Genomic DNA, 55477 nt, shown 5'->3' with positions numbered 1-55477 from the left:
TCATGACGACGCCGGCGAAGATGGCGAGCGCGACCGCCCAGGTTCGCACCGGCGAGAGCGAGTCGATGTCGATCTCGAAGGACATGTACATCACGGCGAGGTACATGAGCCCGATGACCGGCGCGAAGAGGGCACCGGAGAGGGCAAAGAGGATCAGCGGCGCCTCGATGAAGAGGTTGAGCGCGAGCGGGATCGCCGAGAAGAGGACGATCGTCAGCCGGAAGGTGGTGTCACGGGTGATGTTGTAGTTGTCGAACACGCCGTGGAGCGCGAAGGCGTCCTCCCAGAGCCGCGACATGCCGTAGAGCGGGCCGATGAGCGTCGAGAACAGCGCGGCAACGGTGGTCAGCAGGAACAGCGTGGCGGACCACTCGCCGAACTGGGTCGTGAAGATGTTGGCCATCTCCGGGATGACGGTGAAGCCGCTGGGCTGGATGCCTTCGACGTGGAGCGTCGCGGCCGCGGCCGTCCACATGAAGAAGGAGAAGGTCGCCAGGATGGCCGACGAGAGCAGGTTTTGCCAGAGGACGATGTCGCCCCAGCCCTTGAGGCGGTGAATCTCCTCGTCGGAGAGGTCGTACTTGTCGATGTCGTAGCCCTTATCGAGGGGTTCGAACATCCCCATCACCTTGTCCTTGGCGAACCAGACGTAGGAGACGGTCGGACCGAAGCCCGCGCCGATCCAGCCGAACATCGTGAGGATGAACGCCATGCCCCCGACGCCGAGACCTTCGACGCGGCCGGGTATCGAAGGGACGAGGCCACTCGCGAGGTTGGGACCCCAGACATCGACCGTGCTGAGCGAGACGAAGGCGATGAGCACCAAGAAGATCCACAGCAGCGACGTGGCGATCTTCTCGATGAGGCCGTACGAGCGCAGGCCGACGATACCCAGGCCGGCGAGCACCGTTCCGATCATCCAGACGTTCGTCGGGATGGCCGGGACCAGGTGATTGAACGCGCCCGCGGTCTCACCGAGATGGCCGGAGAGACCGATGGCGTAGATGATTCCGCCCAGGAACACGTAGTAGAAGATCCACTTCAGCCACCAGCCCTTCTCGTAGAGGGCGTCGAGGAACGTGTCGCCGGTCATGACGCCGTACCGAACGAGGTAGTACTGGCCGAAGATCTTCGTGAACGTGATGAGTGGGATGAGCCAGATACCCTCCATACCGAGGTACGCACCACCGAGCGGGACGCTCAGGACTTCACCGCCGCCGATCTGCGAGGCGGTGAAGACCCAGGCGGGTCCCATGTAGCTGAGGAACTCCTTCAGCGTCGACGGCGGCTCCGAGATACGGGCCTCGCCGGCCTCGATTTCGCCGGTGCTCACGACGACACACCTCCGGAGCGCGCCCCGCTACCGGGGAAGCCGGAACGGCGTGTTCCGGAGTGCCGATGATCGATACGTGCGGTCCCGTCGAGATGAGTCGACGCGGTAATGAGTCGTGCTGGTCTCTGCCGCATGTTCAACCAGGTGAAAGATAGTGACGGTGGTATAAACGCCGAAAGGTGCACTTTTTGCATTATTTATCATGAAGACCATATTCCTTAAGGACATATAACACGTAACGCGACCGACAGCGAGCCGCAAAAACCGGGGGACTGCAGTCCGATCCGATCCGGAACACCGGCACAGCGGCGGCAATGCGGCGAGATGACGGTAGTAATGAATGACGCGGTCGAAAGCGCTTTAATTATTGTGAGGAATTAATGATAGCATGGTGATACTGACCGCCATCGACAGAGACCCCGGTTGTAAAGGGGTCGTCGAAACCGCATACGACCTTTCGACCAGCATGGACATGCAGCTCGTCATACTCCACGTCGTGCCCGAAGACGGCGACGAGGAGGCTGCCCGCGAGGAGATCGAGGAGATCGTCACGTCGGTCATCGGCGACCTGGAGGGCGTGGACCTGCGGATCATGCCCGAGCAGTCGCGGCGCGACCTGCCCACGGGACGGACCGCGAACCACATCCTGCAAGTGGCCGAAGAGATCGAACCGGACTACATCGTCATCGGCTCGCGCAAGCGGACGGGCCTGGGGAAGATCCTGCTCGGCAGCGTCTCGAAGCTCATCTTGGCCAACGCGGACGTGCCCGTGGTGACGGTCGAACAGACGCGGGAAAACGAGGACTAGCGCCGCAGCCACAGGTAGCTCCCGACGCCGGCGACGACGGCGACAGCTCCGGAGACGACGAGCAGACTCCGGTAGCCGACGACAGTCGACGCGAAGGCGGCGTCGGCGGTGACGGTGAAGCCCACGGGACCGAGCGTCTGTCCGAGGCGGAGCATACTCGTTCGCATCCCCATCGCGCCGGCGCGCAGGTCGTCGGCGACGAGCGTCACGACGGCGGAGTCGATAGAGGGCATCACGACGCCGAAGCCGACGCCGAACACGAGCAACGCGACGGCCACCGTCGCCGGCGACGGCGCGAGGCGCACCGCCAACAGTCCCACGCCGTAGGCGACGAAGCCGAGCGCGACGAGTTCCGCCGCCGACCGGAGCGACGAGAGGCGGCCGTACTGCGAGGAGACGGCGGCGCTCGCGACGGCGACCATCGACAGCGTGGCGCCGATGCGGCCGGCGCCGAGACCGAACACGTCGCTCAGGAGCAGTGGGAGCGCCGTGAGGATGGCGCCGTAGAAGAGAAAGAAAGCCACGAACAGCGCCAGAAAGATGGCCAGCGCCTCGGGGAGCAGGGCGACTTTCCAGAGACGGGAGAGGTACGCGCGCACGTCGGTCGAGCGCTCGGCTTCGGGTTCGGCCAGCGCGAGCAGGGCAAACAGGCCGACCAGCGCACCGACGCCGAAAAAGAGGAAGGGCGCGTTCCAGCGGATCCCGGCGAGCGCTCCGCCGAGCAGGGGGTAGAACGCCGCGCCGGTGCCGACAGTGCTCCCGTTGACCCCCATCACCGCGTCACGGCGCCGGCCCTCGTAGACATCGCCGATGAGCGTCACCGCGAGCGTGATGAGCGCGCTCGCGCCCACGCCCTGCAGGAAGCGAAGCGCCAGCACCTCGGAGAAGGTGCGGGCGAAGGCGACACCCGCACCGGCGGCGGCGAACACGAAGAGCAGCGGAACGATCACCCGTCGGCGCCCGATCCGATCGGCGACCAGACCCACGAACGGGGTGACGAAGACGCCGGGGAGCGTGTAGGCGGTGATGACGAGGCCGACCTGCGCGTCGCTGATGCCGAACACGGGGCGGAGGTCGGGGAGGACGGGACTGACGAGCGAGACGCCCATGACCCCCATCAGCGAGCACGCGAGCACGACATAGAGCGTGCTCGACCGCCAGGGGACGAGGCCCAGCCCGCGGTCGGCGTCGATTCCGAGCACGGAGGCACCTCGCGCGTCGGGGTTGTTATCGTTTGGTTCTCGGAAAAGCGCGATCAGAACTGCTCGGCGGTGTCGATCCCGACGACGGCGCCCGCTTCGTCGGCACCGAACTGATCGTCGACGCCGACCGCGGTGGCAAAGAGCAGGCGGGCCTGTTCGGTGTGGGCGGTCCGGACTGCTGTCCCCGTCTCGCTGTCGAACTCGAACGCTGCGAGGACATCGTCCCACCGGTCGTACGAGATCCGGTAGGCGCGCGTGTTGTCGACGGTGACGTAGTCGGCCGACCGCTCGAACTCGGCGTGGCGCCCCAGTAACTCCGCGTTGACCGTGACGAGAGCCGTCGCGATGGTCGCCGGATCCATCTCGGCCCGTTCGGCCACCCGCACGACGACCGCGTCGTCGATCGGCGCGTCCTCCGTATCGACATCGCTGTCGAGTGACATGTGGCAACTGTTCACAGTGTCGGGCCTTCGGTCTTTCGGTGACGACGGCCGAACGTTCATGACCGGAGGGGGCGAACGGCCGGACGAGCGGTCGATGCCCCTATGACGACGTTACGCGCCGAAGAACTGTGTTACGCGATCGATGGGGAACGGATCGTCGACGGCGTCTCGCTCGCCGTCGGAAGCGGCGAGACGGTGGCCATCGTCGGTCCATCGGGCGCCGGGAAGTCGTCGTTCCTGCGCTTGCTCAACCGACTCGACGAACCGACCGGCGGCACCGTCTACCTCGACGGCACGGACTATCGGACGATTCCGCCGGAGACGCTCCGCAAACGCGTGGGACTGGTGCCACAGGACCCGTCACTCCGCGATGGGACCGTCCGGGAGAACGTCACTATCGGTCCGCGCCTCCGCGGGGAGTCCGTCGCCGAACCGCGCCTGCGAGCGGTGCTCGACGACGTGGCCCTCAAGGGGTACGCCGACCGGGAGGCGAGCGACCTGTCGGGCGGCGAGGCCCAGCGCGTCGCCATCGCGCGCACCGTCGTCAACGATCCGGACGTGCTCTTGCTCGACGAGCCGACGGCGAGCCTCGACAGCGAGGCGGAGGCGACGATCGAAACCCTGCTGACCGACCTCCTCGCCACGGGCGAGCGGACGGCCATCCTGGTGACACACGACGAGCGACAGGCCACGCGCCTGGCCGACCGGGTGGGTCGCTTTCACGACGGTCGGCTCGTCGAAGTGGGGCCACCGCAGGAGGTGATTCGGTGACGGTCGTTCCCGACCGCCTCGTCGACCCCGTCGTGATCGAGGGGCTGTTTCAGGTCGCCGCCGCGACGGCGCTCGCGGCCGTCGTCATCGGTCTCTCGTCGCTCCGGAACCTGGATCTGGAGCGGGACCTCGGCGGCTCGTTCGCCCGCGGGTTCGTGCAGGTGCTCGCGATGGGAGCGCTCATCGGCACGCTCTTTGCCATCCCGCTGGCGTACTCGGGACTCCTGCTCGCGGCGATGGTGGGCTACGCGGCGTGGGAGTCGCGGAAACGCGGGGCGGGCGTCCCCCACGCCTTCCGTATCTCGCTCGTCTCGCTGGGGGTCGGCGCCACCGTCGTCATCGTGACGATGGTCGCCGCCGGTGCCATCGAGCGGACGGTGCGGAACCTCGTCCCCGTCGGCGGCATGATCATCGCGAACGCGATGAAGACGAACTCGCTGACGCTGGATCGGTTCCAAGGGGAAGTCGAGTCGAACCGGGACGAGATCGAAGCGGTTCTGGCTCTCGGCGTCCCGCCCGAACGCGCCATCTCGGCGTACGTCTCCGAGTCGGTCCGGGCGTCGCTCATCCCCGTCGTCGACGCGATGCGGACGCTGGGACTGGTGTACATTCCGGGGATGATGTCGGGGATGATCCTCGGCGGCGCGAATCCCATCTACGCCGCCGAATACCAGTTCGTCATCATGGGCATGATCTTCGCGGCCGGCGGCCTCACGAGCATGACGGCCAGTCTGTTGCTGGCGCGGGCGGCGTTCACGGACGCCGACCAGCTCCGCCGGTTCGAGCCGACCGAGCAGACGCTGCGCGGGGCGCTCCGGGCAGCCCTGCGGTGAACCCGCCGGTACAACACGTGACAACCTAATCTCGAGGGGATAGTCGAGACCCACCACCGGACCGCGCTCGACGGCGAGAAGCGCACCGGCGAGTTCGCATGCAACGGTCGGCGGTTCGAAGCCACCGTCGCGCCAGCGCGTGAGGAGGAGGTCGGCAGCGGTATCGCCGTGGTCCAACAGTGGCCGTTCGGACGTGAGTGGCCGTTCGGACGTGAGCGACCGGTCAGGCCGCCGCGACGGCGTCGAGGATCGCGTCGTAGTCGGGTTCGTTGGTCGGGTCGTCGGCCACCCAACTGTAGGTGACGACGCCCGCGTCGTCGACGACGAACACGGCGCGGTTCGCGATACCGTAGAGCCCGAGGTCCGGAATGTCCATCTCCAGGTCGTACGCCCGGATGACCTCGCCGGCCATGTCGCTCACGAGGTCGAACTCCAGGCCGTGTTCGTCGCTGAACGCGCCCTGGGCGAACGGCGAGTCGGCGCTCAGGCCGAACACCGTCGCACCGGCGTCGTGGAAGTCGTCGAGGCGGTCCTGCAGGGCGAGCATCTCGTTCCGGCAGGGGGGCGTGAAGGCGCCGGGGAAGAAGGCGAGGACGACCGGGCCGCCCCCGAGGTGGTCATCGAAGTCGAACGATTCGTGCTCCGCGGTCCCGAGTGTCGCGGTGAACGTCGGGGCGGTGTCGCCGTCGGATACCATACCTGACGAAAGGCACCACGGCGGCATAAAACCAGCCACGAACGTCCGGAAACGCCTAACTGTCGGGGCGCGGTACCACGCCCATGGCAGAGTTCGGCGCGCTGTCGCTCGTCCCGCCGCTGCTCGCAATCGGGCTGGCTATCGTGACCCGGAAGGCCGTGCTGTCGCTCTTTCTCGGCGTGTGGGCCGGCGGCGTGGTGTACACGGGGAGTCTGGGCTTGCGCCAGACCTTCGACTGGATCGCCGCCGCCATCGGCGAGAGCACGTTCCACGCCCAGATCCTCATCTTCACGCTCCTGCTCGGCTCCGCCGTCGCGATGATCTGGCGGCTTGGCGGATCACACGCGGTGCGCGACTGGGCCATTGCCCGTCTCGATACGCGGCGCAAGGTGGCGGCCGTGACGTGGCTGCTCGGCCTCCTCCTGTTTTTCGACGACTACGCCAACACCGCCGTCGTGGGGAGCACGATGCGTGACGTTTCGGATCATCTGGGCATCTCGCGGGAGAAACTCTCCTATCTCGTCGACTCGACGGCGGCGCCCGTCTCCACGCTCGCCATCTCGTCGTGGGTCGCGTTCCAGTTGTCCATGATCGAGTCGGGCTACGAAGCGACGGATCTGGCCGCGAGCGAGGTGCCGAACGCCTTCGGCGTGTTCCTGCAGTCCATCCCGTACAACGTCTACGCCATCCTCGCCATCGCGATGGTCGGCATCGTCGTGGTGAGCGAGCGCGACTACGGCGAGATGCTGACTGCCGAACGCCGCGCCGCCGAGACGGGCGAGGTGACGCGTCCCGGCGGCCGGCCGATGCAGAACGTCGCGGCCGAACTCGGCGAACCCAACGTCGAACGCCCGCGCCTGTTCTCCTTTTTCCTCCCCATCGGCGTCCTCATCGCCGTCACGGTCGGCACGGCGCTCTGGACGGGCTACACCCCGGGCGCGTCGCTGTACGACACCATCACGGGCGCCGACTACGCGGTGGCGCTCATCTTCGGATCGTTCGCGATGGTCGTCTCGACGTACATCATCGGCGCCGCCACCGGTGTCATGGGCCTCGGCGAGAGCGTCGATACGACCATCGACGGGTTCGGGGTCATGCTGATCGCGGTGACGATTCTCGTCCTCGCGTGGGCCATCGGCAACGTCGTCGAGGCGCTCGGAACGGGCGAGTACGTCGGCGGCGTCGCCCAGCAGGTGCTCTCGCCCGCACTGTTGCCCGTCGTGGTGCTCTTTACCGCCGCCTTCATCGCCTTCTCGACCGGGAGTTCGTGGGGCACGATGGCCATCGTGACGCCCATCGCCGTCCCCGTGGCGTGGGATCTGACCGGGACGCATACGATGGTCGCCGCCCTGGTCGGGGCCGTCTTCTCCGGCGCCATCTTCGGCGACCACGCCTCCCCCATCTCCGATACGACCGTCCTCTCGGCGACGTTCACCGGCGCGGACCTCGTCGACCACGTCCGTACCCAACTCTACTACGCCGTCACCGTCGTCCTCGTCGCCGCGACGCTGTTGGTCGCGTGGGGCTACACCCGCGTCAGTCCGTGGCTCCTGCTCCCGATCGGCGTCCTCATGCTCGTCGGCCTGGTGTACGGGCTGTCGACGCTCGACGCCAGACGGCGAGGCATCGACCCGACGTTGCCGGACGAACCCCCCGAGAGGGACGACTGATCATGTCCAAGCACACCGATGACGACCCGACCGCCGACGACGTCTACGAGCGGATGGAGCCGCTGGAACCGTACACGGCGGGCGAACTCGCGTCGGCGCTCGACGCGCCGAAGCAGGTGATCCGAACCCTCTTGAATCGCCTCGCTGGGGCGGATCGCATCCGAAAGAAAGCGCCCGAACCCGAGCGCACCATCTGGGTTCGAGAGCCACCGACACACCGCTGTCCCGACTGCGGCGAGGCGTTCGAGATCAGATACTTCCATCCCGTCTTGCAGGCCGCGCAGTTCTGCCCGAACTGCGGGACGCAACTGGAGTGATCGAGGTTCGGACGATGGTTTAAGGCCGTCGCCGCCGGACGACCGCTGTGCGAAGTTACGACATCACCCGCGTATGGGGCATCCCCATCCGCGTCAACACGTCGCTGCTGATCTTTCTCCCCATCCTGGCCTGGCTCATCGGGAGCGGCCAGCAGATCGAACTGTACGCCGGGTTCATCGAGGGGCTGACGGGCGTCGGATTCGACCTGGCTCGCCTCCGGGCCGGGTCGACGCCGTGGCTCATCGGCATCGCGGCGGCGGTCGGCCTGTTTGGCAGCGTGACGCTCCACGAACTCGGGCACTCGTGGGTCGCGCTCCGCTACGGCATCGAGATCGAATCGATCACGCTGTGGATTCTCGGCGGCATCGCGTCGCTGAAGACGCTCCCCAAGGAGTGGAACCGGGAGTTCTGGATCGCCATCGCCGGACCGGTCACGAGCGTCCTCGTCGCCGCCGTCTGTTACGCGGGGGTGCTCGTCGCCCCGCCCTCGCTGCAGGTGTCGCGGTTCGTCGTCGGCTGGCTCGCGGTGACGAACGTGACCCTCGCCGCCTTCAACCTCCTGCCCGCGTTTCCGATGGATGGCGGCCGCATCCTGCGGGCACTGCTCGCTCGCTCTCGCCCCTATGGGACCGCGACGCGGACCGCGGCCCGCGTGGGCGTCGGGTTCGCCTTCCTCTTTGCCATCGTCGGCGTCCTCCAGTTTCAGTTGATGCTGCTCCTGCTCGCGCTCTTCATCTACGCCGCGGCGACGACCGAATCCCGGAGCGTGCTCCTCGACGAACTCCTCGACGGCATCACCGTCGCGGACATCATGACGCGCGATCCGGCGACGATCAGCGCCGACGCGACGGTCGACGCGTTCGGTGCGCAACTACTCCGTGACCGCCAGCCGGTGCATCTCGTCACCGATAGCGAGGGATCACCACTCGGCGTCGGCACCCTCGACGACATCCGCACGGTCCGCGAGTCGGAACGCGACACGACCGCGATTTCGGCCATCATGCGCGACGTTCCGACCGTCGAGGCGAGCGCGGACGCCTTCGATACGCTGGCCACGCTGAACCAGTCGGGCGCCTCGAGCGCCCTCGTCTACGAGGACGGCGTCTTCGCCGGCATCCTCACGGAGTCGGACTACGCCCACGCCATGACCGTCCGGCGTGGCTTCCAGAGCGGTATCAGCGGATAGGACCGCTACGGTCGACCGTCTCCAGCAGGCGGTCGATGCGCTCGATAGCCGTTTCGATGGCGGCGGCGTCGGTGGCGTAGGAGAGCCGGAGATAGTCGGCCGCCTCGTCACCGAAGTCGATGCCCGGCGTGACCGCGACGCCTGCCTCCTCCAAGAACAGGTCGGCGATCTCCATCGCGTCGCCGGGCAGGTCGCTCACGTCCGCGAGGAGGTAGTACGCGCCCTGAGGCGTATATCCAAGGTCCAGCCCCCAGTCGGAAACGGCGTCGACGAGCAGGTCGCGGCGCTCGCGATACGTGTCGCGGATGGCGTCGAGTCGCGCAGGCGGCGTCTCTAGGGCGGCGACGCCCGCGTCCTGGACGAAATTGGGAGCGCAGATGAGGAGGTTCTGGGCGAGGCGGTTGATCACGTCCACGTAGTCGGGCGGGGCGACGAGCCATCCGAGCCGCCACCCCGTCATCGCGTAGCGCTTCGAGAAGCCGTCCAGCACGAACGCGTCGTCCGTGTATTCGAGGACGGTGTGTTCTTCGGCGTCGTACGAGAGGCCGTGGTAGATTTCGTCGACGATGGGGACGGCGTCGGCGTCGCTGGCGACACCAACCAGGGAGTCGAGCGTGTCGCCGTCGAGCACCGCGCCCGTCGGGTTCGCGGGCGAGTTGAGCAGGAGCGCCCGGGTCGAGGCGTCGACGGCCGCCGCGAAGGCGTCGACGCGGGGTTGGTAGCCGTCGGCGGCGCGCAACGGCACCGTCTCGATGCGCCCGCTGACCGTCCGCACGAAGTTCGGGTAGCAGGCGTAATGCGGGTCGGTGAGCACCACCCCGTCGCCGGGATCGACGACGGCCGCCAGCGCGAGCAACAGGCCGGGCGAGGACCCGGGCGTGACGACGATTCGGTCGGGGTCGACTGTGACGCCGTACTCGCGGTCGTAGCGCGCGGCGATGGCGCGCCGGAGCGCCGGTTTCCCGCGCGCCGCGGTGTAGTTCGTGTTGCCCGCCCGTAACGACTCGACGGCGGTGTCGACGACTCGGTCGGGCGGCGCAAAATCCGGTTCGCCAACCTCCAGGTGGATCACGTCCGACCGCTCGCTCGCGCGTTCGAGGACGTCCATCGCGAGGAAGGGCGACACCTCGGTGCCACGTCGAGAGACCATCTGTCGGGTCGGCGTACGGGCGGGGGCCACGAATACGCTCCGGTCGACGGACGCCGGCGGGGTCCGTGGGGCGCTCGTGACCCGGACGAGATCCGGCGTCAGTACGCTTTTCCCCCCGCTCGCTGTATCTCGGTCGATGACTGTCCGCGAGACGGATATCCCCGGCGTCGGCCGGAAGTTCGAACTCGATCTGTCCGGCGACACCACCGTGACGGCCGTCGTCCACCACGACGGGCGCTGTGAACTGTACCGTCGCGACAGCGCCGACGCCGACGGCGAGAAGATCCTCGACCTGTCCAGCGATCAGGCGAACAAGCTCGGGTCCATCCTCGAAGGCGCGTATTTCGAGTCCGTCAGCACCGCGGAACTCACCGTCCCCCTCGGCGACGCGATCATCGAGTGGGTGGAAGTCGGGCGCGACGCCACCCAGGCCGGCAAGACGCTCGGTGAAACGGATCTCCGGCAGGCGACGGGCGCGACGGTGATCGCCATTCAGCGCGGCGAGGAGACGGTACCGAACCCCGCCGCGGAGTTCGAACTGGCGGCTGGAGACCTGCTCGTCGCCGTCGGCACCCGCGAGGAACAGCAGGCGCTGCGGGAGCTGCTCTCACCCACGGCGTAGTCGGGCGGGCGTGGGTCGCGTGAAGCTGAAACGACTCGACAGCGCCGTTGCCGTCGCGTGGCCCACGGTTACACCTAGTTGTCCGCGTTCTCGGCGCTGTACCGGCCGGACTCGCGGTCGTATTTCGAGAAGAGGTAGGCGGCGACGAGACCGAACACGCCGGTTCCGGCCCAGAACTGCCAGGGGAGCGGCTCCAGCCCGCCGGGGATGTACGGGTAGGCGATGCGTCCCTCCTCGACGATGGTCTGACTCGACGGCATCACGCCGCTGCCCGGCGGGTTGGGGATCGATCCCTCGGTCGCCGGACCGCCCGGTTCGCCACAGACGATGCGGCCGACCATCCCGAGGGTCTTGTGGGGCGCACAGTAGTAGTCGTAGGTTCCCTCGACGGTGAAGGTGTGGCTGTAGGTCGCGCCCGCTTCGTCGAAGACGCCGCTGTCGAAGCCCGACGCGCCTTCGGGGATGCGCCGGGTCTCGGCCCGGTCGTTGTCCGTCGAGTAACTGGTCGCGCTGTGAGAACCGCTCGCGTTGACGAACGTGACGGTGTCGCCGGGCTGGATATGCAGGCCGACGGGGTCGAAGTAGAAGCTCCCGCCCTCGGTGATCATCTCGACCTCGTGGGTCTCGCCATCGGTGGAGGTCGCCGGCTGTCCGCCGGAGTCGGTCCCGTTACCGGCGCTGGATTCGTTCTCGTGTGACGTGGCGGCCGCCGGAGCCGCGATGGCAGTCGTCGCGAGGCCACTGGCCCCGAGTCGTCGGAGGTAGGTGCGTCGATTCATGATGCGGGCCGAACCGTTCGGCCGAACGTTTCGGTGTCGCAGTAGTATGTCTGTCGGAATCGGTCGGTGGGCGAGCACGTGCCCGGACGCGAACGGAAGAGGCATAAACCAGGCACGGGTGTTTTCGAACTGATAATGGTCTGGCCCACACCGAGGGCGGCGACGACTCCGTCCGGGCCCTCGTCGCCGCGCTGTGTTGGTCGATGGCACGGTAGTCCCTCTCTCCCCATGAGTCACACAGAACACACTGACACGTTCCAGACGGTCCGTCGGCGCGTCGCCGGTGAGTGCGAATGAGACGCGAGACGGTGATCATCGTCCTGCTGATCGCCTCGGTACTCCTCCCGATGTGGTACGTCGCGCTCACGAGCGGCACTCCGGGCAGCAGCGTCGGCCTCGGCGTCGGCGAGGATCCCGTCGCCGTCAACCCCGACGCCGACATCGACCCGACCGGGAAGTTCCTGCCGACGCCCGTCGAAGTCGGCCCGAACCAGTCCGGGGTGATCACCTGGGTCGCGCTGCTCGGCGCCGTCGCCGGCATCGTCAGCGTGACGCGGTTCGTCGACCGGATCGGCCACGCCCGCCAGTCGGTCGTGGAGTCCGAGACGGAGACGGACGGCGGCAAGCCCGTCGTGAAGGTGCCACCGTACCTCCAGACGGACACGCGCTGGATCGTCGACTACTGGCCGGCCCCCGCGGACCGGACGGGGCTGCTCGCGCTCGCCGGCCTCTCCTGGTGCACCGTCGTCTTCGCCGGACTCCTGGCGTCCGAGGGGCTGGGCGAGGCACGCAACCAGTTCATCGGCACCTACGCCGGCATGCTGTTCCTCTCGCTGGCCGCCACGGTGCTGGTGTACGCCGTCTTCTTCGTCCCCTCGATCACCGTCGCCGAACGGAGGGATCACCAATGACGACAGATACGCCACCCGACGAACCACACGAAGAGATCGAGATCAAGCGCCGCCAAGTCGCGAAAATACTCGCCGCGATCAGCGGCGCCGGCGCCGTCAGCGCCTTCAGCGTCTCCGCGATCGCCGGGCTCAGCGAGTCGGGCAAGATCGAAGAGCCCGAACCGCTGTTCGTCGAGGGCGTCCGCCTGGTCGACGCCGAGGGCACCCCCCTCAGGGCTGCCGACGCCATCCCGCCGAACGAGAATCTGGAGCCGATAACCGTCTACCCCGAGCAGGAGGGTGGTGGGGCGATCACGGAAGACCGCGCCGCGGTCCTGCTCGTCCGGTTCCCCGAGGGCAGCTATCAGGAGCCGACGAACCTCGACGGGACCGTCGACGGCTACGCCGCCTACTCGAAGGTGTGCACCCATCTGGGGTGTGCCGTCAACGGAACGGAGGGCAACCAGCTCTACTGCCAGTGTCACGGCTCGCAGTTCGATCCCCTGCAGGGCGCTGAGGTGACCAGCGGGCCGGCGACGAGTCCGCTGCCCCAGCTCCCCATCGGCGTCGCCGACGATGACGGACAACTGCTCCTGGCGACCGGCCCGTTCGAGGGGCCGGTGGGCCCCCAATGACCATGACACGCGACACCGCAGACGACACGGCGACCGAGACAGACGGCGCGAACGAGCCCTCGCCAGCACCGCGTACCGACGGTGCCGGCGCCACTGACGACTACGACGGCCCAGAGGGCGCCAAACCGGTGCACGGCAGAGAGATCGAGACCCGCCAGAAATACCCGAACAACCGCCTGTTCACCTGGCTCGACAACCGTCTCGAACTGAACCACGAGATCCTCGGGAAGGCGTTCCCCGAGGACAAGTACGGCTCGTTCCTGCTCGGCGAAATCGCCCTCTTCTCGTTCGTCTTCCTCGTGCTGACCGGTTCGTTCCTCGGCTTGATGTACGAGCCGGTGGCCACCGAGGTGACCTACGAGGGCAACGCCGCGGAGTGGTCGGGCCAGGAGGTGCCGGGCGCGTTCGCGAGCGTCCTCTCGATCACCTACGATACGCCCTTTGGCATGTTCATGCGGATGGCCCACCACTGGGCGGCGTACATCTTCATCGCCGCCATCGCCCTGCACATGTTCCGGGTCTTCTTCAGCGGCGCCTACCGCAACCCCCACGAGCCGAACTGGTTCGTCGGGAGTGTCCTCCTCTTGCTCGCGCTCTCGGAGGGCTTCTTCGGCTACGCGCTCCCGCTGGACGGCTTCAGTCAGGCCGCGACGACCATCGGGTTCAACATGACCGGCGAGGTGCCGGTGATCGGCGAGTGGCTCCAGGCGCTCGCGTTCGGCGGGAACTTCCCGAGTCAGGCCGGGCAGGTCATCCCCCAGATGTACTTCATGCACGTCTTCCTGTTCCCGGCGCTGCTGGCGGGGATCATCGGCCTGCACATGATGATCCTGATGCGCCAGAAACACACCGAACACGCGCCCAGTTCCCGGGGCGGCGACCGGACGCCCGACGCCGCCGACGACTCCTTCGTCGTCGGATCGCCCCTCTTCCCCCAGCAGTTCCTGCTCTCGACGGTCGTCCTCCTGCTGACGGCGGCGACCATCTCGTTCCTCGCCGCGTTCTTCCCCGTCCAGCGCATCGCCGCCATCGGCCTCGAAGCGCCCTCCGACCCCAGCCCCGACTGGTTCTTCATGTGGGTGTTCGGGGCGCTACAGATGGTTCCCGGGGAGCTGTCGCTGGCCGGCGTGACCGTCTCCCTCGGCGGCTGGGGTGAGTTCATCGGCGGCATCCTCGTCCCGATGCTGATCATCGGCACCATGATCATCTGGCCGCTGATCGACAACACCGACGAGCCCAAGCATTTCACGGTCGATCCGCTCGACCGCCCGGCCCAGACGGCGCTGGGCGTCGGGGCGATCATGCTCACTATCGTCCTCTCCATCGACGGGATGCGCGGGACCGTCTCGGAGGTCCTCGGGCTGTCCTCGAGCGTGCTGTACCCGTACCTGGTCGCGATGACGTTCGTCGTCCCGATCCTGTACACGCTGATCGTCTACGCCGTGCTCAAGCGGCGACAGCGACGACTCGCCGAGTAGATGAGATGCAGGTTCCGCTCTCCCCGCGCCGCTTTCGGTGGCTCGACCGGCTGAGCAAGGTGGTCGGGCTCACGTTGCTCGCGGTCGCGCTGGAGGGCGTCCTCGGCGACTGGTCGCTGCTCGTGGGGATTGTCGGCCTCGTCGTCGGCGGCGGAACGATCTTTCTCGACCCCGCGGAGTGACGGCGGACCGTTCGTCGGCTAGCCGGCGCCGAGTTCGCGCCGCACGAAAAATCCCGCGAGGATCACCGTACAGACGCCGAGGATCAGGATACCGAGCGTGCCGAGCACGCCGGAGTAGAAGAACAACTGGACGGCGATCCGGCCGGCGAGGAGGTCGCGGGCGGCGAGGCCGCCGGTCGCCAGGAGGAACGCGATTGCCCAGAGACCAAGACCGAGCGCGGCCACCCGCGCCAGCCACGGGTGGACGAAGCGGTCGAAGAAGCCGTCGGCCGCGTCCGGGCCGGGGGGTCGTTCGGGCATGGATCGGTTAGGACTCGGCGGAGGGCCTGAAAGGAGTAGCGAAACGCAGGAGAGTAGTCCCACCAGGATTCGAACCTGGGTCGAAGCCCCCAGAAGGCTTCAGGATTGGCCACTACCCCATGGGACTGCATGCTCTCGTACCGCGAGCACCCTTGTAAGGGTTGCGAGTTCGGACGCCGTCGACCGGCATCTACTTGTGTGACAGGAGTCCACGGCGGCACATGTACATCGGCCGCTTCATCGTCGTCGGCCCGGGGATCGGCGCCTATCGCGTTTCGTCCCGGTCGTTCCCGAACCGACAGATCGTGGACCGTGACGGCACGCTGACCGTCGCGCCGACGCCGGACGCGCCGGAGACGGACAACCCCTACATCGCCTACAACTGCGTCCGGGAGAGCGACGGGCGGGCCGTCCTCGGCAACGGGTCCCACGTCGATCCCGTGACGGAGAAGTTGGACATGGGCTACCCCGCTCGTGACGCGCTGGCGACGGCGCTGCTCGCCCTCGACTACGAGAAAGACGACTACGACACGCCCCGCATCGCGGGCGTCGTCGGCCCGAACCGGGCGACGATCGGGATCGTTCGCCGGGACGCGCTCGTCGTGGAACGCGTCGACGAACCGACGCTGGTCGCCACCTACGAGGAGGACTACCCGCGCGCGTTCGAGTTCGCGGCGACGGGAGCGAACGAGGCCGCTCGCGAGGCGTACGACCTCGACTTCGAACACGCCGTCTGTGCGGCGGGCGTCGCCGTCGACGACGCGGTGCGGACGGCCGTCGTGAACGGCGACGACGATTAAAAGGCAGGGGCGCTACGACGCCCCATGCGCATCGGCGTCATCTCCGATATCCACAGCAATCGGATCGCGCTCGAAGCCGTCTTCGAGGACATGCCGGCCGTCGACCGCCTGGTCTGTGCGGGCGACGTCGTGGGGTACAACCCCTGGCCGGCCGACTGCGTCGAAGCGGTCCGCGAACGGGGGATACCGACGGTGATGGGGAACCACGACCGTGCGGTGGCCCGCGAGACGGGGTTCCGGTTCAACGCGATGGCGGCGGCGGGCGTGGATCACGGTCGAGAACGCCTCGACGACGACGCCCTCGCGTGGCTGGGCGACCTGCCGGCCGAACGGACCGTCGCCGACGGCCGGCTGAAACTCGTCCACGGGCATCCCGAGGATCCGGACCGCTACACCTACCCCGAGGAGTTCTCGCCGCGAATGGTGGCGGGAGAGGACATCCTCGTCACGGGCCACACCCACGTCCAGGGCCACCGCATCTTCGACGAGGGCGTGGTGATGAACCCCGGAAGCGTCGGCCAGCCGCGCGACGGCGACCCGCGGGCCGGTTACGCTGTCGTCGAACTGGGCGATGGAACGGGTGGCGACGCGGTGAGCGTCGAGGAGCGCCGCGTGGCGTACGACATCGACCGCGTCGTCGAGGCGGTGCGGGAGGCGGGATTGCCGGAGCGGATCGGGAAGCGGCTGTACGACGGGGAGTGACGAAACGCGGAGGATAGAGCGGAAACGGTCGGCGCGGCCGTTAGATCGTCTGTTGCTGGACGATTTCGAGCGTCCGCTCGCGGTCGGACCAGTCGACGAAGATGGCGACGGAGGTGGCGGAGGTGATGAGGTCGTGAATGTTGATGCCGGCCTCGGAGACGGGCTGGACGAAGTCAAGGATGATGCCGGGGCGGTTCGGGAGTTCGCCGCCCGTGACACGGATCACGGCGAACTTGTTCTCGACGGTGACCGAGGAGAGCGTCTCGTCGTCGACGACCTGTTCGTGGAGGACGAACTCGGCTTCCTCGGAGAGGTCGTCGTTGACGTAGAACGTGACCGAGTCCATCCCGCTGGCGACGGCGTCGATGTTGATGTTCTCGTCGCGGAGCGCCTGGGCGAGGTCGGCGAGAATGCCCGGGCGATTTCGCAGGGCGCGCCCGGCGACGGTGATGCACGCGAGGGGTTCGTCTTGCATGTCGATGAGGTTCTGGAACTGCCCCTCGATGCGCGTGCCGCCGGTGAGGAGGTCGCCGTGCTGGTAGTGGACGACCCGGACCACCAGATCCTCGTCCTTGTAGGAGAGCGCGCTCGGCGCGACCACCTCGGCGCCGCGGAAGGAGAGGTTACGGAGTTCGTCGACGGTGATGTGGCCGACGTTGCGCGCGCCTTCGACGACGCGGGGGTCGCCGGTCATGACGCCTTCGACATCGGTGACGATGACGACTTCGTCGGCGTCCATGAACTTCCCGAGCATGACAGCGGTGGTGTCGCTGCCGCCGCGCCCGAGCGTGGTTACCTTGCCGTCGATGGTCTGGGCGAGAAACCCCGTGATGACGGGGACGACGTTGTCGAGGTCGTTCGCGAGGGACCGGGCGCGGGCCATCGTCGCCTCGGCGTCGACCTCGCCGAACTCGTCGGTGATGATGGGCCACTCCTCGCTGCCGGGTTCGAGGAACGTGGCGTTGATGCCGCGGGCGGAGAGCGCCGCCTTGAGCATGCGGACGCTGGTCCGCTCGCCCATGCTGACGATTTCCGCGCGGTCGGCGTCCTCGGCGTCGAAGGTGATCTCTTCGAGGAGTTCGTCGGTCGTCGACCCCATCGCGCTCGCGACGATGGCGATCTCGTGGCCCTCCTCGACGGCCTTGGCGACGGTGTCGGCCGCTCGCTCGATGCGGTCACCGCTGCCGAGCGACGTGCCGCCGAACTTCGCGACTACGCGCATGGTGGGGCCTCCACGGGTTCCGACGGATTGTCAAGCATGCCAGGTGGTAGCGAGATGGACGCTAATAACTGTGTTTACTTGCCCCGGCGAGCGATGCGCGGGGTGCGCGCGGGCTGGTGTGAACCGGGGAAACGGCCGTCGATGGGAACGATCGGGCGGGGGGAACGGCCGTCGATAGGGGTGGTCAGGCCGCGTGCGACGCGAGTATTTAACCGCGTCCCACGATATGGAGGCATATGGAAGTGCGCGACGCAGTCGAGGCCGACGCGGACGCGCTCGCGGGCATCGCGGATGTCCCGGCGGACGTGATCCGCAACCTCATCCACGACCGGACGGTCCGGGTGGCCCAGCGGGAGCCGACGACTGCGGGCCCCAACGCCGACGTGGGCGACGAAGGGCGGAACGTGGCCGGGTTCGTCAGTTTCGACGTCCGGGACGCGACGGTCCACGTCACGCAGTTGGCCGGGACGAAGACGGCGTGCGAGCGACTGCTCGCCGAACCGGTTCGGTTCGCGAAGTCCGAAGGGATGACCGTCGAACTGCTGGCGATCAATGGTGACGAGACGACCGTCGAGGCGGCGAAAGACGCCGGATTCGAACGGCAGGGATCGGGGCCGGCGTTCGACGGGGAGACCACGGTGCGGTATCGGTTCGACCCGACGGGCTAGCGGCTAGCCGAACTCGTCGAGGACGGGTAGGCGGCCGAAGTCGACGGGACAGGCCGAAGCAGCCCGGATCAGGCGAACTTTCGAACCGTTAGATCCAGCGTATCGAGGTCGAGAATCGGGGCGAACCCGGCGTCGGGGTCGATGTTGACGCTCTTCTGGAACGCGGTCTGGGCCTGCCAGCACCCGCTGTTGACCGCGAGGACGTTGTGGTACTTGCCGTAGCCGAGTTTGTGGACGTGGCCGGTGTGGAACACGTCGGGGACGTCCTCGATGACGAGGTGGTCCGCTTCCTCGGGAGCGAGACGCATGTGGCCGCCGTATTTCGGCGCGACGTGGCGCTTTTTCAGGAGATGGTACATCGCGCGGTGGGGGTGCTCGTAACTGGCTTTCTCCTCGGGGAGTTCGGCGATCACTTCGTCGAGGGAGACGCCGTGGTACATCAGCACGGAGACGCCCTCGACGGTCACCGTGGAGGGGTTGCCCACGATGCGGGCGTCGTGGGCCGACATGATGTCGCGGAGTTCCTCGTCGAAGGCGGGCTGGGGCTCCGCGAGTCGGACGGCGTCGTGGTTCCCCGGAATCATCACGATCTCCATGTCGCCGGGGACCTCCTTGAGATACTCCGAGAACTGCTCGTACTGGTCGTAGATGTCGACGATGTCGAGTTCCTCGTCCTGATCGGGGTAGACGCCGACGCCCTCGACCATGTCGCCCGCGAGAAGGAGATACTCCACGGGGTCGGCCTCGTCGGTGTGCAGCCAGTCGGTGAAGCGGTGCCAGGCGTCGGCCATGAACTCCTGGCTGCCGACGTGGACGTCGGAGATGAGCGCCGCCTGCACGTGACGGTCGGCGGTGTTCGGGCGGTAGGTGCGGGGAACGTCGGGGAAATGGAGGGAGTCGACGAAGGCGATGCCCGCGTCGTCCGAGAGGGTTCCCTCGATGGCGAGGCACTCGTCGAGGAGGATCTCGTCGACCACGGCGGCGATGTCGCGGTCCTTCGTGATCAGACAGGGGAAGGTGCCCGTGGTGTCTTCGAGTTCGATGATCCAGTGACCGTTGGCCGAGGAGCGCACGTCGTTCACGAGACCGATCATCGCCACGTCGCTGCCGCCGGGCATGTCCGCGATGGCCGACGCAGGTCGGTGGTTGACCCGCCCACGGAGTTGGCCCGAGAGCTTCTCGTAGCGGTCCCGAAACACCGAGACGAAGTCGTCGTACTCGCCGGTGCCGGTGCTGCGGCCAGTGATGTCGCCGGTGACGGTTATCTCCGTATCTGACGACGATTCGGCGGTGTGAGTAGACCCCTTTGTTTCAACTGGAGAACCAGTGTCTTGCGTCGCAGACGGGGTCGTGGATGCCGGAGTGGAAACCGAGGGGGCCGTCGGAGAGGCAGCGTCAGTAGGAGACGACTCGTCGTCCTCGGGACTCGTCGTCTCGGCGTCAGATGAGGTGGGGGAGTCGGTCGTGGAGGGAGGAGAGTCGGTCGTGGAGGGAGGAGAGTCGGTCGTGGAGGGAGGAGAGTCGGTCGGCGTGAGAGTGGCATCCGTCGAGGACCCTGTTTCTGTCGCGGTGGTGTCTGTGGTGATGTCGTCCGTCGTAGTGGCGTCCGTCGACGCAGCCGAATCCGCCGACGAGGCGGGGTCGTCGCACGACTGGTCGGCGTCGAGCATCGTACGGACGTGTGCGGTGGTGAGTCGGAGCGCGTCGTCGGGGGCGGTTTCGACAGCAGCGTCGAGGGCCGCCGCCGGGTCTGGAGCACCCGCGAGGAGGGTCACAGCCTCGCGCTCCGCGTTGTACCCGCGGCGAGCGAGTTCGCGAACGATGCGTGCGGGGGTCTCCAGAGGCACAGGGAAGCCAGGATCGGTGACGGCAAAAGGGTGCCGGAAGCGCAGAACCGACGCCGGCACGCGGGGCCAGGGGGTGAGTCCAGAACCTTCAACTCGGCCGACGATCAACGGAAACCGATGAGTGCCGACGACGGTCCTCGACCGCCCGACGATCGCGGCGCTCGAGGAAGTGACGGAGACGACGAGCCGTCAGGACTCCAGCGGATCACGAAAGCGACCGGCGGGCCGTTGCTAGTGGTTCGCGAAGCGGCGATCAGCATCGGCTGTGTCGCCGCCATCGGCCTCCTGCTCTTTGCTATCAGCGGCGTCTGGCCGCCGATGGTGGCCGTCGAGAGCGGGAGCATGGAGCCACACATGCACAAGGGTGACCTGGTGGTTATCACTGACTCCGGCCGGTTCGCACCCGACGCCGCCCACGACGGGACGGGCGTCGTCACGCGAGAGGCCGCTCGTGCGGCCGACTACCAGAAGTTCGGCGGCTACGGATCGGTGATCGTCTACGACGAACCGGGCGATGGGGGTCCGCCCGTCATCCACCGGGCTCATTTCTGGGTCGACAGGGGGGAGAACTGGTACGACCGCGCCGATCCGGATCACATCAGCGCGAGCAGCTGCGGAGAGATGCCGAACTGCCCGGCGCCACACGCGGGGTTCGTGACGAAAGGCGACGCCAACGGACAGTACGACCAAGTGAATGGCATCAGCCGAAGCGGCCCGATCAAACCCGGCTGGATCGTCGGCGTCGCGCGCGTCCGCATCCCGTATCTCGGATGGGTGCGCCTCGGCGTCTCGGGGGTCGTCCTGGACACGACGCCCGAAATCGTTACCGAGCGGAGCGTGGAGACGGCTGAGAGTGTGCGCGTGAGTCACTCCGTCTCCGCTAGAAATTAGTTGTCGAAGCGGGCCTGCACGAACGGTTGGACGTTCTCGATATCGCCCAGACGGGAGTCCGAGAGGAGGACGGCCTCGGTCTCGTCGACGGGAACCGAGAGGCTGATCTCCTTGGTGCGGCCGTACCGACCCTTGCTCACGACGACGGCGTTGACGATGCCGAGCATGTCGAGTTCGGAGATGAGGTCGGTGACGCGACGCTGGGTGAGTACGTCGGCGTCGATCTCCTCACAGAGCCGCTTGTAGATGTTGTACACCTCGCCCGTGTTGATGTTGTGGACGCCGTTTTTCTCGAGGAGGATGATCGCAAAGAGGACGATCTTGGACTGTGTGGGAAGGGTGCGGACGACTTCGACCACTCGATCGAGTTCGATCTTGTCCTGGGCCTGGCGGACGTGGTCCTCCTCGACAGTGTTCGCCTGCCCGCGTTCGGCGAGTTCGCCGGCGGTCCGGAGGAGGTCGAGCGCCCGACGGGCGTCGCCGTGTTCCTGGGCCGCGAACGCGGCACAGAGGGGGATGACATCCTCGGTGAGCGCGCCGCCCTTGAACGCGACATCGGCGCGGTGCTGGAGGATGTCGCGCAACTGGTTGGCGTCGTAGGGCGGGAAGACGATCTCCTCCTCGCCGAGACTCGACTTGACGCGTGGATCGAGGAAGTCGGTGAACTTCAGATCGTTCGAGATGCCTATGATCGAGATACGGGAGTTGTCGAGTTCGGAGTTCATCCGCGAGAGGTTATAGAGCGTGTCGTCGCCCGATTTCTCGACGAGTTTGTCGATTTCGTCGAGCATGATGACGGCGACGCGTTCGTGGTAGTCGACGGCTTCGAAAAAGGAGTTGTAGACTCGGTCGGTCGGCCACCCCGTCATCGGAACCGGTTCCATCTCCTCGTGATCGGATTCCAGTACCTCGATCCGGTCGTCGACATCGTCGATCGACTCGAAGCCGTCGATGTCATCGAACGAATCGACCGGCGGGTCGTCGAGCGTGGTTTCGCCGTCTTCGACGGCCGTTCTGAGCTCGGTGAGTTCGTCGACTCGCTCCTCGATAACGGCCTGGTTCTTCTCGATGAACGTGTTGGCTAGCTGGGCGAGGACACGATACTGCGTGTCAGTCACCTCACAGTTGATGTATTCGACTTCGCAGGGAACGTCGTATTTCTGTGACGTGGATTCGAGCTCCTTGCTGACGTATTTCGCGCTCGCCGTCTTGCCGGTCCCAGTCTTGCCGTAGATGAGGATGTTCGATGGCGTATCGCCCCGGAGCGCCGAGACGAGGATGGTCGCCATCTGGTTGATCTGCTCGTTCCGGTGGGGGAGTTCGCGGGGGGTATAGGAGGGGCGAAGTACCTCCTTGTTCTCGAAGATGGGCTCCCCGGAGAGGAGGTCATCGAACAGTCCCTGGTTGTCGGTCTCCTCGTCCTCGAGAACGTCGTCGATGTCGACATCGCGAGAGATGTCAGTCGTGCGGTCGCGTGCGGGTGCGTCACGGATATTTCGCTCCTCGCTGGCGTCGGCGTCGGAACGGTCGTCAGGAGGTGAGTCGTTCGGATTCATGGCGTGTGACCCCGCTGTTTCAACTGGAAGACACCGACGGAACGGGGAAATCCGCTCGGTTCGACGATCCGTGAACCCCCCGGTGCGCCCAGATGATCCAGAGGAAACAGAGGGACACGTGGTAGAAAAATGTTCCCCTCGCCGAACGGGACGTGGTAACCGCGACCGATTCGGCAGTGATCTGCCATTACAGGCCGTATTACCGGGTGATAGACAGGAGCAGCCGCTCCGGAACCACGCCGCCGTCGCATCAGTCATCGATGTGACCGGGGAACCCCCCACCCCTTCGTTTCGGGTGGAACGCTGCGAAGGGGTGGGTGGGGGAGAAGCGGCTCTGTAGTAAGGGCAATCTATAAGTCAATAGCAGAATAATTGTTTCCGTACTCCACTAAACGACTTTTTTCTACAGTGGGGGGTAGCTGTATACTAGCCTAGGCTGCCCGTGAATTCGTCCGGCCACCCGTCGCGGATTCCGGTTCCACCCGAAACGAAGGGGTGGGGGGCACCGACCGCCGTCTCTCCTGTGGATTCCGACCGTTGGCTCACCACCCCGTGTCTCCACTGTGCTGCACGTGCCCGCTGTCCCGAACGTACTCGTTGTCCCGAACGATCCGTTTGTGACTCGACTGCCCCCTGCTGTCCGCGTTCATCTACTGACAGGTCGGTTATGGTTGTCTGACGCACAGTTAAGTGAACGGGGCGACCTTTATCCCGCATACGCCCTCTCACGGACGACAAACGGGAGGTGCGGGAGGATAGGATGGGACTGCTCACAGGACTCAGAGACAGCATCACACGCGTTACGGATCGACTGTTCTCGGCCAGCGATCCCAAACGGATCGGGATCTATGGCCCGCCGAACGCCGGCAAGACGACGCTCGCGAATCGGATCGCACGGGACTGGACGGGCGACGCCATCGGCCCGGAGAGCCACGTTCCACACGAGACGCGACGCGCGCGGCGCAAGGAGAACGTCGAAATCGAACGCAACGGGCGCACCGTCACCATCGACATCGTCGACACACCGGGGGTCACGACGAAAGTCGACTACAAGGAATTCCTCGAACACGACATCGAGAAAGAGGACGCAGTTCGTCGGTCCCGCGAAGCCACCGAGGGAGTCGCCGAGGCCATGCACTGGCTCCGGGAGGACGTCGACGGCGTCATCTACGTCCTCGACAGCACGGAGGACCCCTTCACGCAGGTGAACACGATGCTCATCGGGATCATCGAGAGTCAGGACCTCCCGGTGCTCATCTTCGCGAACAAGACCGACCTCGACGATTCGAACGTCAAGCGCATCGGGGACGCGTTCCCCCAGCACGAGACGGTTCCGCTGTCGGCGCTTGAAGGAGACAACATGGACGAAGTGTATGACAAAATCGCGGAGTACTTCGGGTGATGGGTATGCCGGAAGCCACTCCCGACATCGACGGCGTGCAGATCGACCTCATCAGCGGCGCACGGATGGAGGGGCTCGCGAGCATGGAGAAGATCCGCCTCATCCTCGATGGGGTCCGCGACGGCAACATCGTCATCCTCGAGGATGGGCTCTCCCCCGACGAGGAGTCGAAACTGATCGAGGTGACGATGACCGAGATCAGCCCCGACGAGTTCAACGGCATCGAAATCGAGACGTACCCCCGCTCCGAGACCGCGGATCGGAGCTTCCTCGACCGGTTGATGGGACGGGAGTCGACGAAGAAACTCACCGTCATCGGGCCGGCGAACCAGATCCAGACGCTCCACAAGGACGAGAACCTCATCAGCGCGCTCGTCTCGCGCAAATAAATCGATGCCCCACCAGTGCACGAACTGCGAACGGGTGTTCGCCGACGGGTCCAAGGAGATGCTCTCCGGTTGTCCCGACTGCGGCGGGAACAAGTTCCAGTTCAAGCCCGACTCGGCGACCGAGACGCCGACGCTGGGCGAGGACGATTCGTCGACGGCCGACACACCCTCGTCGTCGACGGCCGACACATCCCCCTCGACCTCAGCCTCGACAACCAGTTCATCCCCGACACCCTCGGCGACGGATTCGTCGGCAGCGTCTTCGGCAGCCGACAGCGCCGCGTCGTCCCCGCCTCCCGACTCGACGGACGACGAGGATTTCATCGAGGCGGAGTCGGATCCGAGCGTGTTCGGCGAGGATACCGCACAGGCCGACGCGCGCCGGAGCGTCGTCACCCGTGACGAACTCGACGACGTGGCCGATCCCGCCGACGTGCCGACCGAGGACGGGGCACCTGCTCAATCACCCGCCTCGGCCGACGCGCCCGGGATCGAAGACCTTCGAGAGGAACTCAACGACCAGTTCGAGAGCATCAAAATACTCGAACCGGGGCAGTACGAACTCAACTTGATGGAGCTGTACGACCGACAGGAGTGCATCATCTCACTCCAGGAGGACGGTCATTACGTCATCGAAGTCGCCGACGCTTGGCGCGACGACGGGTGACTGCTGGCAGCAATCGTTCCCGTTCTCGTTCCTCACCACGTTCGACATGGTGGTTCGGACATCCACACCCCTTTGTTTCTACTGCAAATATCCGATATTCCGCCCACAGTACGGACGTAACCTCCTATATCGCCGGATTCGAAACGGTGGATCAACCGTCTCTATGACTCGAGAGAGGACGAACGCGGAGACTGCAATGTTTATGCGGCGGGGCGCCGAGGATGTTGACATGAGCCAGGCGACCAAGATCGTTCTCGGAACTGTCGGTATCTCGGCCGTTCTCGCGGCCGCCCTCGTCATCGGGATCCTTCTCGGCTGATGTTCGAACGCCGATCGCTCTCGGACGATCTGGAGACCGTTCGGTCCCGTCACGCCCCGGATTCGATCGTCCTCGACGTCGAGACCGACTTCGAGACGCTCCCGCCCGCGACCGCGGAGGACCTCGGCCTGCTGGTCGACGCGCTGGACCCCGCGACCTATCCGCCCGAGTGGGTCCCCGACGACGCGCCGACGCTCCTGCATCGGTACGCGGGATCGGATTTTACGATCGGTCTCCCCGGCGACGGGACGGTGACGTGGACGCGTCAGACCGCCCCGCCGACCGTCTTCGTCAAGGCGCGCGCGGAGGGAACGCCCGATCCGTTTCTCGACTTCCTCATCGCGGAGGCCCTCGTCGAGGTCGGTCTCGATATTCCCGAGTCGTTCCTCCCCTTCTTCGGCGAGCAGTACACCGACCTCGACGCGGCGGTGCCGCTCGACCCCGCATCAGTCTTCCAGATCGCGGCCGCGCTCTACGATGGCTGGGTGGGACGCCAAACCAGGCCCATCTTCACGGGCTGGGAGGACGACATCCCGCCTCTCTACGACGCCTGGGACGACGCCGGCGACCGCCTTCGGGGTCGCGTCGAGGAACTCCCCGAAGCCGTCGCACGCGGCGAGACCGACTTCGCGGCGGCGACCGAACTCGCCTGCGCCGCGATCAAACACGGTCTCGACCTCCCGGCGCCCTTCGCCGCCCTCGATACGTCCGCGTACGTCGACTACGGCCCCGAGTACGCCGTTCGCTGGGCGGCGACGACGTTCGAAACGCTGGATGCGGACGAATCTGACTGAGGACGAAGCCGAGTCGGCGTGACCCCTACTCCGTCTCGAACGTCGCGGTGACGTTTCCGTCGACGTCGAGGTCGAGGACCCCGTCGAACAGGTTCCGGAACCGCTCCAGTGTCGCTTCGTCGTGCACCTCTTTCGAGAGATGGAACAGCCCGACGGCGTCGTATTCCTCCAGCAGGTCGAGCAGTCGTTTCGTCGCCTCGTACACCTGTTCCTCGTCGGCGTAGTACGCCATCTCCGTGAGCGAGTCGACGCTCACGCGGCGTTTCCCCTCGTGGGTCTGCAGGAACGTCCGGGTCTTGGCGACGACGCCATCCAGATCGTCGGGGGAGGCGACGTAGTGAACCCGATCCGACGGCCGCCGGGAGTAGCCGCGTTCGACCGAGAGCGTATCTAGGATATCGGCCCGCGACTCGTCGACGTCGTAATGTTCGAGTTTCTGTTCGACCTCGCGTGCGGTGGTGCGGGTCGAGACGACGAGGAAGTTGTCGGTGTCCGTCTTGAGGAAATCGGTATCGATCCGGTCGGTCTCGCCGATGCTCGGGTGAAGCAGGAGAACACCCGTCCCACCGGGTATCGTTTCCGGCGCACCGTCGATGGCGAGCGTGTAATCCATATCCGTCCCTCCGACCGGACGGACTTAAGACTGCGGGTGATCGCGCAACGGCGCGGATCGCTAGAACAACGAGTCGGCCGTTGCGGCGCCAACGACGCTGAACACGGCGCCGACGCTCACGGCTCTGAGCGTCACGCCAACGCGTTCGATCGGAATTATCAGCCCGCCGACGGTCAGCGGTTGCCCACCCAGCTCGGACAGAAACGTCGACGGGGCGCCGAACGTCAGCGCCAGGACGAGCACCGACCCATACGAGACGAGCACGAGCGAGACGAACCGGACGGGCACCCCGCCGACCTCGCTCTCCCGCTCCGGATCCCGGTCGTCGGCCTTGTAGAGCGCGCCGTAGCCGATTCCCATCACGATGACGACCGTCGCGAGCGTCTGGAGCCACGACATGCCGGCGGCCAGCGTCCACACTTCCTCGGTGACCACGAACGGTCCCGCGAGCAGGAATCCGCCGACGACCTGCTGGGCGGTGTCCGCCACCCGGTACCGGCGACTCGTTCCGACCATGGGTGTCGCTCGGTCGCCGTGACAGTAAAGCCGCGGTGTTCGGTTTTGCCGAGTCTCCTGTTCCTGGACGCTCGCCTTGCGACCGAGGCCCCGCCGATCGGGAAACGATTTTTGCCCCACCCGTCGCAGGTACCGTCGTGACTCTCCAGCGCCGGTACGTGCTCGGTGGCCTCTTCGCCGTCCTGACCCTCGGTGCGGCCGCCTTCCTCGCGAACATTCTCGGGACGGTCTTTTTCGCCCTCACCGTTGCCTACCTGCTCGTCCCGCTTCGCGAGGAACTGACTCGTCGCGGGCTCTCACACTGGCGCGCCAGCCTCGCCGTGACGACGGCCGCCCTCCTCGCCGTCGTCGTCCTCTCCTTGCCTCTCGTCGTCGTCGTGGCGCTCCGCCTCGACGCCGTCATCACCTTCCTCGCGGCGCTGCCGACGACGGTCACCGTCGAATACTACGGGTTCGCCACGACTGTAACCCTCGCGGAGGTCCGGGCGATCGCCGTCTCGTTCGGCCGCCAACTCGCCCGGTCGTTCGCCGTCGCAGTCCCCGTACTCGCGCTCAAACTGACCGTGTTCGTGATGGTCGTCTTCGCGTTGCTCACGCGGACGACGGAGACACACCGGGCGATCATCGCCGTCGTGCCGCGGGCCTACCGGGACGTGGTTCACGCGCTGGGGCGCCGGAGCCGGGCGACGCTCTTTGCCATCTACGTGTTGCAGGCGGCGACGGCCGTCGGCACCTTCCTCATCGCGCTCCCGTTTTTCTTCCTCCTGGGCTACCCCTACTACCTCACGCTGGCGGTGCTCGCGGCCGTCCTGCAGTTCATCCCCGTCGTCGGCCCGTCGGTGTTGCTCGCGGTGCTCGTGGTCGTCCACTTGCTCGCGGAGGATCCCGCCCGCGCCGCCATCGTCGCCGTCGTCGGGAGCATCCTCGTGGCGTGGCTACCGGACGTGTTGATCCGCCCCCGCCTCGCGCGGGAAACCGCGGGACTCCCGGGGAGTCTCTACTTCGTCGGCTTCGTCGGCGGGTTGCTGACGATCGGTCCTATCGGCGTCATCGTCGGCCCGCTGGCCGTCGCCCTCGTCGTCGAGGCGGGGAGTCTCCTGTCGGCCGAACTCAACGATGTCCCCATCTCGGAGGAGTGACGCTCAGTCGCTGTCGCCGTCGCCGCTCTCGTCACGCCCCTCCTCGCTCCCCTGCCCGCTTCCCTGTTCGAGCGGTCCCCCCCGCTCTTTCCACTCCGTGAGACTCCCCTCGTAGAAGTCGACCTGCTCGTAGCCGAGATGTTTGAGTACGACGTACGTGTGGCTGATGCGGCGCGCGGTGTTGCAGTAGAGGATGATCCGCTCGTCGGGAGTAATCCCCCGGTCGGTCAGTAGCGACTCCAGTTCGGCGTCGGGTTTCAGCCCTCGCGTCTCCTCGTCGACGAGCTCGCGCCAGTCCAGTTGCACCGCGCCCGGCAGGTGGCCCTCCTCGTACTCCCACTGTTTGCGGGTGTCGACGACCACCGCGTCGGTGTCGAGCGCCGCCCGAACCGTCTCGAATCCCACCAGCGGCGACGCCGCAGGTTCCCGCACCTCGTAGGATGCGGGCTCCACTTCTGGCGTTTCCGTCGTCGTCTCGTAGGACAGACTCCACGCGCTGAAGTCGCCGTCGAGGAGGTGGACATCACGGTGGCCGTACAGCAGCGCCGTCACGAGGAATCGGGCGGCGAACACGCCGTGTTCGTCGTCGTAGGCCACCAGGCAGTCGTCGGTCCCGATGCCCGCCGACGCCATCAGGTCGGTCCATCGTTCCTCACCGGGGAGCATCCCCTCGTCGCCCTTCTGGCTCCGAAACTCGTCGAAGGGCACGTTGACCGCGCCCGGAATATGGCCGATGCCGTCGAACTCCCAGGCGTCGCGGACGTCGACCACCTGCACCTCGCCGCGGTGGGTGGCAAGCCACTCCATCGAGACGACGATATCTTCGGTCATGGTCGGTGTACGTACCCCGTCGGATTTAGGAACGGCGTTTCGACGCGTCGCCGCTGCGCGTCCGTCTCATTCCGTGACAGTATTTGCCGGATGATCGCCCCCGTGGTCCGTTCAGCTACGGTCAGCAGCCACCCCGGACCGTTCAGCCTGGGCAGATGTGGCAATACTTTCCTGATCGGGCGAGGGTTGGCTGTGTCTGCCGCTGGTGTGGGGATTATAGGGGAGGGTGTCGTATCGGCTACTGCTATGTCAGATTCAGCGTACGCAAAAGACGTCCTCGTTTCGGCGGACTGGGTGGAAGACCACCTGGACGACTTCCAGAGCGACGATCCGGACTATCGTCTGGTGGAAGTCGACGTCGACACCGAGGCCTACGACGAGGGTCACGCCCCCGGCGCCATCGGCTTCAACTGGGAGACGGACCTGCAGGACCAGACCACGCGCGACATCCTCTCGAAGGAGGACTTCGAAGCGCTGCTGGGCAGTCACGGCATCACTGAGGACTCCACGGTCGTCCTCTACGGTGACAACTCCAACTGGTTCGCGGCCTACACCTACTGGCAGTTCAAGTACTACGGTCACGACGACGTCCGTCTGATGGACGGCGGCCGCGACTACTGGCTCGAGAACGACTACCCGCTCACCGAGGACGTGCCGGACTTCTCGGTCGTCGACTACGAGGCCTCGGGTCCCCGCGAGAGCATCCGTGCCTACCGCGAGGACGTCGAGAACGCCATCGACCGCGGGCTTCCGCTCGTGGACGTTCGCTCGCCCGAGGAGTTCAGTGGCGAGATCCTCGCCCCGCCGGGCCTGCAGGAGACCGCCCAGCGCGGCGGCCACATCCCCGGCGCGAAGAACATCTCGTGGGCCGCGGTCACCAACGACGACGGCACGTTCAAGAGCCGCGACGAGATCGCGCAGCTCTACGCCGAGGAAGGCATCGACGGCGAGGGCACGACCGTCGCCTACTGCCGCATCGGCGAGCGCTCGTCGGTCGCCTGGTTCGCGCTCCACGAACTCCTCGGCTACGAGGACACCATCAACTACGACGGCTCCTGGACCGAGTGGGGCAACCTCGTGGGCGTCCCGATCGAGAAGGGCGAGGCCGAGTAACGCCGCTCCCGTCGCGAGTCGCGACCCCCCAACCGACCCCTTCTTTTTCAGTCGACACCGCACCGTCCCGTGGCGATGCTTACAAACGATGGGCTGTTCTACCCCACCTATGGACGCCACCACGCTCGTCGACACCGTAACCGACGACCTGGAGACCGAACTGTCCCGACTCGGTTCGTCGAAATGGCTGTACGCCCTGACCGACGGCGAGATGTCGGGCGACGCCGTCCGCACCGCCGCGGCCGCCGACGCCGCCGCCGCGGCCGACCGCTTCGAGTCGTGGGCGGCCGACGCCGACGACCCCGACGCTGAATCCTGTTTCGACCACCTCGCGACCACCGCCCGGAACCGCCACGAGACGCTCGACGCCGACGCCGACGCCGACGCCGCGGACCGGCGCATCTACGGGACGCTCGCGGACTTCGACGACCCCGTCGAACGCGTCGGCGCCGCCCTCGGCCACTCCCTCGTCACCGACCGGACGGCGGGACAGATGGTCGGCTTCTTCGTCGGCGACGCCGACCCCTCCACCGCCAACACGTTCCGGTCGCTCCGTGACGACATCGACGACGCTCACGACCACATCGTCGAGACGCTCGACGCGATCTGTGCGTCCGACGACGACTGGGTGCGGGCCGAGGCGGCCGCCACCGAAGCCATCGAGGCGGCTTACGACGACTACGTCGAAACGCTCGAATCGATGGGCGTCAAACCGAAAAACGTCTGCTGACGCACCTCCACCCGAAGGAAAGGGGTTCGTGAACGGTTCACATGGGAAGCCGCGGCCGTCGTCGCTACACGCCTTCGATGGTTTCGCGGTAGGCGCTGATGGCCTCCATCGCGGCGTCGATATGCTCGCCCGCGTCCGCACCCGTCGCGGATTTGAGTTCGTGGAGCGTGTTGGCGTGACGGGCGAGGCGACCGTGGTCCGCGCCCGACTCCGCCAAGTTCGCCAGGTGCTCGGCCTGCTGTTCGAGTCGGTCGCGTTCGTCGCCGTCGGTCAGATCGGCCGCGGCGCGCAGTTCCTCGCTCGCTCGTTCGAGTTCGTCGATTGCCATACGCGGCGCTACGAGAGTCGGGGATTAAGTTCCTGTCCCTCCGCGCACGGTTTGGGAACGGCCGTCGGGGGGTGCGTGATCCCAACGGATGCCACCCCAAGCGAATCCGTCAAGTGCTCGGAGCGCTCAGCAACCCACGTGAGCGACGCGAACTCCGGTCCCCTTCAGCCGGACCGTCCCGACGCCGACCGCCCCTTCCGGGTCGACGCCCCCTTCGATCCCGCCGGCGATCAACCCGACGCCATCGAGCAACTCGTTGACGGCTACGAGTCCGGGATGGACCGCCAGACGCTACTCGGCGTCACCGGGTCCGGCAAGACGAACACCGTCTCGTGGGTCATCGAGGAACTCCAGCAGCCGACGCTGGTCATCGCCCACAACAAGACCCTCGCGGCACAGCTGTACGAGGAGTTTCGCACCCTCTTTCCCGACAACGCCGTCGAATACTTCGTCTCCTACTACGACTACTACCAGCCCGAGGCGTACGTCGAACAGACGGACACGTTCATCGACAAGGACGCCTCGATCAACGACGAAATCGACCGCCTGCGACATTCCGCCACCCGCTCGCTCCTCACTCGGGACGACGTCATCGTCGTCGCGAGCGTCTCGGCCATCTACGGCCTCGGCGACCCCGCCAACTACGTCGACATGTCCCTTCGCCTCGAACCCGGCCAGGACATCGGTCGCGACGACCTGCTGGCTCGGCTGGTCGACCTCAACTACGACCGCAACGACGTGGACTTCACCCAGGGCACCTTCCGGGTGCGCGGCGACACTGTCGAGGTGTTCCCCATGTACGGCCGCTACGCCGTCCGCGTGGAGTTCTGGGGCGACGAAATTGACCGCCTGACGAAACTCGATCCGCTCGAAGGCGAGGTGAAAAGCCAGGAGCCGGCGGTGCTGATCCACCCCGCGGAACACTACTCCATCCCCGAGGAACGCCTCGAAAACGCCATCGACGAAATCGAGGCGCTGATGGAAGACCGGGTGGCGTACTTCGAGCGCCAGGGCGACCTCGTCGCTGCTCAGCGCATCGAGGAGCGCACCACCTTCGACATCGAGATGTTGCGCGAGACGGGCTACTGCTCCGGCATCGAGAACTACTCGGTCCACCTCTCGGACCGCGACTCCGGCGAGGCACCCTACACCCTGCTCGACTACTTCCCCGATGACTTCCTCACCGTCATCGACGAGTCCCACCAGACGCTCCCCCAGATCAAGGGGCAGTACGAGGGCGATAAATCGCGGAAGGACTCGCTCGTCGAGAACGGCTTCCGTCTCCCCACCGCCTACGACAACCGCCCGCTCACTTTCGAGGAGTTCCAGGAGAAGACGAGCCGTTCGCTCTACGTCAGTGCCACCCCTGGCGATTACGAACGTGACCACTCCGACCAGGTGGTCGAACAGATCGTTCGCCCGACCTACCTGGTCGACCCCGAAATCGAGGTGGCCGACGCCACCGGTCAGGTCGACGACCTCATGGATCGCATCGACGAACGCATCCAACGCGACGAGCGCGTCCTCGTCACGACGCTCACCAAGCGCATGGCCGAGGACCTCACCGAGTATCTCTCGGAGGCTGGCGTCGCGGTGGAGTATATGCACGACGAGACCGACACCCTGGAGCGTCACGAACTCATCCGCGGCCTGCGTCTCGGCGAGTTCGACGTCCTCGTCGGCATCAATCTCCTCCGCGAGGGGCTGGACATCCCCGAGGTGTCGCTGGTCGCCATCCTCGACGCCGACCAGGAAGGGTTCCTTCGATCCGAGACGACGCTCGTCCAGACGATGGGACGCGCGGCGCGAAACGTCAACGGCGAGGTGGTGCTGTACGCCGATGAGGTGACCGACTCGATGCAGGCGGCCATCGACGAGACCCGCCGTCGCCGACAGATTCAGCGGGCGTTCAACGAGGAACACGGCCACGAGCCGACGACCATCGAGAAGGCCGTCGGCGAGACGAACCTTCCCGGGAGCGAGACGGACACCTCCAGTGTCACCGGTGACGCACCCGACAGCGACGACGAGGCCCGCGCCCGCATCGAGGCGCTCGAAGAGCGCATGCAGACCGCCGCCGACAACCTGGAGTTCGAACTCGCAGCGGACATCCGCGACCGCATCCGCGAACTCCGGGAGGAGTTCGACTTCGACACCGCCGACGAAGGCGTCGAACCCGAACTCGACTCCGAGTTCTGAGCGGCCGCTATCCTTATCCCCGAACCGCCCCCAGTTCGCCCCATGAACCGTGGCTCCATCGACGTGGAAGACCTGCTGAAGCTCGTGCTCATCCTGGTCGTCGTTTGGCTCGCGCTCAGCGTCGTCGAACAGGCGTTCGACATCGTCTTCGGCCTGTTCGGCTTCCTCCAGCCACTCATCGGCCTGCTTATCGCCATCGTCATCATCCTCTGGCTGCTCGACAGAATCTAGCGTGTACAGCCTCAACGTCCCTGTTCCCCCGGCCGTCGAACGCCTCGCGGCCGAGCTCCACCCGCAACTCGTTCCGTTCGACCGGATCCGGGACCGCCACACCCTCGTCTGCAAGCGGTTCGAGGCCGAGGAACACGAGTACGACCACCTCCGCGAGCGCCTCCGGCGTGCGCTCTCGCCCACGCCCGCGTTCGAGGCACGGATCACCGACATCGGCGCCTTCGAGGCTCCCGTCCACGGCCCCGGCCCCGTCGCCTATCTCGCCGTCGAGAGCCCCGGTCTCTACCCTCAACATTTATAATAAACTATCGTAATACGTGAGGTAGAGTCACATGACTAGTGCAAATCGGCGGCAGTTCGTCAAGGCAGCAGGCGCAGCATCGGTTGTCGGATTGACTGGTTGTCTCAGCGGGGGCGGAGACGGCAGCGGCGGTAGTAGCGGTAGCGGTGACGTCAGCATGACGATCGCCAGCAACTTCGTGGAGGACCACGTCCTGGTCCAGTCCGCACAGAAGTTCAAAGAGGACATCGAAAGCGAGACCGACGGCCGGTTCTCGGTGGAGATTTCGCCTGGCGGCGCGTACGGGTCGGCGTCCGAGATCACGGAACTGACACGCGACGGCGGCGTCGACGGCTCCGTGCAGGGAACGGCGCCGTTCGACCAGTACACGCCCGGCTACTTCTTCTTCCAGAACCCCTTCGTTCCGAAGGACTACGACCACATCCTTCGCATCATGGACCACGACCTCTTCCAGCCCGCATACGAGAAACTGCGGTCGGAAGGAAACCAGCGACAGGTCGGGAACGTCATCTACCGCGGGACGCGCCAGACCGTCACCAAGGAGGGCTGGGGTCCGATTCGGAGCGTCGACGATCTGGAGGGGCTGCAGCCGCGGATCACGCCGTGGGAGACGTGGCAGCGCACCTGGCGAGCGACTGGCGTCGACCCCGTCGCAATCGACTGGCCAGAAGTGTACACCGCACTGGAGACGGGCACCGCCGACGCCGCCGAAGCGCCGCCCGAGTCGCTCCGCTCGGCGTCAATCTACGAGGTCGTCGACTACCTGAGCCAGACGGACAACCTCACGACCGTCGGGAGCATGTTCGTCAGAGAGGAGTTCTATCAGGGCCTCGACGAGACCTATCAGGACCTCGTCGACGAGCTGGCGCTCAGCGCCTCGGAATACGGCACCGAAATGGCGATGGAAGAGGAACAGACCCACTACGACTTCTTCGAGGAGCAGGGTATCGAAATCGTGCCCCGCGAAGAGATCGATCGGGGGTCGATAGTCGACGCCGCCGCGTCCGCCATCGAGGAGCTGTTCGCGGAGCGGTGGGAGTCCGACTACGAGACGATCCAGTCGATCTAGTCACTCGATGTCGTCGGACAACACAAGTATCGACGATTCGTTGTCGGTACGACAAGACGGACTACTCGACACCGTCCCGCTGTACGTGACGACAGGTATGTTCCTGTTGACCATCGTGCTGGCGACGGTACAGGTGCTTGTTCGGCAACTCCCCATCCAGATCGAGTTCCTGTTCTGGACCGAGCCTCTCGCTCGCTATCTGCTCATCGTCATGACGTATCTGGGCACTGCAATCGCCGTTCGAAACGACGAGAACGTCAAGATCGATCTCCTCCAGCGATGGCTCCAGGGAGTCAACCCCACTCTGTATCATCTCCTCCGGATACTCGTCTCGGCGTTCGTCCTGTACTTCGTCTACGCGCTGTTCCGGGGAGCGCTCCTCGGCGCCCAGGGCGCGTGGTCCTCGGGGACGAACCTCCCGCACCTGAGCTACGGGATGATACACGCGATGATCGCCGTCAGCACCATCTTGATGGGCATCTACACCCTGTTCGACCTCTCTACCTCCGTACCGGCCCTCGTCGCGAGGCTCAGGGGCCAAGACGGGAGTACCACCGTCGCGGACATGACGGCCGACGAGCCGGATGCGGAGATGGACGCGAACGAGGCGTCGACACGGGCGAAGGAGATGATGGGACTCTCGGGCGACTCGGAGTCTGCGGACGGGACCGACTCCGAGGACCAATCATCACGTGATCAACGATGAATGAGATTCTGCTGATTACGGCCGTGTTCCTCGGGGGCTTGTTCCTCCTGTACGGGCTCGGTGTCCCCGTCGGCTTCGCGATGGTCATCGCCGGCATCTTCAGCTGGATCGCCTTCGACTCGGTCAACTACGCGGTCATCAGCAACCAGATGCTGTTCGGCCTCGACAGCTTTCCGCTGCTCGCCATCCCCTTCTACGTGTTCCTCGGCCGACTGATGAACTCGATGGGGATGACGAAACGCATCTTCCGGTTCGCCTCGGCCCTCGTCGGCCAGTTCCGGGGTGGTATTGCGTACATCAACATCGTCGCGAGCATGTTCTTCGCCGGCATGTCAGGGCTCGCAACGGCGGACGTTGCGGGGCTCGGCCGCATCGAATACACGGCGATGCGCGACTACGGGTACGACAAATCCACGGCGATCGGTGTAACCGGGATGTCCTCGCTCATCGGGCCCATCATCCCGCCCAGCGTCCCGATTATCATCTACGCACTCCTCGCCGAGGAGTCTATCGGGAGTCTCTTTCTGGCGGGCGTCGTGCCCGGCATCCTGCTGGGGCTCTGTCTCATGCTGTTCGTCTTCATCCTGTCGTACTTCCGGGGATTCGAAGCGGGCGAACCCTTCGAACTTCGGGAGGCGTGGGAGAGCTTCAAAGGTGCGTTTCTGGCGCTCATCACGCCGCTACTCATCATCGGTGGCATCCTCCTCGGGTATTTCACAGCGACCGAGGCCGGTGCGATAGCGGTCGTGTACACCGTTCTGGTCGGAATGTTCGTCTACCAGGAGATCACCGTCCGGAGTCTGCTCCGGGAGGCCAGAGACAGCATGATCGAGACGTGCGCGCTGACGTTCCTGCTCGCAGCGGCCACCTTCTACGGGCTCGTCGCGCTGCAGCTGCGCATCCCCATCGTGCTGACCGAGTCGATTCTCGGCGTGTCGAGCGACCCGCTCATCGTGATGTTCCTGCTCGTCGGGCTCTTCCTGCTCGTCGGGACGTTCATGGGCGCGACGGCGGCCATCACCATCCTCACGCCGATCCTCATCGGCCTCGTCGAAACCGTCGGCATCGACACCGTCCACTTCGGTATCGTGATGGTCCTCACGCTGTTGCTCGGGACGCTGACGCCTCCCTTTGGGACCATTCTGTTCGTCCTCGAGAAGGTAACCGATGCCGAACTGGAGGAGATCATGAAGGCGGTCGTGCCGTTCTACATTCCCATGGTCGTGGTCATCTTGCTGATCATCTTCTTCCCCGAGATAGCCACGTTCCTCCCGAGACAACTGCTCGGGTAACCACTCTCTTCTCCCTGCTGCGAGGCGGTCCGATTGAACGCCATCGTTCATTACAAAACCTATTTGATGCTACGCGAAAACGGTGTGAACGATGGCGAACGAGAGCCAATTCCACAGCCGGTTAGATGAGGGTCCAGCGGACGAATACGTCGAAAATCTCCGCAAGCCGGAGTTCGAACTCCTCAAGGAGCATTTCTTCGATCCCCTTTTCACGCTAAATCGGGCGCACGTGATTATGCTCGAGGAGAACGACCTCCTCGACTCCGAAACGGCTGCAGAAATCATGGACGTGTTCGACCGGATCGAAGCCGAAGGCGTCGACGACTCCATCTCCGGCGCCGACCACTCGGACATCCACTTCTACGTCGAGGAGTACCTCATCGAGGAACTGGGCGGTGAGAAAGGAGGCATCCTCCAGACTGGCCGCAGTCGCACCGACGTGTACGACGCTGCGGGTCGCATCGTCCTCCGGGAACGACTGCTGTCGATGATCGACAACCTCGTGACACTCCGGGCGGCGGTACTGAATCTCGCGGCGGAATCCACCGAGACGGTGATGACGGGGTACACGCACAGCCAGCCCGCACAGCCGATCACGCTGTCGCATTACCTGTTGTCGTTCGACAACGTTCTCGGTCGCGACTTCGAGCGACTCAAGCGGGCCTACGACCTCACCAACGACTGTCCGCTCGGGAGCGCGGTTATGGGCGGAACCGGCTTCGATATCGACCGCGATCGGTTGGCCGAGCTCAGCGGCTACGAGGGACTCTGTTTCAACACGTACGACGCGACGGCGTCGATGGACTTCGTCCCCGAGTCGGCGTCGGCCGCTGCGATACTGATGACGAACATCAGTCGGGTCTCCCGCGACCTCATCGAGTGGGGCACCACCGAGTTCGATGTCATCGAAATCAGCGACGGCTTCGCCTCGGTGAGTAGCATGATGCCACAGAAGAAAAACCCCTACACGCTGGAGAAGCTGCGAACCGAGGCGAGCGACACTATCGGCGCCGCGAACAGCTCGCTCGTCCACCTGAAGGCGGCGCCCTACGGTGACGTCAGCGAGGTAGCGAAGTATGCCCCCGTCCCGCTCGTACAGGAGTCGGACGAGATCGAGCGGATGCTTCGTTTGCTGGCGGGTGTCATCGACACGCTAGAAGTCGACGAGGAGGCTCTCCGCCAGAGCGCCGCCGAGAACTTCTGCACGATGACCGAGGTCGCCGACACGCTGGTGCGAGCGGAGGATCTGTCGTTCCGCCAGGCCCACGAAATCGTCGGAACCATGGTCCGCGGGGCACTCGAAGCCGACCGTACTGCGGACGAGTTGACCCTCGCGAACCTCAATCAGGCTGCACGGAGCGTCGTCGGCGCCGAGACATCGCTCACCGCCGACGAGTTCCAGCAGGCGATCGATCCGATGGTCAACGTCGAGCGCCGCGACATCCCCGGCGGGACCGCCCCGAGCCGCAACGAGGAGGAACTCGAAGCGCGGCGCGAGCATCTCGAAGCACACGAGGCCTGGGTGTCGGGCGCCTACGAGACGCTAGACGACGCGGAAGCCATGCGTCGGGACCGCGCCGACGAACTCATCGAGGAGTATCTCTGAGCCCCCGCCCGGACGACCGCGTCGCTGAAGCCTGTCGCTTCCTGGTCAGTCGTCGAGCGAGGGGTACGCGAGGCAGACGACGGCGGCCAGCAACGTCACCCCTGCGAGGATGAGAAATACGCTGTCGAACATGTCGCGGTCCGCCAGCGCGCCGGCAAAAATCGGCCCCGTCGTCGCGAGCGTCAGATAAATCGTCCGCACGACACCGACGGTCGTCCCTTGGTGGGCGTCGTCGACGGTCTGGACCACGTACGCGTTGGCGACGGGCCAGAACGACAGGAGCGAACTCGCGAGAACGGAGAGGACGAGGAGTGGCGCCGTGCCGTCTATCCACGGAAGCCCGACGAGACAGACGACGACCACCGACAGGAACCCCCCGAGGGTCCGCTGGGGGCCGATCGCATCGCTCAACGCGCCGGCGAGGGGTTGGACGAGGATGCCTGACGCGAAAAACACGCCAAGAAACGTCGCGGCCTGGCTCTCGCTGAACGACTTTTCGAGCACGAGATACGTGGGATAGAACCCGGTGAACGACTGATAGACGAAGGAGATGAGGAGCATACTGACTGTCGCGTAGCCGGTCGACCGCTGGCCAACCGCGCGCGCGGCGCGAACCAGGGACGCGCGCGAGAGCGGTTCGGACGCCGACTCCGTCGACGTGACCTCGGGGACGGTGATCCAGAGGCCGACGATGGTCACCGCAAAGAGGGGAATCAACAGCCCGAACCCCCAGCGCCACGACAGCGAGGTGGCCAGGACGCCCGCCAGCGCGGGCAGGACGGATGTCCCGACGTTGCCGGCCGCCTGGTTGATTCCCATCGCCGTCCCGGCGTGTCGCGGATAGACGTCGACCAGGACGGTCACCCGGGTCGTACCGTAGAGACCGACGCCGATGCCCACGAGCAGCGTCCCCGCGAAAAACGCCTCCACTGCCGGCGCCAGCACGACGAGCGAGACGCCGGCGATGGCGATGGCGATGCTCCCGACTAGAACGTTCCGCTCGCCGACGCGGTCGGCCAGCAGTCCGCCGGGGAACTGCATCAGTCCGTAGCCGAGCCAGAGCAGCGTCAGCACCGCGCCGGCCATCGTGAGGCCCATTCCGTACTCGGTTCTGATGAACGGGAGGACTGCAGGGTAGATGAGTCGCACGCCGAGGCCGAGCAGCCAGGCGAACGACACCGTCAGCAGTATCCACTCGTTACCGTTTCGCACCCCGCTGAGTGTCTTCCTAATCATCGCTGCCGAGAGCCTCGTCTGTCATCCATGCGGACACGTCCCCCTTCGGAGACATCCCGGTTTTATGTTTCCCTTCCAACCGGCCGCTCCGGAAGAAATATAACTATATCGTCATATTAGCAGATATATCGGAGAAAATCTATTTTCGGGGTCTCCAGCGGGAGAAATGAAAATACCCCTATACAGCGCACAATAGGGGTGTATTTCGCGTTCTCGCTCTACGGCCCCGCCCCCGAGGCTCGGCTGCTACACCGGGATAAAGCGGCATATCTACCGCTGTAGCGCCTATATTCCCTAACAGCGGTCGAACTGATCGATAGAGAATTGATAATATACCATTCTATAACAAATAACTTATATTTTTGAGAGAGTTGACCCATCCGGGGCTGCTCACTCATCTGTTTCGGGACCCTGTCACGGCGTCGGCGGGTCGCCGTCGTAGGCCTCGAGGTCGGCATAGAAGTTCAGCATCGCGAATTTGAGTTTCTCGGGCGCCACGTCGATGAGTTCGTCGCGCTCCTCCGGCGGGAACGAATCGCGAACGCCGTATTTCCCCATGTCGCGCCCGGCGCGCGTATAGCGCTTGTCGAACAGGACGCGCACGCCGAAGTCGTCGGGCGAGCGGATCACGCGTCCGAGCGCCTGCCGCGTCTTGCGGATCGTCGGGATTTCGACGGCGTAGCGCCATCCCGCGTCGGCCGTCCGGTCGCGGTACTCCCGGTCGTAGGCGTCCTGAACCGCCTCCAGGCGCTCCGAGAGGTTGGGGTACGGGACGCCGACCACGACGACGGTCCGGGCGTCGTCGCCGTCGAAACTCACGCCTTCGCCGAGCGTTCCCCACAGCGACGTGAGCAGCGTCGCGTCGTCGGCAGCGACGAACCGCTGGCGGAGGTCCTCCGTGGGCGTCCCCGCCTCGTCGAGGTGAACGTTCGGTCGGTCGAGCAGGCCGGCGTAGCGCTCGGCCTCGGCGTACGACGGGAAGAAGACGAGCGTGTTGCCCGGCGTCATCTCGATGGCGTCGTCGAGCGTCTCCGCCACCGTTGCCTGCGTCTCAGGGTCGTCGCGGTCGCTCGCGAACAGCGCCGGCCCCTCGACGGCGAAGGTCCGGCGGCGCTCCTCGGGGTACTCCAGCTCGTAGGCGAGCGTCACCGGGTCCTCCAGACCCAGCACGTCCGAGAGCACGTCGAACGGGCGGAGCGTCGCGCTCATCAGCACGCTCGCGGCCACCTCGTCGAACAGACCCTCGGTCACCTGGCGCGGAATCGCCGTGTAGAGTTCCGCCCGACCGTACACTTCCTCGGTTCCCTGATCGCGCCGGACCGCGGCCATGGGATGTCGGCCCAGGCTGTCGCCCTCGCCCATCCAGTCGGCGATGAAGGAGGCCGCCTGCAGGGTCGCCGACTCCTTGCGAGTCGTCGTCTCTCCGCGACGATACGCCTCCTCGTAGGCCTCGTCCAGGGCCTCGCCGACCTGCAACGCGAGGTCGATTTCGGCGCCGATCCCACCGCCCTCGTAGGCGTCGAAGAAGGCGAGCGTGAGGTCGTCCCGGCGGTCGTCGTTCGAGATGTCGAGGTCGTGCCAGTCGTCGCCGACCTGCTCGCGCTCGCCGAAGCCGAGCGCGTCATCGACGGCCGTCGCCAGCCCCGTCCGGAACGCCTCGACGACGTTCCGGGCGCGCGCCGCCCGAGAGTCGTCGGCCTCGTCGAGTTCGGCCAGCGCTCCGTCGAGCGTGCGCGCCGACAGGGTCCGGGTGGCGTGGTCCCGCGCGGCGGCTTCGACGTTGTGCGCCTCGTCGAAGACCGTGATCACCTCACTGGGGTCGCGGCCGAGCCACCGGAAGAAATGCTCGCGGATGGACGGATCGAGCAGGTGGTGGTAGTTACAGACCACGAGGTCGACCGCCTCCATCCCCTCCTTGAGCAGTTCGTAGCCGCACAGCCCTCGCTCGTCGGCGTAGGCGTAGATTTCCTCGGGCGTACGCACGTCGTCGAACAGCCACTGCTGGAACTCGTCGGTGTTCCGCGTGAGGTTCGCCCGATAATGCTCACAGACGTTCGCCGCTTCCAGTTCAGCAATCTCCTCGTCCAGCGCTTCGAGTTCGTCCGTCACGGCGGAGCGGGCGTCCGCCGCGTCGTCGCTGCCCTCACGAACCTCGTCCAGCAGGGCGTCGCTCTGGGCGGCGAGTTCCTCCCGATCCTGCTCGGCTTCGACCAGACTGCGTGTCGTCTCCTTGAGACTCCGGCACTCCTCGTACCCCACGTCGATATGGCACATCGACGCCTTGCCCTTGAAGACGACGGCGCGGATGGGTTCCTTCCGCGTGATGGCGCGGGCGTCCTCGACGAACTGGCGCATCTGCTGGTGGACGTTCGTCGTGATGACGACCGTCCGGTCGTGTTCGCGGGCGTGGGCGAGCGCCGGCACCAGCGCCGACAGCGTCTTGCCCGTGCCCGGCGCGCCCTCCATCAGCACGTCCTGGTTGCGGGCCAGCGCGTTGGCGACGCGGTCCATCGCCTCGCGCTGGTTCGGGTACGGCGACTCGTAGGGGAAGAACCGCTCGTGTCCCGCCGTGTCTGCCACGAGAGGGGGTTACGCGTGCCCGAATTAAAACCCTCGGGAGCGGCTCCTGACCACTCACTCCAGCAGTTCGACAAGCAGGCCGGCCTGGGCGTGCAGGCGATTCTCGGCCTGCTGCCAGACGATGGCGCGGTCGCTCTCGACGATGTCGTCGGTGATCTCCTCGCCGCGGTGGGCGGGCAGACAGTGCATCACCAGCGCGTCGCTCCCCGCGAGGAGGTCGGCGTTCACCTGGTAGCCCTCGAACGCCGCTAGTTTCTCCTCGCGCTCGTCCTCCTCGCCCATCGACACCCAGACGTCGGTGTAGACGACGTCCGCGTCGGCGACGGCCTCCTCGGGGTCGTCGACGATGGTCGGTGCCTGCCCGAGTTCGGCGGCCCGGTCCAGTACGTCCTCGTCGATGCCGTAGCCGGGCGGCGTCGTGACGGTGCAGTCGAGGCCGGAAAGCGCTGCCCCGAGGACGAACGACTGGGCGACGTTGTTGCCGTCGCCCACCCACGCGACGGTCACGTCGTCGAACCCGTCGAACGCCTCCCGGACCGTCAGCAGGTCCGCGAGCGTCTGGCAGGGGTGGGCGTCGTCCGTTAGCCCGTTGATGACGGGCACGTCGGCGTACTCGGCCAGCGTCTCGACGTCCGCGTGGTCGAACAGGCGCGCCATGATGGCGTCGGTGTACCCCGCGAGCGCACGCGCCGTATCCTTCACCGGTTCGCCCCGGCCCAGGTGGATGTCGTCCGGGCCGAGGAAGATGGCGTGCCCGCCGAGCTGGGTCATCGCCGTCTCGAATGAGGTCCGGGTTCGCGTGCTCGGCTTCTCGAACACCATCGCGAGTGTCTGTCGCGACAGGTCCGTCCCGTCCTCGCCGGCCTTGATGGCGGCCGCGCGGTCGAGCACCGTCTCCAGTTCGTCGGCTGTGAGGTCGTCTACGTCGAGTATATCCGTCGTATCGAGGCTCATGATTCCTCCTGAAGCCGCTCGCAGACGTCGATCAGCACGCCGATGGAGCGGTCGTACTCCGGCAGCGGCAGGTGTTCGTCGGGCGCGTGGTCCAGGTCCGAATCACCGGGGCCGTAGGTGACCATCGGACAGTCCCACGCCGACGCGAAGACGTTCATGTCGGCCGTTCCCGTCTTCCGGAGGAGGCGGGGATCGCCGCCCGCCTCGCGAATGGCGGCCCGGAACGCCCGGGCCACGTCGGTCCGTGGACTCTCCATCACCGGTGGCACTTTGTCGTACCAGTGTACCGTCCCCACGCCGAGTTGGCCGTCCGCCATCTCGCGCACGTCGTCGACGGTGTACTCCGGCGGGACGCGGAACTGCACCTCCATCGTCGCCTCGACGGAGAGGCCGTCGACGCTGGTGCCACCCTCGAACGCCGTGGGCTTGCAGGTCACGCGCTCGAAGACGGGGAGATACTCGTCGGGGTCGAACTCCTCTTCGACCCGCTCCCACCAGTCCATCGCGTCCTGGATCGCGTTGTTCTCCGGACGCGAGGTGTGGCCCGATTCGCTGGTGGCGACGTAGGTCCCCGCCAGCAGGCCGCGGTAGCCGAGCGTGATGCCCGTCCAGCCGCTCGGTTCGCCGTTGATGACCGCGCCGGGTTCCGCGCGGTCGGTCTCGATGACGTGGCGGGCGCCCCGGGAGTCGACCTCCTCCCCGACGACGCCGAGGAAACTCACGCCCGTCTCCACGGCGGCGACGGCCATCGCCGCCAGCGACCCCGTCGCGTCGACGCTGCCGCGTCCCCACAGCGCGGGTTCGCCGTCGGTCTCACGAATCTCGACCGGGATGTCGCCCGGCACAGTGTCGATGTGGGAGGTCAGCAACACGGCGTCGTCCGCGGGTGCGTGGACGTTGCCCACGTCGTCGACCCACACCTCGCGGTCGTGGGCCTCGAAGAAGTCGACGAGATGCTGGGCCGCTTCGCTCTCCTCGCCGGACAGCGAGGGGGTCGAGACGAGGTCGACCAGCAGTCGCTGGGCCTCGCTCAACTCCGTGTCCGTGGACTCGCTCACGGTCATTCCATCACGCCCTCCAGCGCGTCGACGAAGCGGTCGGCGTGGTTCTCTTCGATGATGAGCGGCGGCAGCAGGCGGAGGACGGTCCGGCCGGCCGGCAGCGCCAACACCTGCTCGTCGAGCGCCAGGTCGCGGAGGAGGCGGTTCGCCCCCCGCTTCACTTCGATGCCGACCATCAGACCCTGGCCCCGCACGTCGCGGACGGGCAGGTCGGCGCTCTCGATGGACTCCATCAGGTACTCGCCCATCTCGGCGGCGTGGGTCGGGAGGTCCTCCTCGACGATGATGTCGAGGGTGGCGTTGGCGGCGGCACAGACCACGGGACTCCCGCTGAACGTCGATCCGTGTTCGGGGTCGGCGTCGGCGATCCAGTCCGCACACACCGTCGCGCCGAGCGGGAGGCCGCTCGCGATGCCTTTCGCGGCGGTGAGGATGTCGGGCTCCACACCTGCGCCCTCGCAGGCCCAGAGCGAGCCAGTACGGCCGACGCCCGTCTGAATCTCGTCGAAGACGAGCGCCGCGCCGGCGTCTTCGGTCACTTCACGCGCGCGTTGCAGGTACGCCGTGTCAGCCGAGTGGATGCCGCCCTCGCCCTGAATCGGTTCCAAGAACACCGCCGCCGTCTCCTCGTCCACCGCGTCGGCGAGTTCCTCGCCGTCGCCGTAGGAGACGAACTCGACGCCGCCGGCCAGCGGCTCGAACGGCTTCTTGTACTTGTCCTTCCAGGTCATCGCGAGGGCGCCGAGCGTGCGGCCGTGGAAGCCACGCCGCGTCGCGACGATTTTCGACCGGCCGGTGGCGTTGCGGGCGAACTTCATCGCCGCCTCGTTGGCCTCGGTGCCCGAGTTACAGAGCCAGACGTTGTCGAGGCCCGGCGGCGACACCGTCGCGAGTTTCTCGTACAGCGTCGTCCGAGCCTCGACGGGGTAGGACGCCTGCACGTACAGCAGGTCCTCGGCCTGTTCCGTCACGGCGTCGACGACGCGTGGGTGGCTGTGCCCCACGGAGGCGACGGCGTAACTCGCGCCGAAGTCCAGATACTCGGTGCCGTCGTCGGCGTAGAGAGTGGCTCCCTCGCCGCGTTCGATGCCGATCGGTTTCTCAGAGAAGACGAACCCGCTCATGTGTCCTCCAGTGCGCTCGCGTGAATGTGTGTACCGCTTTCGCCCAGTGCTGCCGTGACCGGCGCGTCGGCGTTGGCGTCGGCGACGACCACCTCGGTCGCGCCACGCTCCAGCGCTTCCGTCGCGGCCATCACTTTCTTCGTCATGAACCCCTCCGCGGCGTCGGTCAGCGCCTCGTACTCCGCGGGGGTGGTCACCGATTCGATGAGCGTCGACGGGTCGTCCGGATCGGCGTAGACGCCTTCCACGTCCGTCAGGACGACCAGCGTCGCGCCCAGGACGCCCGCGACGGCGGCGGCCGCCCGGTCCGCGTCCGTGTTGACCGGCACGCCGTCGTCGGCGAGCATCGGCGGGCCTGCGATGGGCGTGTAGCCCTGCCCCAGCAGCGTCTCCAGCAGGTCGTCGTTGACCGCCTCGATGCGGCCGGAGTGGTCGCCGCGCTTGATCTTCTTTTTCCCGTCCTCGACGACGCGGACCGCGGACTTCCGTGCGCCCGTGATGAGGCCGCCATCGACGCCCGAGAGGCCGACGGCGTCGACGCCCGCCTCGCGGAACGCCGCTACCAGGTCCGTGTTCACCTTGCCCATCGCCATCGTGAACGCCTCCATCGTCGTCTCGTCGGTGAACCGGCCGACGACGCCGTCGGGCGTCTCGACGTACGTGGGGTCGATGCCGAGGCGGTCCAGCAGGTCGTCGACGGCGGTCGAGCCGCCGTGAACGACGGCGACGGGTTCGCCATCGTCGACCAGATCGGCAATATCCGAAACGGCACCCGCGGGGTCGACGGCCTTCGCGCCGCCGATTTTGACGACGACGGTCACGCGAGCCACCTCTTTGCCAGCATCCTACGGCGCCCCCACGGGATGCAGGCCCTGGAACGTCAGGCCCGCCGTCTCGTCGATGCCGAGCGCGACGTTGGCGGCGTGAACCGCCTGTCCCGCCGATCCTTTCATCATATTGTCGATAGCGGAGAAGACCACCACGCGCTTGTTCCCGGGGTCGACCTCGAAGCCCACTTCGCCGTGGTTGGTGCCGGCGACGGCCTTCGGTTCGGGGTAGCGGTAGACGCCGCCCCCGCCAGCGACGGTGCGCATGAATGGTTCGTCGTCGTAGGAGTCGCGGTAGGCGCTCCAGAGGTCCTTCTTCTTCACCGGGCCGTCAGGGAAGACGTGACAGGTCGCGCTCGCGCCGCGAATCATATCGACGGCGTGGACCGTAAACGACACCGAGAGGCCGAGGAACTGCTCGATTTCGGCCTCGTGGCGGTGGCCCGTCGGCGCGTAGGGGCGGACGATGCCCGAGCGCTCGGGATGGGAGGAGGCCGCGCCGCCGCCGGCGCCGCCCTCCGAGGACCCGACTTTCACGTCGACGACCACCTGCTCGTCGCCGGCGAGGATGCCGGCGTCGAACAGGGGTTTCAGCCCCAGTATCGTCGCCGTCGCGTTACAGCCACCCGACGCGATGAGGTCCGCGCCCGCGAGGCCGTCGCGGTTGAGTTCCGGCAGGGCGTACTCGGCGTCGGCGAGCAGTTCGGGCCGTTCGTGGCCGTCGTACCACTCGTCGTACTGGTCCTCGCTGTCGAGGCGGAAGTCCGCGCTCAGGTCGACCACCGTGTCCGCGGCGTCCTGGAAGTCGTCGATGCGCTCCATCGAGACGCCGTGTGGCGTCGCCGCGAAGAGCACGTCCACCGATTCCAGATCCTGCGGCGACGAAAAGCGGAGGTCCATCCCACGCAGGTTGGGGTGCTGGTGGCCGATGGTCTTGCGTTCGTAACTCCGACTCGTCGCCTGGGCCACCTCGAACTCGGGGTGGCCGTCGAGCAGGCGGAGGAGTTCGCCACCGGCGAAGCCGCTGGCGCCGACGACGCTCGCGGTGTACGTCACGCGCCCGCCTCCACGGCCTGATCGGCCTTCGTTTCGAGCCAGTCGACGATGGTCGCGGGCACGTCGAAGTCGACACAGGAGTCGAGCGCCTTGAACTCCACCGTGTGGTTCACCTCGTGAACGGTGTAGGAGTCGCCCGTCTCCATCAGGTCGACGCCGAGCAGGCCGCCGCCGACGGCGTCGGAGGCGCGTTGCACCAGATCGGCCACCTCGTCGTCGATGTCGAACTCGTCGACTTCGCCGCCCTTGGCGGCGTTGGTGAGCCAGTGGTCCGAACTCCGGGTCATCGCGGCGACGGGTTCGCCGTCGGTGGCGACGACGCGGATGTCACGCCCCGGTTTCTCGACGAACTCCTGGATGTAGAACACCTTGTGTTCGTAGTGGCCGAGCGTCGCCTTGTGCTCCAGAATCGCCTCGGCGGCGCTCCGGCTGTCGACTTTCGCCATCAGGCGACCCCACGAGCCGATGACGGGTTTCAGGACACATGGATACCCGAACTCCTCGATGGATTCGAGGGCGCTGTCGGTGGTGAAGGCGACGTCGGTGTTCGGCGTCGGCACGCCCGCCGCCTCCAGCGCGAGACTGTTTTTCACCTTGTCGGCGCACAGCTCCGCGGTGTCGGCCTCGTTGACGACGGGGACGCCGTAGGCGTCGAGGAAGCGGGTGACGTAGCGGCTCCGACTCGTCGCCAGGCAGCGGTCGACGGCGATGTCGATGTCGTCGAACGCTTCGGGCTGCTCGCTGATGTTGAACTGCTCTTTCCGCACGTCGATTTTCGTCACCTCGTGGTCGCGCTCGCGCAGTTCGGACAGCAGGAGCTTTTCGTCCCGACGGATCCGGGAGTACAGCAGTCCGACGTGCATGCTCACTCCTCCTCGTCGCCTTTGGCTTCGGCGAGCACCTTCGCGGCGAGGCGCTCCTGGAAGCCGTGGTATTTCGCGACGCCCGTCGCGTCGGCCTGCGTGATATCGCCCACGTCCTCCGTGTTGAAGGAGGCGAAGGCCTCGTCGTAGACGGCGTACTCGCTGTCGCGGCCGACCGGACGGGCCTGCCCGCCCTCGAACCGAATCGTCACCGTGCCGGTCACGCGGGTCTGGGTGGCGTCGATGAAGCCCTCCAGCGCGCCCATCAGCGGCGCGTCGACCAGGCCCTCGTAGCCCTTCTGGGACCATTCGTCGTCGACGAGGCGCTTGAAGTCACGTTCCTCCTTCGTGAGCACCAGACTCTCGAGGGTCTCGTGGGCGTTCAGCAGCGTCGTCGCCGCGGGATGCTCGTAGTTCTCGCGCACCTTCAGGCCGAGCATCCGGTCTTCCATCATGTCCGTGCGGCCGACCCCGTACTCGCCGGCCACCTCGTTGAGGTGTGCGATGAGCGCGATGGGGCTCATCTCCTCGCCGTCGACGGCGACGGGGTAGCCGTTCTCGAACGCGATCTCGATCTCTTCGGTGTCGCCGGCGGGCGAGCGCGTCCAGTCGTAGATTTCCTCGCCCGGGACGTGGCCGGGCTTCTCGAGGTCGCCGCCCTCGATGGACCGACTCCAGAGGTTCGTGTCGATGCTCCAGACGCCCTCGTTGCCGCCCTCCACTGGGAGGTTCTTCTCGTCGGCGTACTCGATCTCCCACTCGCGGGTCAGGCCGAGTTCGCGCACGGGCGCGATGACTTCGAGGTCGGAGGCGCGCCAGACGGCCTCGAAGCGCAACTGGTCGTTGCCCTTGCCGGTACAGCCGTGGGCGACGGCGTCACAGCCCTGTTCTTTGGCCACGTCGAGGATGGCCTCCGCGATGACGGGCCGCGCGAGGGCGGTTCCCAGCGGATAGCCCTGATACGTGGCGTTTGCGCGCACCGATTCGAGACACTGCTCCGCGAATTCGGCTCGCGCGTCCACGACGTAATGATCCATCCCGAGCGCTTCGGCCGTCTCCTCGGCCTCGGCGAACTCCGCTTCGGGCTGACCGACGTCGACGGTGACGCCGATCACTTCGTCGTACCCCCACTCCTCTTCGAGCAGCGGGACGCATACTGTCGTGTCGAGACCGCCGGAGAACGCGAGTGCCACACGTGTCATTACCGACTTCTCCACCCCTTAGCGACTTAAATTCTACGTTTTTGTTATTGAAATTAAATGAGAAACGGGCCGCTCGACGACGGTTGCTAGCGGGGCAGCACACGGGACGAGGGATGAGAGATAGGTGGGCCTAACGGCCCGGTCGTCGCGGTCGTCGGACCGCGGTCGAGGGGCGGACGAGTTCGGACGAGAGTGCCGACGTCCGGTCCATTGCCGGAATAAACCGCCGCTCCGTACTAATATCTTGCGAACGGCCGGCGGCTCGTACTGTCGGCTGTAACTGTTTCGAGCGATTCGCGCCCCGGGCGAAGAATCGCTGTATTGACTTCCAGCCGACAGTATCACTCCGTCGACACCGGCGAATCTTCGTCCGGGCCGCCCGCCGACCGCGCCGACCCGGCCGCGCGCAGATAGTCGGACACCCGAGCCCGGACCGACACCACGTCGCCGACGACGGTGACGGCGGGCGGATCGATGCCCACGTCTTCGGCGCGGTCGACGATGGTGTCGAGCGTCCCCGTGACCGCGAACTCGTCGGGGTGTGACGCGCGTTCGACCATCGCGACGGGCGTCTCGGGGTCGACACCGCCCTCGCGGAGCGCGGCCACGTTGTCGGGGAGCCGACCCACGCCCATCAGGATCACCAGCGTCCCGCCAGCGGTGACCGACCGCGCCAGCGCCGTCCAGTCGAGAGCGCTTTCGGCTTTGGTCGGATCCTGGTGGCCCGTCACCACCGTCAGACTGGAGGCGTGGTCGCGGTGGGTCGCCGGCACGCCGGCCAGACTCGGGCCGGCGATGGCGCTCGTGACGCCCGGCACCACCTCGAACGGCACGCCCGCCGCGGCGAGATGTTCGGCCTCTTCCCCGCCCCGGCCGAACACGCAGGGATCGCCGCTCTTGAGGCGGACCACCTCGTCGCCTGCCCGGGCGCGCCGGACCATGAGCGCGTTCGTCTCGGCCTGTGGCGTGCGCTCGCCGTCGCCGCGTTTACCGACGTCGATCCGCTCGACAGACGACGGCACGCAGTCGCGGACGGCCTCGCTCACCAGCGAGTCGTACAGCACGACATCGGCGTCGTCGAGCAGTCGCCGGGCCTTCACCGTCAGGAGTTCGGGGTCGCCCGGCCCCGCGCCGACGAGGGAGACCGTTCCGGGTCGCATCTATCGGCCCTCGTAGGCCCGTCCGTCCGCCGACGATGCCGACCGATCCCTCATCGCCCCCTCCCAGTCGGGACATCGTCGCTGGACTCGGCGTTCGCGGCTTGCCGCTCCAGGTCTGCCGCAAGCCCTCGCGCCTGGTCGGGCGATAGCGACAGGCTATCGATGTGTGCCGGGACGTGGTCCAGATCCTCGCCGTCGAGTTCGATCCGCAGACGGACCGTGCCCGGCGCGTCTTTCGGCCGGTCGACGTCGACGACGGCGGCCGACTCGTCGCTCCAATCGGGGCCGACGGCCCGTCCGGCGACGAAATCGAGCGTCGTGTACGCGTTGACGTCGAGTAGGCGGATCGGCATCAGTCCGACGAGATGGGGGCGTCGTTGACGGTCGTCGGTGCTGGACTCTCGCCGTCCTCGAACGGGTACCACGACTGCTTGGCGTCGTACATGTAGGGGTCCTCGTAGTCGGTCTCCTCGGGGTCACAGAGGTCGACGACGGACTCCGTACCCACGTCTTCGACCCACTCGCGGAACGTCTGTCCCGCCTCGCGGTGAGCCGAGAACGCGCCGACCAGACTCCGGATCGCACCGGGCACCTCGTCGGCGGGCACGCGCTGGCTGACCCACTCGACGAACTCGGGGTGGGGACCCATGCCGCCGCCGACGCCGATGTCGAGGGCTTCGACGATCTCGCCGCCCTTCTGGGCGCGCATCCCCTGAAGCCCGATGTCGGCCGTGTACGCGTGGCCACAGTCGGCGGTACAGCCCGAGTAGTGGATCTTGATCGTGTCCACGTCGTCCGGCACGTCGACGTTCGTGTTGAGCCAGCGGAGCATCCGCGTCAGCCGCAGTTTCGTCTCCGTGAGCGCGATGCCACAGAACTCGGTGCCGGTACACGCCATGCCGCCACGCTCGAACGGCGTCGGCTCCGGGCGGTGGGTCTCCAGCAACGGTTCGTCGAGCAGCGCGTCGAGTGCCGACTCCTCGACATCCATGATGAGCGGGTTCTGGCGCCGGGTGAGTCGGATGTCACCGGAGCCGTACGCCTCTGCGATGTCCGCCAGCGCGATGGTTTCCCGAGCAGTCATCCGCCCGACCGGGACGTTCAGGCCGACGTAGTGGCGACCGTCCGGCTGCTCGTGGACGCCGACGTGGTCCGTCTTCCCCTCCTCGGGCGGTCGACCCGCGTTGTAGGTGTATTCGTCGCGGACGCTCCGGCCCTCGCGGTGGAGGTCGGTGTCGACGTACTCCGCCTGCAGCAGTTCGCGGATCGACTCCGTCCCTTCGTCGTCGACGAAGAAGCGACTCCGGTTTTTCTGTCGGTTGTCCCGACGGCCGTGGTCGTGGTACAGTTCGACGAACCCACGGGTCACGTCGTATGCGTTCTCTGGCGTGACGAACACGTCGAGGCTTCGCGCCTTCCGCGGTTCGCGGCTGCCGGTGCCACCGCCGACGCGGACGTTGAATCCGGTGACCGTCTCGCCGTCGATCTCCTTCTCGGCCGGTTCGAGCCCGATGCCGTTGATGGCGTCCTGCGCACAGCCCTCGCGACAGCCCGTGACGCTGATGTTGAACTTCCGGGGCATGTTCGCGAGATTGTCGTCGCCCCGCAGGTCCTCCTGCAGCCGGTCGAGCAGGGGCTGGGTCTCGACCAGTTCGTGTTTATCCTTGCCCGCGACGGGACAGCCGACGATATTGCGCATGGTGTCGCCACCCGACGACCGCGTCGTCACGCCGACCGACTCCAACTTCTCCCAGATGGCGGGCACGTCCTCCAGGTTGATCCAGTGGAGTTGGACCGACTGGCGGGTCGTGAGGTCGATCCAGGCGTCGCCGAACTCGGGGTTGTCGACGGGGCCGGTGGCGTAGTCGCGGGCCACCTCACCGATGGCGCGGAGCTGCTCCGCGGTCATCTGGCCGTTTGCGTTCGTCAACCGCATCATGAAGTAGCTCTCCTGCCCGTCGCGCTGGTGGAAGACGCCCCAGAACTTGAACCGCGAGAACCACATGTCTCGCTCGTCCTCGGGGATGGACTCCCACCCCTTCTCCGCGAACTCGATGATCTTCTCGCGAACCTCGTCGCCGTACATCCCCTCTTTCCAGGTCTCCTTCTTGTTACTCATCGTCACTCACCTCTGACGAACCGTATCCGTCCAACTTTCCGAGTGATTGGGCCAGTACGTTCAACATTTCTCGTGATACAATATCTGTTGACAGCACCGTATAAGCATAACCGTTTACAAACATCGTATTATGGCCTCTCTGATCGATGACTGTACGATTTATTATGAGATATTCCCTGTTTAAGGATGTATTCCGTTCAGATATTCGATTATCTGTGGACGAATGTTCACCAAAAATGGAACGAAGGCCGACGAGCGTATCGCGCAGAGCGGTCGCAATCGAGCGAGGCGCGCGCTGCAGACGAGTCGACGATGTCAGTTCCGCCGGTCGCTGGAACCCGTTACGGGGATCCGTATCAGTCGTCCGCGCTGCTGACGCTCCCCTCGCCGCCGAACGGTTCGTCGGTGGAGAGGTCGATCTTGTACGACTCGTTGATGTACCAGTAGGCGGCGCCCATCATGACCACGCCGGCGAAGGTGTTGCCGACCGTGACGATGGAGATGTTGTAGATCCAGTTACCCCAGTTGATGGCCGCCGGTGCGGCCTGACCGCTCGTGATCGACAGGAAGTTCGCGAGCGAGAGGACGGTCATGTTGGCGACGCTGTGTTCGAAGCCGGTGCCGATGAACGCCAGCAGGCACCACCAGACCATCACGAGTTTCGCGACCGTGTTCTCCAGCCGGAAGTTGCTCCAGACCGCGAGCACGACCAGCCAGTTACAGAACACGCCCTGGATGAACAGTTCCAGCGGCGAGAGCGTCATCTTCGTCTCGGCCACGGCGTACACCAGCGTCGGATCGGAGAAGACCCCACCCCAGGCGGCCATGGCGGCCACCAGCACGGAGCCGAAGAGGTTGCCGACCCACGACCAGACCCACACCTTGCCGAGGGCGCCCCAGCCAGTGCGTCCTTCGAGCGCGCCCACGCCCATGATCATCGCGTTCCCGGTGAACAGTTCGGAGCCAGCGATGAGCACGAGACTCAGTGCGATCCCGAACATCGCGGCCATCACGACGCCCCGAAGCGGTTCCAGCTCCGTCCCGACCATCGGCGTGCCGAGCGCGAAGATGAGGAGGATCGCGAGGCCGATGTACGCCCCCGCCATCGCAGCATGGATGAGATACGCCGGAAGCCGCTTGTCGATCAGTTCGATCTGTGCCGCTGCCGCTTCGGAAATCCCATCGAGCGTGTTGTCGTACATCTTACTGCCCCTCCGTCTCTACCGTCTTCCGCGCCCGCGGCGCGTTCGCCGCGGTGGTTCCAAGACTCGGCCGTACCACCGTCTTCGACCGCATTTTGTTAGACGTTTGTTTGCTCTCATCCGAATTTGGCACACTTCTCTTCATGTATCTTCGATTGATCGATCCAATCGTCCCCATATAACTTTGTTCATCGAACTTCTTATTTTTTCCAAGGTATGAACATGAGTTTCAAGATCTCCGTCTATCTCTAGAACATACGTTAGAATATAAGGTCGATATTCGGTGTCGGCGGCGTCCACCACGAGCGGGGAGAGCCAGCGACCACGGTTCACCTCCGACTTGTCGTACCCTCGTGGCGGCCGTTCGGTGCTTTACAGGGATAGGTCACCGACATCCGATTGTTTGGTTTCCACGAACTAATTTGGCTAATCATGGCTATATCTCGGAGATATCTTTGAAAATACCTAATATTCTCTCAATAATTCACATGAATGAGTATATCTGTGGGAGAAGGATTTTATACGTCTACTCTCTCGCTGCGGATGGGTTCGATAGATGAACATCCCAGAACGCGAGAACAAGTTGACGAAGTCCGAGATGCGAAAGCGAATTCTGACCGAGAAGGAGGAGCGGGGGCTCTCCTACGAGGAACTGGCCGAACTCGTCCCCGGACGCAGCAAGATGTTCGTCGCGTCCGCGATCTTCGACGCCGCGAGCATGACGCCCGAGGATGCTGAAGCGCTCACTGGTGGCCTGGATCTCGGTGCCCCGGTCGCCGAGGCGCTCCAGGAGGCACCGATGAAAGGAATGGAAGATCCGTCGATCCCGTCCGATCCCTGTATTTACCGGTTCTACGAGGTCCCG

The 55477-nt window shown here is 65.9% G+C and carries 57 protein-coding genes, 1 tRNA gene and 2 pseudogenes (2 of these 60 running past the window's edge); 32 read left to right on the top strand and 28 right to left on the bottom strand.

Going from position 1 to position 55477, the window contains the following annotated elements:
- Positions 1 to 1333, bottom strand: partial view of an Nramp family divalent metal transporter gene (locus MXB53_RS03495; RefSeq protein WP_248895817.1) — the 5' portion only. It extends 65 nt beyond the left edge of the window; the window shows 1333 of its 1398 coding nt (coding positions 1-1333); its start codon is at positions 1331 to 1333; its stop codon lies off the left edge, out of view.
- A gap of 388 nt (positions 1334 to 1721) precedes the next feature.
- On the opposite strand from MXB53_RS03495, the gene MXB53_RS03490 reads away from it, so the two are divergent.
- Positions 1722 to 2141, top strand: a complete 420-nt coding sequence (locus tag MXB53_RS03490; protein WP_248895816.1) for a universal stress protein — start codon at positions 1722 to 1724, stop codon at positions 2139 to 2141.
- Here the strand turns inward: MXB53_RS03490 and MXB53_RS03485 are convergent.
- Both MXB53_RS03485 and MXB53_RS03480 read right to left on the bottom strand, forming a co-directional pair.
- Positions 2138 to 3343 (bottom strand): MFS transporter, encoded by a 1206-nt coding sequence (locus tag MXB53_RS03485; RefSeq protein ID WP_248895815.1) that lies wholly within the window; start codon positions 3341 to 3343, stop codon positions 2138 to 2140. The genes MXB53_RS03490 and MXB53_RS03485 overlap by 4 nt on opposite strands.
- A 53-nt stretch (positions 3344 to 3396) precedes the next feature.
- Entirely contained in the window at positions 3397 to 3786 is a 390-nt protein-coding gene (locus tag MXB53_RS03480) for a DUF8048 family protein (protein ID WP_248895814.1), read from the bottom strand.
- A 102-nt stretch (positions 3787 to 3888) separates the two neighbouring features.
- On the opposite strand from MXB53_RS03480, the gene MXB53_RS03475 reads away from it, so the two are divergent.
- Both MXB53_RS03475 and MXB53_RS03470 read left to right on the top strand, forming a co-directional pair.
- Complete coding sequence (locus MXB53_RS03475; RefSeq protein WP_248895813.1) at positions 3889 to 4557, top strand: ABC transporter ATP-binding protein; 669 nt, start codon at positions 3889 to 3891, stop codon at positions 4555 to 4557.
- Positions 4554 to 5390 carry an ABC transporter permease gene (locus MXB53_RS03470; protein ID WP_248895812.1) on the top strand — a complete coding sequence of 279 codons (837 nt, stop codon included), beginning with the start codon at positions 4554 to 4556 and terminating at the stop codon, positions 5388 to 5390. Before MXB53_RS03475 ends, MXB53_RS03470 begins: the two co-directional genes overlap by 4 nt.
- A 223-nt stretch (positions 5391 to 5613) precedes the next feature.
- Here the strand turns inward: MXB53_RS03470 and MXB53_RS03465 are convergent, their stop codons facing one another.
- Entirely contained in the window at positions 5614 to 6087 is a 474-nt protein-coding gene (locus MXB53_RS03465) for a redoxin domain-containing protein (RefSeq protein ID WP_248895811.1), read from the bottom strand.
- Between the two features lie 83 nt (positions 6088 to 6170).
- Between MXB53_RS03465 and MXB53_RS03460 the strand changes: the two genes are divergently transcribed.
- The 3 genes from MXB53_RS03460 to MXB53_RS03450 are packed head-to-tail and all read left to right on the top strand — an operon-like array spanning position 6171 to position 9261.
- The gene (locus tag MXB53_RS03460) at positions 6171 to 7757 is read left to right on the top strand and encodes a Na+/H+ antiporter NhaC family protein (protein WP_248895810.1); all 1587 of its coding nucleotides are present in this window, start codon (positions 6171 to 6173) and stop codon (positions 7755 to 7757) included.
- A 2-nt stretch (positions 7758 to 7759) separates the two neighbouring features.
- Positions 7760 to 8074, top strand: a complete 315-nt coding sequence (locus tag MXB53_RS03455) for a hypothetical protein (protein ID WP_248895809.1) — start codon at positions 7760 to 7762, stop codon at positions 8072 to 8074.
- Positions 8075 to 8121: 47 nt separating this feature from the next.
- Positions 8122 to 9261: a site-2 protease family protein gene (locus MXB53_RS03450; RefSeq protein ID WP_248895808.1), complete on the top strand. Its 1140-nt coding sequence runs from the start codon at positions 8122 to 8124 to the stop codon at positions 9259 to 9261.
- Here the strand turns inward: MXB53_RS03450 and MXB53_RS03445 are convergent.
- Entirely contained in the window at positions 9251 to 10411 is a 1161-nt protein-coding gene (locus MXB53_RS03445; protein ID WP_248895807.1) for a pyridoxal phosphate-dependent aminotransferase, read from the bottom strand. The genes MXB53_RS03450 and MXB53_RS03445 overlap by 11 nt on opposite strands.
- A 136-nt stretch (positions 10412 to 10547) precedes the next feature.
- On the opposite strand from MXB53_RS03445, the gene MXB53_RS03440 reads away from it, so the two are divergent.
- Positions 10548 to 11033 (top strand): cation:proton antiporter regulatory subunit, encoded by a 486-nt coding sequence (locus MXB53_RS03440; protein WP_248895806.1) that lies wholly within the window; start codon positions 10548 to 10550, stop codon positions 11031 to 11033.
- Positions 11034 to 11107: 74 nt separating this feature from the next.
- Here the strand turns inward: MXB53_RS03440 and MXB53_RS03435 are convergent, their stop codons facing one another.
- Complete coding sequence (locus MXB53_RS03435; protein WP_248895805.1) at positions 11108 to 11812, bottom strand: plastocyanin/azurin family copper-binding protein; 705 nt, start codon at positions 11810 to 11812, stop codon at positions 11108 to 11110.
- A gap of 293 nt (positions 11813 to 12105) precedes the next feature.
- Here MXB53_RS03435 and MXB53_RS03430 point away from each other — a divergent pair, with 293 nt between their 5' ends.
- The 4 genes from MXB53_RS03430 to MXB53_RS03415 are packed head-to-tail and all read left to right on the top strand — an operon-like array spanning position 12106 to position 14997.
- Positions 12106 to 12723: a hypothetical protein gene (locus MXB53_RS03430; protein WP_248895804.1), complete on the top strand. Its 618-nt coding sequence runs from the start codon at positions 12106 to 12108 to the stop codon at positions 12721 to 12723.
- Entirely contained in the window at positions 12720 to 13337 is a 618-nt protein-coding gene (locus MXB53_RS03425; RefSeq protein ID WP_248895803.1) for a QcrA and Rieske domain-containing protein, read from the top strand. The genes MXB53_RS03430 and MXB53_RS03425 overlap by 4 nt, the downstream gene beginning before the upstream one ends.
- A 2-nt stretch (positions 13338 to 13339) precedes the next feature.
- Entirely contained in the window at positions 13340 to 14815 is a 1476-nt protein-coding gene (locus MXB53_RS03420) for a cytochrome b (protein WP_425601212.1), read from the top strand.
- Positions 14816 to 14820: 5 nt separating this feature from the next.
- The gene (locus MXB53_RS03415) at positions 14821 to 14997 is read left to right on the top strand and encodes a DUF8120 family protein (protein ID WP_248895801.1); all 177 of its coding nucleotides are present in this window, start codon (positions 14821 to 14823) and stop codon (positions 14995 to 14997) included.
- Between the two features lie 18 nt (positions 14998 to 15015).
- Here MXB53_RS03415 and MXB53_RS03410 read toward each other — a convergent pair whose 3' ends face one another.
- Entirely contained in the window at positions 15016 to 15297 is a 282-nt protein-coding gene (locus MXB53_RS03410; protein WP_248895800.1) for a hypothetical protein, read from the bottom strand.
- Between the two features lie 54 nt (positions 15298 to 15351).
- Positions 15352 to 15424: transfer RNA gene (locus tag MXB53_RS03405), tRNA-Gln, on the bottom strand.
- A gap of 94 nt (positions 15425 to 15518) precedes the next feature.
- On the opposite strand from MXB53_RS03405, the gene MXB53_RS03400 reads away from it, so the two are divergent.
- Complete coding sequence (locus tag MXB53_RS03400; protein WP_248895799.1) at positions 15519 to 16097, top strand: IMP cyclohydrolase; 579 nt, start codon at positions 15519 to 15521, stop codon at positions 16095 to 16097.
- 24 nt (positions 16098 to 16121) lie between these two features.
- A complete protein-coding gene (locus MXB53_RS03395; RefSeq protein WP_248895798.1) occupies positions 16122 to 16799 on the top strand; it encodes a metallophosphoesterase family protein in 678 nt (225 codons plus the stop codon).
- 40 nt (positions 16800 to 16839) lie between these two features.
- Here the strand turns inward: MXB53_RS03395 and MXB53_RS03390 are convergent, their stop codons facing one another.
- Positions 16840 to 18021, bottom strand: coding sequence for an aspartate kinase (locus MXB53_RS03390; protein WP_248895797.1), 1182 nt, complete (start codon positions 18019 to 18021; stop codon positions 16840 to 16842).
- Here MXB53_RS03390 and MXB53_RS16020 point away from each other — a divergent pair.
- Together MXB53_RS16020 and MXB53_RS03385 are read left to right on the top strand one after the other, a co-directional pair.
- Positions 17991 to 18071, top strand: a pseudogene (locus MXB53_RS16020) (hypothetical protein); the annotation flags it as partial. The gene MXB53_RS03390 and the pseudogene MXB53_RS16020 overlap by 31 nt on opposite strands.
- A gap of 186 nt (positions 18072 to 18257) precedes the next feature.
- Entirely contained in the window at positions 18258 to 18689 is a 432-nt protein-coding gene (locus tag MXB53_RS03385) for a hypothetical protein (protein WP_248895796.1), read from the top strand.
- 68 nt (positions 18690 to 18757) lie between these two features.
- Here the strand turns inward: MXB53_RS03385 and MXB53_RS03380 are convergent, their stop codons facing one another.
- On the bottom strand, positions 18758 to 20536 hold the full coding sequence (locus tag MXB53_RS03380) for a DNA-directed DNA polymerase II small subunit (protein ID WP_248895795.1): 1779 nt from the start codon (positions 20534 to 20536) through the stop codon (positions 18758 to 18760).
- Between the two features lie 117 nt (positions 20537 to 20653).
- On the opposite strand from MXB53_RS03380, the gene MXB53_RS03375 reads away from it, so the two are divergent.
- Positions 20654 to 21427, top strand: a complete 774-nt coding sequence (locus MXB53_RS03375) for a S26 family signal peptidase (RefSeq protein ID WP_248895794.1) — start codon at positions 20654 to 20656, stop codon at positions 21425 to 21427.
- Here the strand turns inward: MXB53_RS03375 and MXB53_RS03370 are convergent.
- On the bottom strand, positions 21424 to 22983 hold the full coding sequence (locus MXB53_RS03370) for a Cdc6/Cdc18 family protein (protein ID WP_248895793.1): 1560 nt from the start codon (positions 22981 to 22983) through the stop codon (positions 21424 to 21426). The two genes, MXB53_RS03375 and MXB53_RS03370, sit on opposite strands and share 4 nt — an antisense overlap.
- A gap of 760 nt (positions 22984 to 23743) precedes the next feature.
- Here MXB53_RS03370 and MXB53_RS03365 point away from each other — a divergent pair.
- The 5 genes from MXB53_RS03365 to MXB53_RS03350 all read left to right on the top strand — a co-directional run bounded on the left by MXB53_RS03365 (position 23744) and on the right by MXB53_RS03350 (position 26554).
- Entirely contained in the window at positions 23744 to 24385 is a 642-nt protein-coding gene (locus MXB53_RS03365) for an Era-like GTP-binding protein (RefSeq protein ID WP_248895792.1), read from the top strand.
- A gap of 5 nt (positions 24386 to 24390) precedes the next feature.
- Positions 24391 to 24774, top strand: a complete 384-nt coding sequence (locus MXB53_RS03360; protein WP_248898060.1) for a DUF2073 domain-containing protein — start codon at positions 24391 to 24393, stop codon at positions 24772 to 24774.
- 4 nt (positions 24775 to 24778) lie between these two features.
- The gene (locus tag MXB53_RS03355; protein WP_248895791.1) at positions 24779 to 25441 is read left to right on the top strand and encodes a Zn-ribbon domain-containing protein; all 663 of its coding nucleotides are present in this window, start codon (positions 24779 to 24781) and stop codon (positions 25439 to 25441) included.
- Between the two features lie 229 nt (positions 25442 to 25670).
- Complete coding sequence (locus MXB53_RS15925) at positions 25671 to 25760, top strand: hypothetical protein (protein ID WP_425601189.1); 90 nt, start codon at positions 25671 to 25673, stop codon at positions 25758 to 25760.
- Positions 25760 to 26554: a DUF7089 family protein gene (locus MXB53_RS03350; RefSeq protein ID WP_248895790.1), complete on the top strand. Its 795-nt coding sequence runs from the start codon at positions 25760 to 25762 to the stop codon at positions 26552 to 26554. The genes MXB53_RS15925 and MXB53_RS03350 overlap by 1 nt, the downstream gene beginning before the upstream one ends.
- A gap of 25 nt (positions 26555 to 26579) precedes the next feature.
- Here the strand turns inward: MXB53_RS03350 and MXB53_RS03345 are convergent, their stop codons facing one another.
- Together MXB53_RS03345 and MXB53_RS03340 are read right to left on the bottom strand one after the other, a co-directional pair.
- Complete coding sequence (locus MXB53_RS03345; protein WP_248895789.1) at positions 26580 to 27167, bottom strand: DUF7090 family protein; 588 nt, start codon at positions 27165 to 27167, stop codon at positions 26580 to 26582.
- A gap of 60 nt (positions 27168 to 27227) precedes the next feature.
- Entirely contained in the window at positions 27228 to 27683 is a 456-nt protein-coding gene (locus MXB53_RS03340; RefSeq protein ID WP_248895788.1) for a DUF2391 family protein, read from the bottom strand.
- 137 nt (positions 27684 to 27820) lie between these two features.
- Between MXB53_RS03340 and MXB53_RS03335 the strand changes: the two genes are divergently transcribed.
- On the top strand, positions 27821 to 28822 hold the full coding sequence (locus tag MXB53_RS03335; protein ID WP_248895787.1) for an AI-2E family transporter: 1002 nt from the start codon (positions 27821 to 27823) through the stop codon (positions 28820 to 28822).
- A 3-nt stretch (positions 28823 to 28825) separates the two neighbouring features.
- On the opposite strand, the gene MXB53_RS03330 is transcribed toward MXB53_RS03335, so the two are convergent.
- Positions 28826 to 29653: a sulfurtransferase gene (locus tag MXB53_RS03330; protein ID WP_248895786.1), complete on the bottom strand. Its 828-nt coding sequence runs from the start codon at positions 29651 to 29653 to the stop codon at positions 28826 to 28828.
- A 246-nt stretch (positions 29654 to 29899) separates the two neighbouring features.
- On the opposite strand from MXB53_RS03330, the gene MXB53_RS03325 reads away from it, so the two are divergent.
- Positions 29900 to 30766 carry a sulfurtransferase gene (locus MXB53_RS03325; RefSeq protein WP_248895785.1) on the top strand — a complete coding sequence of 289 codons (867 nt, stop codon included), beginning with the start codon at positions 29900 to 29902 and terminating at the stop codon, positions 30764 to 30766.
- A 109-nt stretch (positions 30767 to 30875) separates the two neighbouring features.
- Entirely contained in the window at positions 30876 to 31496 is a 621-nt protein-coding gene (locus MXB53_RS03320) for a transcription antitermination protein (protein WP_248895784.1), read from the top strand.
- Between the two features lie 64 nt (positions 31497 to 31560).
- Here the strand turns inward: MXB53_RS03320 and MXB53_RS03315 are convergent, their stop codons facing one another.
- Entirely contained in the window at positions 31561 to 31824 is a 264-nt protein-coding gene (locus MXB53_RS03315; RefSeq protein ID WP_248895783.1) for a DUF7553 family protein, read from the bottom strand.
- 138 nt (positions 31825 to 31962) lie between these two features.
- Here MXB53_RS03315 and uvrB point away from each other — a divergent pair, with 138 nt between their 5' ends.
- From uvrB to argH, 7 genes and pseudogenes are all read left to right on the top strand, one after another.
- A complete protein-coding gene (uvrB, locus tag MXB53_RS03310; RefSeq protein ID WP_248895782.1) occupies positions 31963 to 34023 on the top strand; it encodes an excinuclease ABC subunit UvrB in 2061 nt (686 codons plus the stop codon).
- A 42-nt stretch (positions 34024 to 34065) separates the two neighbouring features.
- Entirely contained in the window at positions 34066 to 34254 is a 189-nt protein-coding gene (locus MXB53_RS03305; protein WP_248895781.1) for a DUF7554 family protein, read from the top strand.
- 1 nt (position 34255) lies between these two features.
- Positions 34256 to 34549 (top strand): annotated as a pseudogene (locus tag MXB53_RS03300) (2'-5' RNA ligase family protein); the annotation flags it as partial.
- Between the two features lie 163 nt (positions 34550 to 34712).
- A complete protein-coding gene (locus MXB53_RS03290; RefSeq protein WP_248898059.1) occupies positions 34713 to 35624 on the top strand; it encodes a TRAP transporter substrate-binding protein in 912 nt (303 codons plus the stop codon).
- A 40-nt stretch (positions 35625 to 35664) separates the two neighbouring features.
- A complete protein-coding gene (locus MXB53_RS03285) occupies positions 35665 to 36330 on the top strand; it encodes a TRAP transporter small permease (RefSeq protein ID WP_248895780.1) in 666 nt (221 codons plus the stop codon).
- Positions 36327 to 37622, top strand: a complete 1296-nt coding sequence (locus tag MXB53_RS03280) for a TRAP transporter large permease (RefSeq protein WP_248895779.1) — start codon at positions 36327 to 36329, stop codon at positions 37620 to 37622. The genes MXB53_RS03285 and MXB53_RS03280 overlap by 4 nt, the downstream gene beginning before the upstream one ends.
- A 91-nt stretch (positions 37623 to 37713) precedes the next feature.
- Positions 37714 to 39228: an argininosuccinate lyase gene (gene argH / locus MXB53_RS03275; RefSeq protein ID WP_248895778.1), complete on the top strand. Its 1515-nt coding sequence runs from the start codon at positions 37714 to 37716 to the stop codon at positions 39226 to 39228.
- A 45-nt stretch (positions 39229 to 39273) separates the two neighbouring features.
- On the opposite strand, the gene MXB53_RS03270 is transcribed toward argH, so the two are convergent.
- The 13 genes from MXB53_RS03270 to MXB53_RS03210 all read right to left on the bottom strand — a co-directional run bounded on the left by MXB53_RS03270 (position 39274) and on the right by MXB53_RS03210 (position 54612).
- Complete coding sequence (locus MXB53_RS03270) at positions 39274 to 40464, bottom strand: MFS transporter (RefSeq protein WP_248895777.1); 1191 nt, start codon at positions 40462 to 40464, stop codon at positions 39274 to 39276.
- Between the two features lie 414 nt (positions 40465 to 40878).
- A complete protein-coding gene (locus MXB53_RS03265; RefSeq protein ID WP_345779691.1) occupies positions 40879 to 43044 on the bottom strand; it encodes an ATP-dependent DNA helicase in 2166 nt (721 codons plus the stop codon).
- Between the two features lie 54 nt (positions 43045 to 43098).
- The gene (gene argF, locus MXB53_RS03260) at positions 43099 to 43998 is read right to left on the bottom strand and encodes an ornithine carbamoyltransferase (protein WP_248895776.1); all 900 of its coding nucleotides are present in this window, start codon (positions 43996 to 43998) and stop codon (positions 43099 to 43101) included.
- Positions 43995 to 45056 carry a [LysW]-lysine hydrolase gene (locus MXB53_RS03255; protein ID WP_248895775.1) on the bottom strand — a complete coding sequence of 354 codons (1062 nt, stop codon included), beginning with the start codon at positions 45054 to 45056 and terminating at the stop codon, positions 43995 to 43997. The genes argF and MXB53_RS03255 overlap by 4 nt, the downstream gene beginning before the upstream one ends.
- A 2-nt stretch (positions 45057 to 45058) precedes the next feature.
- Positions 45059 to 46183: an aspartate aminotransferase family protein gene (locus MXB53_RS03250; protein WP_248895774.1), complete on the bottom strand. Its 1125-nt coding sequence runs from the start codon at positions 46181 to 46183 to the stop codon at positions 45059 to 45061.
- Positions 46180 to 47004 carry an acetylglutamate/acetylaminoadipate kinase gene (locus MXB53_RS03245; protein ID WP_248895773.1) on the bottom strand — a complete coding sequence of 275 codons (825 nt, stop codon included), beginning with the start codon at positions 47002 to 47004 and terminating at the stop codon, positions 46180 to 46182. Before MXB53_RS03245 ends, MXB53_RS03250 begins: the two co-directional genes overlap by 4 nt.
- A gap of 24 nt (positions 47005 to 47028) precedes the next feature.
- On the bottom strand, positions 47029 to 48066 hold the full coding sequence (argC, locus tag MXB53_RS03240) for an N-acetyl-gamma-glutamyl-phosphate reductase (RefSeq protein WP_248895772.1): 1038 nt from the start codon (positions 48064 to 48066) through the stop codon (positions 47029 to 47031).
- Positions 48063 to 48929 carry a lysine biosynthesis protein LysX gene (gene lysX, locus MXB53_RS03235; RefSeq protein WP_248895771.1) on the bottom strand — a complete coding sequence of 289 codons (867 nt, stop codon included), beginning with the start codon at positions 48927 to 48929 and terminating at the stop codon, positions 48063 to 48065. Before lysX ends, argC begins: the two co-directional genes overlap by 4 nt.
- 2 nt (positions 48930 to 48931) lie before the next feature.
- Positions 48932 to 50131 carry an argininosuccinate synthase gene (locus MXB53_RS03230; protein WP_248895770.1) on the bottom strand — a complete coding sequence of 400 codons (1200 nt, stop codon included), beginning with the start codon at positions 50129 to 50131 and terminating at the stop codon, positions 48932 to 48934.
- A 341-nt stretch (positions 50132 to 50472) separates the two neighbouring features.
- The gene (gene cobA, locus MXB53_RS03225) at positions 50473 to 51291 is read right to left on the bottom strand and encodes a uroporphyrinogen-III C-methyltransferase (RefSeq protein ID WP_248895769.1); all 819 of its coding nucleotides are present in this window, start codon (positions 51289 to 51291) and stop codon (positions 50473 to 50475) included.
- A 50-nt stretch (positions 51292 to 51341) separates the two neighbouring features.
- On the bottom strand, positions 51342 to 51644 hold the full coding sequence (locus tag MXB53_RS03220) for a DUF6360 family protein (RefSeq protein WP_248895768.1): 303 nt from the start codon (positions 51642 to 51644) through the stop codon (positions 51342 to 51344).
- On the bottom strand, positions 51644 to 53410 hold the full coding sequence (locus MXB53_RS03215) for a nitrite/sulfite reductase (RefSeq protein ID WP_248895767.1): 1767 nt from the start codon (positions 53408 to 53410) through the stop codon (positions 51644 to 51646). Before MXB53_RS03215 ends, MXB53_RS03220 begins: the two co-directional genes overlap by 1 nt.
- A 356-nt stretch (positions 53411 to 53766) precedes the next feature.
- A complete protein-coding gene (locus MXB53_RS03210; protein WP_248895766.1) occupies positions 53767 to 54612 on the bottom strand; it encodes a formate/nitrite transporter family protein in 846 nt (281 codons plus the stop codon).
- 556 nt (positions 54613 to 55168) lie between these two features.
- Here MXB53_RS03210 and cynS point away from each other — a divergent pair.
- On the top strand, positions 55169 to 55477 hold the 5' portion of the coding sequence (gene cynS / locus MXB53_RS03205; RefSeq protein WP_248895765.1) for a cyanase. The gene runs 165 nt beyond the window's last position; only the first 309 of its 474 coding nucleotides appear in the window; its start codon is at positions 55169 to 55171; its stop codon lies off the right edge, out of view.

This window comes from Haloplanus sp. XH21, assembly GCF_023276355.1.
Lineage (GTDB): Archaea > Halobacteriota > Halobacteria > Halobacteriales > Haloferacaceae > Haloplanus > Haloplanus halobius.
The sequence above is the reverse complement of the archived record's forward strand: the minus strand, read 5'-3'. Positions and strand labels throughout refer to the sequence as shown.

What these genes read in the sequence shown, in the direction of transcription:
- MXB53_RS03435 (WP_248895805.1), bottom strand. Translation starts at nt 11,812, where the DNA reads ATGAATCGACGCACCTACCTCCGACGACTCGGGGCCAGTGGCCTCGCG.
- MXB53_RS03370 (WP_248895793.1), bottom strand. Translation starts at nt 22,983, where the DNA reads ATGAATCCGAACGACTCACCTCCTGACGACCGTTCCGACGCCGACGCC.
- MXB53_RS03410 (WP_248895800.1), bottom strand. Translation starts at nt 15,297, where the DNA reads ATGCCCGAACGACCCCCCGGCCCGGACGCGGCCGACGGCTTCTTCGAC.
- MXB53_RS03270 (WP_248895777.1), bottom strand. Translation starts at nt 40,464, where the DNA reads ATGATTAGGAAGACACTCAGCGGGGTGCGAAACGGTAACGAGTGGATA.
- MXB53_RS03455 (WP_248895809.1), top strand. Translation starts at nt 7,760, where the DNA reads ATGTCCAAGCACACCGATGACGACCCGACCGCCGACGACGTCTACGAG.
- MXB53_RS03460 (WP_248895810.1), top strand. Translation starts at nt 6,171, where the DNA reads ATGGCAGAGTTCGGCGCGCTGTCGCTCGTCCCGCCGCTGCTCGCAATC.
- MXB53_RS03365 (WP_248895792.1), top strand. Translation starts at nt 23,744, where the DNA reads ATGGGACTGCTCACAGGACTCAGAGACAGCATCACACGCGTTACGGAT.
- MXB53_RS03425 (WP_248895803.1), top strand. Translation starts at nt 12,720, where the DNA reads ATGACGACAGATACGCCACCCGACGAACCACACGAAGAGATCGAGATC.
- MXB53_RS03475 (WP_248895813.1), top strand. Translation starts at nt 3,889, where the DNA reads ATGACGACGTTACGCGCCGAAGAACTGTGTTACGCGATCGATGGGGAA.
- argF (WP_248895776.1), bottom strand. Translation starts at nt 43,998, where the DNA reads ATGAGCCTCGATACGACGGATATACTCGACGTAGACGACCTCACAGCC.
- MXB53_RS03355 (WP_248895791.1), top strand. Translation starts at nt 24,779, where the DNA reads ATGCCCCACCAGTGCACGAACTGCGAACGGGTGTTCGCCGACGGGTCC.
- MXB53_RS03230 (WP_248895770.1), bottom strand. Translation starts at nt 50,131, where the DNA reads ATGACACGTGTGGCACTCGCGTTCTCCGGCGGTCTCGACACGACAGTA.
- argH (WP_248895778.1), top strand. Translation starts at nt 37,714, where the DNA reads ATGGCGAACGAGAGCCAATTCCACAGCCGGTTAGATGAGGGTCCAGCG.
- MXB53_RS03420 (WP_425601212.1), top strand. Translation starts at nt 13,340, where the DNA reads ATGACACGCGACACCGCAGACGACACGGCGACCGAGACAGACGGCGCG.
- MXB53_RS03430 (WP_248895804.1), top strand. Translation starts at nt 12,106, where the DNA reads ATGAGACGCGAGACGGTGATCATCGTCCTGCTGATCGCCTCGGTACTC.
- MXB53_RS03215 (WP_248895767.1), bottom strand. Translation starts at nt 53,410, where the DNA reads ATGAGTAACAAGAAGGAGACCTGGAAAGAGGGGATGTACGGCGACGAG.
- MXB53_RS03350 (WP_248895790.1), top strand. Translation starts at nt 25,760, where the DNA reads ATGTTCGAACGCCGATCGCTCTCGGACGATCTGGAGACCGTTCGGTCC.
- MXB53_RS03320 (WP_248895784.1), top strand. Translation starts at nt 30,876, where the DNA reads ATGGACGCCACCACGCTCGTCGACACCGTAACCGACGACCTGGAGACC.
- MXB53_RS03465 (WP_248895811.1), bottom strand. Translation starts at nt 6,087, where the DNA reads ATGGTATCCGACGGCGACACCGCCCCGACGTTCACCGCGACACTCGGG.
- MXB53_RS03330 (WP_248895786.1), bottom strand. Translation starts at nt 29,653, where the DNA reads ATGACCGAAGATATCGTCGTCTCGATGGAGTGGCTTGCCACCCACCGC.
- MXB53_RS03395 (WP_248895798.1), top strand. Translation starts at nt 16,122, where the DNA reads ATGCGCATCGGCGTCATCTCCGATATCCACAGCAATCGGATCGCGCTC.
- MXB53_RS03400 (WP_248895799.1), top strand. Translation starts at nt 15,519, where the DNA reads ATGTACATCGGCCGCTTCATCGTCGTCGGCCCGGGGATCGGCGCCTAT.
- MXB53_RS03210 (WP_248895766.1), bottom strand. Translation starts at nt 54,612, where the DNA reads ATGTACGACAACACGCTCGATGGGATTTCCGAAGCGGCAGCGGCACAG.
- MXB53_RS03250 (WP_248895774.1), bottom strand. Translation starts at nt 46,183, where the DNA reads ATGAGCGGGTTCGTCTTCTCTGAGAAACCGATCGGCATCGAACGCGGC.
- MXB53_RS03490 (WP_248895816.1), top strand. Translation starts at nt 1,722, where the DNA reads ATGGTGATACTGACCGCCATCGACAGAGACCCCGGTTGTAAAGGGGTC.
- MXB53_RS03340 (WP_248895788.1), bottom strand. Translation starts at nt 27,683, where the DNA reads ATGGTCGGAACGAGTCGCCGGTACCGGGTGGCGGACACCGCCCAGCAG.
- MXB53_RS15925 (WP_425601189.1), top strand. Translation starts at nt 25,671, where the DNA reads ATGAGCCAGGCGACCAAGATCGTTCTCGGAACTGTCGGTATCTCGGCC.
- MXB53_RS03280 (WP_248895779.1), top strand. Translation starts at nt 36,327, where the DNA reads ATGAATGAGATTCTGCTGATTACGGCCGTGTTCCTCGGGGGCTTGTTC.
- lysX (WP_248895771.1), bottom strand. Translation starts at nt 48,929, where the DNA reads ATGCACGTCGGACTGCTGTACTCCCGGATCCGTCGGGACGAAAAGCTC.
- MXB53_RS03360 (WP_248898060.1), top strand. Translation starts at nt 24,391, where the DNA reads ATGCCGGAAGCCACTCCCGACATCGACGGCGTGCAGATCGACCTCATC.
- MXB53_RS03375 (WP_248895794.1), top strand. Translation starts at nt 20,654, where the DNA reads ATGAGTGCCGACGACGGTCCTCGACCGCCCGACGATCGCGGCGCTCGA.
- MXB53_RS03325 (WP_248895785.1), top strand. Translation starts at nt 29,900, where the DNA reads ATGTCAGATTCAGCGTACGCAAAAGACGTCCTCGTTTCGGCGGACTGG.
- MXB53_RS03445 (WP_248895807.1), bottom strand. Translation starts at nt 10,411, where the DNA reads ATGGTCTCTCGACGTGGCACCGAGGTGTCGCCCTTCCTCGCGATGGAC.
- MXB53_RS03440 (WP_248895806.1), top strand. Translation starts at nt 10,548, where the DNA reads ATGACTGTCCGCGAGACGGATATCCCCGGCGTCGGCCGGAAGTTCGAA.
- MXB53_RS03220 (WP_248895768.1), bottom strand. Translation starts at nt 51,644, where the DNA reads ATGCCGATCCGCCTACTCGACGTCAACGCGTACACGACGCTCGATTTC.
- MXB53_RS03345 (WP_248895789.1), bottom strand. Translation starts at nt 27,167, where the DNA reads ATGGATTACACGCTCGCCATCGACGGTGCGCCGGAAACGATACCCGGT.
- MXB53_RS03385 (WP_248895796.1), top strand. Translation starts at nt 18,258, where the DNA reads ATGGAAGTGCGCGACGCAGTCGAGGCCGACGCGGACGCGCTCGCGGGC.
- MXB53_RS03480 (WP_248895814.1), bottom strand. Translation starts at nt 3,786, where the DNA reads ATGTCACTCGACAGCGATGTCGATACGGAGGACGCGCCGATCGACGAC.
- cobA (WP_248895769.1), bottom strand. Translation starts at nt 51,291, where the DNA reads ATGCGACCCGGAACGGTCTCCCTCGTCGGCGCGGGGCCGGGCGACCCC.
- MXB53_RS03290 (WP_248898059.1), top strand. Translation starts at nt 34,713, where the DNA reads ATGACGATCGCCAGCAACTTCGTGGAGGACCACGTCCTGGTCCAGTCC.
- MXB53_RS03415 (WP_248895801.1), top strand. Translation starts at nt 14,821, where the DNA reads ATGCAGGTTCCGCTCTCCCCGCGCCGCTTTCGGTGGCTCGACCGGCTG.
- MXB53_RS03390 (WP_248895797.1), bottom strand. Translation starts at nt 18,021, where the DNA reads ATGCGCGTAGTCGCGAAGTTCGGCGGCACGTCGCTCGGCAGCGGTGAC.
- MXB53_RS03305 (WP_248895781.1), top strand. Translation starts at nt 34,066, where the DNA reads ATGAACCGTGGCTCCATCGACGTGGAAGACCTGCTGAAGCTCGTGCTC.
- MXB53_RS03315 (WP_248895783.1), bottom strand. Translation starts at nt 31,824, where the DNA reads ATGGCAATCGACGAACTCGAACGAGCGAGCGAGGAACTGCGCGCCGCG.